This is a genomic window from Kitasatospora sp. NPDC059646 (assembly GCF_042734615.1).
Taxonomy (GTDB): Bacteria; Actinomycetota; Actinomycetes; order Streptomycetales; family Streptomycetaceae; genus Kitasatospora.
Genome location: NZ_JBHWDS010000062.1, coordinates 1 through 46,845, shown reverse-complemented (window position 1 = coordinate 46,845; position 46,845 = coordinate 1). Strand labels below are relative to the sequence as shown.

35 protein-coding genes are annotated in these 46,845 nt (G+C 73.4%); 20 read left to right on the top strand and 15 right to left on the bottom strand.

Features of this window, described 5'->3' with window-relative positions; genetic code table 11:
- Positions 1–68: 68 nt before the first annotated feature.
- Complete coding sequence (locus ACFV1L_RS31580; RefSeq protein ID WP_380372438.1) at positions 69–503, bottom strand: hypothetical protein; 435 nt, start codon at positions 501–503, stop codon at positions 69–71.
- A gap of 213 nt (positions 504–716) precedes the next feature.
- Here ACFV1L_RS31580 and ACFV1L_RS31575 point away from each other — a divergent pair, with 213 nt between their 5' ends.
- Positions 717–2,456, top strand: coding sequence for a SpoIIE family protein phosphatase (locus tag ACFV1L_RS31575; protein WP_380372435.1), 1,740 nt, complete (start codon positions 717–719; stop codon positions 2,454–2,456).
- An 11-nt stretch (positions 2,457–2,467) separates the two neighbouring features.
- Here the strand turns inward: ACFV1L_RS31575 and ACFV1L_RS31570 are convergent, their stop codons facing one another.
- Positions 2,468–3,487 (bottom strand): serine hydrolase domain-containing protein, encoded by a 1,020-nt coding sequence (locus ACFV1L_RS31570; RefSeq protein ID WP_380372433.1) that lies wholly within the window; start codon positions 3,485–3,487, stop codon positions 2,468–2,470.
- Between the two features lie 82 nt (positions 3,488–3,569).
- Complete coding sequence (locus tag ACFV1L_RS31565) at positions 3,570–3,968, bottom strand: ACT domain-containing protein (RefSeq protein WP_380372431.1); 399 nt, start codon at positions 3,966–3,968, stop codon at positions 3,570–3,572.
- A gap of 174 nt (positions 3,969–4,142) precedes the next feature.
- Here ACFV1L_RS31565 and ACFV1L_RS31560 point away from each other — a divergent pair, with 174 nt between their 5' ends.
- On the top strand, positions 4,143–4,799 hold the full coding sequence (locus tag ACFV1L_RS31560; RefSeq protein WP_380372428.1) for a PadR family transcriptional regulator: 657 nt from the start codon (positions 4,143–4,145) through the stop codon (positions 4,797–4,799).
- A 25-nt stretch (positions 4,800–4,824) separates the two neighbouring features.
- Here ACFV1L_RS31560 and ACFV1L_RS31555 read toward each other — a convergent pair whose 3' ends face one another.
- On the bottom strand, positions 4,825–5,046 hold the full coding sequence (locus ACFV1L_RS31555) for a hypothetical protein (RefSeq protein WP_380372426.1): 222 nt from the start codon (positions 5,044–5,046) through the stop codon (positions 4,825–4,827).
- A 414-nt stretch (positions 5,047–5,460) separates the two neighbouring features.
- On the opposite strand from ACFV1L_RS31555, the gene ACFV1L_RS31550 reads away from it, so the two are divergent.
- Positions 5,461–6,162 carry a bifunctional DNA primase/polymerase gene (locus tag ACFV1L_RS31550; RefSeq protein ID WP_380372423.1) on the top strand — a complete coding sequence of 234 codons (702 nt, stop codon included), beginning with the start codon at positions 5,461–5,463 and terminating at the stop codon, positions 6,160–6,162.
- Positions 6,163–6,252: 90 nt separating this feature from the next.
- On the opposite strand, the gene map is transcribed toward ACFV1L_RS31550, so the two are convergent.
- Entirely contained in the window at positions 6,253–7,098 is an 846-nt protein-coding gene (gene map / locus ACFV1L_RS31545; protein WP_380372421.1) for a type I methionyl aminopeptidase, read from the bottom strand.
- Positions 7,099–7,221: 123 nt separating this feature from the next.
- Between map and ACFV1L_RS31540 the strand changes: the two genes are divergently transcribed.
- Positions 7,222–7,452 carry a hypothetical protein gene (locus tag ACFV1L_RS31540; RefSeq protein WP_380372419.1) on the top strand — a complete coding sequence of 77 codons (231 nt, stop codon included), beginning with the start codon at positions 7,222–7,224 and terminating at the stop codon, positions 7,450–7,452.
- Positions 7,453–7,459: 7 nt separating this feature from the next.
- Here ACFV1L_RS31540 and ACFV1L_RS31535 read toward each other — a convergent pair whose 3' ends face one another.
- Together ACFV1L_RS31535 and ACFV1L_RS31530 are read right to left on the bottom strand one after the other, a co-directional pair.
- Positions 7,460–8,752, bottom strand: coding sequence for an MFS transporter (locus ACFV1L_RS31535; protein ID WP_380372416.1), 1,293 nt, complete (start codon positions 8,750–8,752; stop codon positions 7,460–7,462).
- 58 nt (positions 8,753–8,810) lie between these two features.
- The gene (locus tag ACFV1L_RS31530) at positions 8,811–9,389 is read right to left on the bottom strand and encodes a hypothetical protein (RefSeq protein ID WP_380372414.1); all 579 of its coding nucleotides are present in this window, start codon (positions 9,387–9,389) and stop codon (positions 8,811–8,813) included.
- A 47-nt stretch (positions 9,390–9,436) separates the two neighbouring features.
- Between ACFV1L_RS31530 and npdG the strand changes: the two genes are divergently transcribed.
- Both npdG and ACFV1L_RS31520 read left to right on the top strand, forming a co-directional pair.
- Positions 9,437–10,138 carry an NADPH-dependent F420 reductase gene (gene npdG, locus ACFV1L_RS31525; RefSeq protein WP_380372411.1) on the top strand — a complete coding sequence of 234 codons (702 nt, stop codon included), beginning with the start codon at positions 9,437–9,439 and terminating at the stop codon, positions 10,136–10,138.
- Between the two features lie 119 nt (positions 10,139–10,257).
- Positions 10,258–10,446, top strand: coding sequence for a hypothetical protein (locus ACFV1L_RS31520; RefSeq protein WP_380372409.1), 189 nt, complete (start codon positions 10,258–10,260; stop codon positions 10,444–10,446).
- Between the two features lie 10 nt (positions 10,447–10,456).
- On the opposite strand, the gene ACFV1L_RS31515 is transcribed toward ACFV1L_RS31520, so the two are convergent.
- Positions 10,457–11,272, bottom strand: coding sequence for a site-2 protease family protein (locus tag ACFV1L_RS31515; protein WP_380372407.1), 816 nt, complete (start codon positions 11,270–11,272; stop codon positions 10,457–10,459).
- Positions 11,273–11,431: 159 nt separating this feature from the next.
- Between ACFV1L_RS31515 and ACFV1L_RS31510 the strand changes: the two genes are divergently transcribed.
- The gene (locus ACFV1L_RS31510) at positions 11,432–14,761 is read left to right on the top strand and encodes an ATP-binding protein (RefSeq protein WP_380372404.1); all 3,330 of its coding nucleotides are present in this window, start codon (positions 11,432–11,434) and stop codon (positions 14,759–14,761) included.
- Positions 14,762–14,783: 22 nt separating this feature from the next.
- On the opposite strand, the gene ACFV1L_RS31505 is transcribed toward ACFV1L_RS31510, so the two are convergent.
- The 3 genes from ACFV1L_RS31505 to panB form a co-directional block, all read right to left on the bottom strand.
- Entirely contained in the window at positions 14,784–15,602 is an 819-nt protein-coding gene (locus ACFV1L_RS31505; protein WP_380372402.1) for an ABC transporter permease, read from the bottom strand.
- The gene (locus ACFV1L_RS31500; RefSeq protein ID WP_380372399.1) at positions 15,599–16,579 is read right to left on the bottom strand and encodes an ATP-binding cassette domain-containing protein; all 981 of its coding nucleotides are present in this window, start codon (positions 16,577–16,579) and stop codon (positions 15,599–15,601) included. Before ACFV1L_RS31500 ends, ACFV1L_RS31505 begins: the two co-directional genes overlap by 4 nt.
- Positions 16,580–16,705: 126 nt before the next feature.
- Positions 16,706–17,578 (bottom strand): 3-methyl-2-oxobutanoate hydroxymethyltransferase, encoded by an 873-nt coding sequence (panB, locus tag ACFV1L_RS31495; RefSeq protein WP_380372396.1) that lies wholly within the window; start codon positions 17,576–17,578, stop codon positions 16,706–16,708.
- 227 nt (positions 17,579–17,805) lie between these two features.
- Between panB and ACFV1L_RS31490 the strand changes: the two genes are divergently transcribed.
- From ACFV1L_RS31490 to ACFV1L_RS31480, 3 genes are all read left to right on the top strand, one after another.
- On the top strand, positions 17,806–19,410 hold the full coding sequence (locus ACFV1L_RS31490; protein ID WP_380372394.1) for an MFS transporter: 1,605 nt from the start codon (positions 17,806–17,808) through the stop codon (positions 19,408–19,410).
- 23 nt (positions 19,411–19,433) lie between these two features.
- On the top strand, positions 19,434–20,075 hold the full coding sequence (locus ACFV1L_RS31485; protein ID WP_380372392.1) for a TetR/AcrR family transcriptional regulator: 642 nt from the start codon (positions 19,434–19,436) through the stop codon (positions 20,073–20,075).
- A 134-nt stretch (positions 20,076–20,209) separates the two neighbouring features.
- On the top strand, positions 20,210–21,211 hold the full coding sequence (locus ACFV1L_RS31480; RefSeq protein ID WP_380372389.1) for an endonuclease/exonuclease/phosphatase family protein: 1,002 nt from the start codon (positions 20,210–20,212) through the stop codon (positions 21,209–21,211).
- A gap of 15 nt (positions 21,212–21,226) precedes the next feature.
- Here ACFV1L_RS31480 and ACFV1L_RS31475 read toward each other — a convergent pair whose 3' ends face one another.
- On the bottom strand, positions 21,227–22,060 hold the full coding sequence (locus ACFV1L_RS31475) for a putative protein N(5)-glutamine methyltransferase (protein WP_380372386.1): 834 nt from the start codon (positions 22,058–22,060) through the stop codon (positions 21,227–21,229).
- A gap of 151 nt (positions 22,061–22,211) precedes the next feature.
- Positions 22,212–23,957, bottom strand: a complete 1,746-nt coding sequence (locus ACFV1L_RS31470) for an NAD+ synthase (RefSeq protein WP_380372383.1) — start codon at positions 23,955–23,957, stop codon at positions 22,212–22,214.
- A gap of 205 nt (positions 23,958–24,162) precedes the next feature.
- On the opposite strand from ACFV1L_RS31470, the gene glnA reads away from it, so the two are divergent.
- Positions 24,163–25,524: a type I glutamate--ammonia ligase gene (gene glnA / locus ACFV1L_RS31465; protein ID WP_380372380.1), complete on the top strand. Its 1,362-nt coding sequence runs from the start codon at positions 24,163–24,165 to the stop codon at positions 25,522–25,524.
- Between the two features lie 99 nt (positions 25,525–25,623).
- On the opposite strand, the gene ACFV1L_RS31460 is transcribed toward glnA, so the two are convergent.
- The gene (locus ACFV1L_RS31460; protein ID WP_380372378.1) at positions 25,624–26,229 is read right to left on the bottom strand and encodes a hypothetical protein; all 606 of its coding nucleotides are present in this window, start codon (positions 26,227–26,229) and stop codon (positions 25,624–25,626) included.
- 334 nt (positions 26,230–26,563) lie between these two features.
- Between ACFV1L_RS31460 and ACFV1L_RS31455 the strand changes: the two genes are divergently transcribed.
- The 4 genes from ACFV1L_RS31455 (at position 26,564) to ACFV1L_RS31440 (ending at position 33,862) form a co-directional block, all read left to right on the top strand.
- Positions 26,564–27,382 carry a DUF4231 domain-containing protein gene (locus ACFV1L_RS31455; RefSeq protein ID WP_380372376.1) on the top strand — a complete coding sequence of 273 codons (819 nt, stop codon included), beginning with the start codon at positions 26,564–26,566 and terminating at the stop codon, positions 27,380–27,382.
- Complete coding sequence (locus tag ACFV1L_RS31450; RefSeq protein WP_380372374.1) at positions 27,379–27,609, top strand: ATP-binding protein; 231 nt, start codon at positions 27,379–27,381, stop codon at positions 27,607–27,609. Before ACFV1L_RS31455 ends, ACFV1L_RS31450 begins: the two co-directional genes overlap by 4 nt.
- An 11-nt stretch (positions 27,610–27,620) precedes the next feature.
- The gene (locus tag ACFV1L_RS31445; RefSeq protein ID WP_380372372.1) at positions 27,621–30,557 is read left to right on the top strand and encodes a tetratricopeptide repeat protein; all 2,937 of its coding nucleotides are present in this window, start codon (positions 27,621–27,623) and stop codon (positions 30,555–30,557) included.
- A 230-nt stretch (positions 30,558–30,787) separates the two neighbouring features.
- Positions 30,788–33,862 (top strand): bifunctional [glutamine synthetase] adenylyltransferase/[glutamine synthetase]-adenylyl-L-tyrosine phosphorylase, encoded by a 3,075-nt coding sequence (locus tag ACFV1L_RS31440; protein ID WP_380372441.1) that lies wholly within the window; start codon positions 30,788–30,790, stop codon positions 33,860–33,862.
- A gap of 49 nt (positions 33,863–33,911) precedes the next feature.
- Here the strand turns inward: ACFV1L_RS31440 and ACFV1L_RS31435 are convergent, their stop codons facing one another.
- The gene (locus ACFV1L_RS31435) at positions 33,912–34,862 is read right to left on the bottom strand and encodes a phosphatase PAP2 family protein (protein ID WP_380372369.1); all 951 of its coding nucleotides are present in this window, start codon (positions 34,860–34,862) and stop codon (positions 33,912–33,914) included.
- A gap of 316 nt (positions 34,863–35,178) precedes the next feature.
- On the opposite strand from ACFV1L_RS31435, the gene pulA reads away from it, so the two are divergent.
- The 5 genes from pulA to ACFV1L_RS31410 all read left to right on the top strand — a co-directional run bounded on the left by pulA (position 35,179) and on the right by ACFV1L_RS31410 (position 46,707).
- On the top strand, positions 35,179–40,710 hold the full coding sequence (gene pulA, locus ACFV1L_RS31430; protein ID WP_380372367.1) for a pullulanase-type alpha-1,6-glucosidase: 5,532 nt from the start codon (positions 35,179–35,181) through the stop codon (positions 40,708–40,710).
- Positions 40,711–41,125: 415 nt separating this feature from the next.
- Positions 41,126–43,480 carry a M4 family metallopeptidase gene (locus ACFV1L_RS31425; protein WP_380372364.1) on the top strand — a complete coding sequence of 785 codons (2,355 nt, stop codon included), beginning with the start codon at positions 41,126–41,128 and terminating at the stop codon, positions 43,478–43,480.
- Between the two features lie 153 nt (positions 43,481–43,633).
- Positions 43,634–44,965, top strand: a complete 1,332-nt coding sequence (locus ACFV1L_RS31420) for an ammonium transporter (RefSeq protein WP_380372361.1) — start codon at positions 43,634–43,636, stop codon at positions 44,963–44,965.
- Entirely contained in the window at positions 44,962–45,300 is a 339-nt protein-coding gene (locus ACFV1L_RS31415) for a P-II family nitrogen regulator (RefSeq protein WP_035861976.1), read from the top strand. The genes ACFV1L_RS31420 and ACFV1L_RS31415 overlap by 4 nt, the downstream gene beginning before the upstream one ends.
- Before the next feature lie 228 nt (positions 45,301–45,528).
- Complete coding sequence (locus ACFV1L_RS31410) at positions 45,529–46,707, top strand: macrolide family glycosyltransferase (protein ID WP_380372358.1); 1,179 nt, start codon at positions 45,529–45,531, stop codon at positions 46,705–46,707.
- Positions 46,708–46,845 lie beyond the last annotated feature (138 nt).

Below are 46,845 nucleotides of genomic sequence, written 5' to 3'. Positions count from 1 at the left end.
TTTATCCTCGCGGGGGGGGGGGCCCCCCCGGGGGGCCCCCCCCCCGGCCCCGGCCGTGCGGCGTGCGGTCAGGTCTCGCGGTAGGCGCACAGCGCCCAGATCACGAAGACGTCCAGCGCGATCAGCACCAGCGACCACAGCGGGTAGTACGGCACCGCGAGGAAGTTGTCGATCATGCTCACGGCGGCGAAGCAGACACCGAGGATCCGGGCCCACAGCATGCCCTTGATCACGAACAGACCGGTCAGCGCCAGCAGCACGCCGACCACCAGGTGGATCCAGCCCCACGAGGTCAGGTCGAACCGGAAGACGTACCGGGGCGTGGTCACGAAGACGTCGTCCTCCGCGATCGCCATGATCCCCCGGAACAGCTCCAGCAGACCGGTCACCAGCATCAACACACCGGCGAACAGCACCGTTCCGGACACCCAGGGCTTGTTCCCGGGGGCCGGTGGAACGCCCGGCCCGGTCGATGCCGGGGTCGGGCCGACGGACGCGCTCATGGGAACCTCCTGGGGCGAGACAGATCCTCCGACGACCATCGGCGGCGCCGACCCGGCGAGCACCCGGGGCGGCCCCGTTCGAGTGAAATTCCCGCCCCGCACCGGCACGCCGACCCGGGAACACCGGCCCCGTCGGCACCGGATCGCCGCCGCCCCGCGCGCTGTGTTTACTGGTCACAGTGCCCGGGCGCCCGGCGAGGAGGTGCCGCAGCCATGGCCGACACCCCCTGGAACGACCTGCCGCAGCCGCTGCGCCGCGTCCTGGACGGCACCCCCGCCGGCGTCGCCGTCCTCGACACGCGGCTGCGCTACCGCTACGTCAACCCGGCGCTGGCCGCGATGAACGGCGTCCCCGCCGAGCAGCACCTCGGCCGGACGATCGCCGAACTGCTGCCCGGCATCGACCCCCGCGAGGACGTGCTGCGCGCCGTGCTCGCCGACGGGCAGCCGCGCGAGATCACCTCCAGCGGCCGCACCCGGGCCGGCTCCCCGGAGGGCCACCGCTACTGGTACGGCGCGTACCACCGGCTGGAGACCGCCGGGCGGCCCGTCGGCCTGGTCGGCATCGTGCTGGAGGTCACCGCCGCCCACCGGCAGCAGCGCGAACTCGAACAGGCCCGGGCCCGGCTCGCCCTGCTCGACACCGCCGCCACCCGGCTCGGCACCACCCTCGACGTGGACACCACCTGCGGCGAACTCGCCGCCTTCCTGGTCGACCACCTCGCCGACGCCGCCACCGTCGAACTCCTCCCGCACCCCGACAGCCGACACGCCCGCACCCTCCCCGACGGCGGCCGCCGGCTGCTGCGCACCGCGATCGCCGCCAAGCCCGCCCTGCTGGAACAGGTCCGGCAGGTCGGCGAACGCGGCGAGCACGTCGACTACCGGCCCGACTCCGCCGTGCTGCGCTGCCTCGCCGAGGGCCGGCCGGTGATCGAGAACCTGCTGACCGAGGCCGACCTGCGCCGCAGCGCCCCCAACCCGGAGCGGATCGCCGACTACCGGGCGGTCGGCATCCACTCCGCGATGGTGGTGCCGCTCACCGCCCGCGGCCACCGGATCGGCACGGTGACGCTGCTGCGCACCGACCCGTCCCCGGGCTTCGACCAGGACGACGCGGTCGCCGCCCAGGACCTCGCCGTGCGCGCCGCCATCCACCTCGACAACGCCAGCCGGTTCAGCCGCGAACACGCCGTCGCCGTCGACCTGCAGCGCGCCATGCTCGCCGAGCCCGGCAGCCCGCACCCCGACATCACGGTCGCCTTCCGTTACCGCCCGGCCGGCACCAGCGCCCTGATCGGCGGCGACTGGTACGAGACCGTGGCGCTGCCCGACGGCCGGACCGTGCTCGCCATCGGTGACGTGATGGGCCACGGCATCGAGGCCGCCGCGCACATGAGCCACTACCAGGCGATGCTGCGCGCGATGGCCCTGCTGGAGCCGAACGCCGACCGGCTGCTGGCCCGGATGGACGGGCTGGCCGGCGACGTGCACGACTACCGCCCCTCCACCTGCCTGGCCGTGTACGCCGAGCCCGCCCGCGGGCGGTACTGCTTCGCCAGCGCCGGCCACCTGCCGCCCGCCGTGGTCCGCCCGGACGGCGATGTGGCGCTGCTGCCGGTGGAGCCCGGCCCGCCGCTCGGCACCGGGCAGAACGGCTACGCCCCGAGCATCGCGGTGCTGCCGCCCGACCACACCCTGCTGCTCTTCACCGACGGCCTGGTGGAGCGCCGCGACGAGGACATCGACCGTTCGCTGCGGCGGCTCACCGCCCGCCGCCTGCCCGCCGGGGCCGGCCCGGAGCGGCTGCTGGACGCACTGCTGGCCGGCGCGCCCGACCCGGCGGAGGACGACATCGCGCTGCTCGCCGCCGCCCCCGCCCGCCCCGGGCCGGCCCGCAACCGGGAGGTGCTGACGGTGCTGACCGGCGGCCGGTGGAAGCCGCTGGCGTGAGGCGCCCCGGCTCAGTCGGCCAGGGTGCGCAGCGCGAGGGTGCGCAGGCCGGCCAGCCGGGCGCGGTCCCAGCCGTGGTAGACGGCGTTGGTGCACAGCACCACGTAGCGGCCGGTGTGCGGGGCCAGGAACAGGCTGGTTCCGGTGAAGCCGTGGTGGTAGGCGACGGCGTCGTCGGCGGTGACCAGCCAGGCCAGGCCCCGGTGCAGGCCGGGTTCGACGGTGGCGCAGGGGCGGCGGCTCTCGGCGAACCAGTCGGTGAGCGGGCCGGGCCCGGTCAGCAGGTGTTCGGCGAAGGCGGCGAGGTCCGCGGCGCAGGAGAACGCCCCGGCGTGGCCGGCCACTCCGCCGAGCAGGGCGGCGCTCGGGTCGTGCGGGGCGCCCCAGGTGCGGGGCGCGTCGCGCAGCCGCTGCTCGGTCGGGGCGAGTTGCGGGTCGCGGGGCAGCGGCCCGTAGGCGGTGCGGGCCAGGCCGAGTCCGTGCCAGAGCTCCGCGGCGAGCTCGTGCAGCGGGCGGCCGAGCAGGGCGGGCAGCAGCAGGCCGAGCAGGATGAAGCCGCGGTCGATGTAGCGGTGCCGACTGCCGGGCGGGCTGACCAGCGGTTCGGCGCACAGGTGCTCGATCAGCGGGCGGCCGCTGTGCTCGTAGCGGGCCAGGCCGGTCTGCGGGAGCAGGCCGGAGGTGTGGGCGAGGAGCTGCCGGACGGTCAGGTCGCCGCCGGGGGAGGGCAGTTCCGGCCGGTGGGCGCGGAGCGGGGCGTCCAGGTCGAGCCGGCCGGTGCGGACGGCGGCGCCGATCAGCGGCCAGGTGGCGAGGACCTTGGTGAGCGAGGCCAGGTCGTAGCGGGTGTGCGGGCCGGGCCGGGCGTCGCCGCATTCGGGGGCGACCAGGCCGTGGGCGACGGTGGTCCGGTCGGCGCCGGCCCGGCCGGCGGTCAGTACGCCGCCGGGGAACTGTCCGCCGTCCACGGCCTCGGCGAGGCCGGCCCCGAGGACGGCGGCGGCCTCGGCGCTCCAGTCGGCGTCCTGCACGGTGTCACTCCCGTCCGTCGGCTCCCTCGTCCGGATTCTCGCCCGTGCCGGGCGGCGGAAACCCCGGGAACCCGACGGCCCGTCAGGAGGGCTGTGCGGCCAGGGCGTCGAGGGCGGCGAGGGCGCGGTCGGCGTCGGCGGCGGGGACGAACAGGTGGTCGTGGTGGAAGCCGGCCACCACGTTGCAGCTGATGCCCTGGTCGGCGAGGGCGGTGGCGACGGCGGCGGTGAGGCCGACGGCATCCAGGGCCGAGTGCACCCGCAGGGTGATCCAGGCGGCGGTGAATGTGTGCGGCAGGCCGAGCGAGTCGGCCTCCTCCTCGGAGACGACGAAGGTGACGCCCTCGGGTTCGGCCACCGTGACGACCGGCCGCAGCCCGGTCGGGACCCTGCCGGGCAGCGTGCAGTACACGTACCGGCCCGGGTTGAGGACGGGGCTCATGCCGGAGAGCAGCTGTCGAAGATCGCGTTCGCCTGCCATGGCGTCACGGTAGTGGCTGGCGGCGCGGTGCGGGAGTGCCGCGGCGGTGTGTCGGGTCGGGGCGGGCGGGCGGGTGTCGGAAAGGGCTTGTCGGTCGACACTTACCGATATATCGTCGAGTTATCGAGATGCTTCGACGATCGAGGCGTCCGACAATCATGGAGGTGTTCCGTCATGCGGTACGACAAGCGTTTCGGGGGAGAGGGCCGGCGTCGGCGGGCCGAGGGGCCCGGGCGGCCGGGGTGGGGCGGCGGGCCCGGCGAGGGGGAGGAGTTCGAGGTGCGCGCGGCGTTCGGGCCGTTCGGCGGGCCGGGGCGGCCGATGCCGCCGTTCGGGCCGCGCGGCCGGGGCTTCGGCGGCCACGGCGGGCACGGCGGCCGGCGCGGCGGGCGGGCCCGGCGCGGTGACGTGCGGGCGTCGCTGCTCGCGCTGCTGCAGGAGCGGCCGATGCACGGCTACGAGATGATCACCGAGATCGGCGAGCGCACCGGCGGCGTCTGGCGGCCCAGCCCGGGCTCGGTGTACCCGACGCTCCAGCTGCTGGAGGAGGAGGGCCTGGTCAGCGCCACCGAGCAGGCCGGCAAGAAGCTGTTCGAACTGACCGAGCAGGGCCGCGCCGAGGCCGGGCAGGGCTCCGCCTCCCCGTGGGACGAGGCGGGCCGGCGCGGGGACTGGGAGGCCGTGCAGGAGGTCGGCGCCGCGCTCGCGGCGGTGGACCACGCGGTGCGCCAGGTCATGATGACCGGCACCGAGGAGCAGCGGGCCAAGGGCCTGGCGGTGCTGGCCGAGGCGAAGAAGAAGCTGTACCTGATCCTGGCCGAGGAGGCCTGAACCCCGCCCGGCGGGTGACGGCCCGTCAGCCGCTGGCGGCGTCGTCGTACTCGTAGCGCCAGCGGAACCGGCCCTTGTCGTTGTACTCCTTGGCGCGCCGGTAGACCAGCGTGATCGCCGGGGTGTCGCCGTGCGCGGGAACGGGCACCCGGTAGACCTTGGGCGGGGTGTGCAGGGGGCTGAGCAGGATCGGCAGGACCCGGCCGTCCAGCGGGCCCCCGAGGAATGCGGTGTCGGCGCTCTTCACCGCTCCAGGGTAGGCCGCGCGGCGGGATGTCCGAATGCGGGCGGTTGTGTCCGCCGTGCAGCGGCGGTGTGGCGCGGATGTGACGGGGACGGCACCGCGGACGGTCATGGACAGGGCTCCGGGAGCCTTATCCTGCTACGTACGCCTCCCGGGGTCAGCCCCGGGTCCGCGGGCCCGTACGGCCCGGGTGGGGCGCGCCGAGGTGCGCCCGCCCGCCGAGCGAGAGTCTCGTGCTCCGTACCCGCCCCGGACGTCGGCCGTCCGGAGAACCCGGCCCCGGCCGTCGGCAGACGCCCCCGCGCGCGGTGCACCGATTCGGGAAGCAGCGAGCGGCTCCGTGCGTTGGCGTCGATTGTTGCGTCGGAGGCCGTGCCGTACCTGGCACGGCAGCTCAGCGGGTGCGGAAGGGGCCAGATGGAAGCCAGCAGCAGGTGGACGTCCTGGTGGCGGCGGGACCGGAGGCAGGACGACCCGGACGCCGGAGGGGACGCGGCTGCGAAGCTGGATCTGCTGCTGGGGGCGGTCCGGGCGGGGTTCCCGGTGGCGCCGGCGGCGCACCCGGCGGCCGGGTACCGGTGCTCGTGCGACCGGGTCGGCTGTCCGGCCCCGGCCCAGCACCCGGTGTCCTTCGCCTGGCAGTCCCAGGCCACCGTCGACGCCGAGCAGTTGGCCCGCTGGCTGACCCGCGACCCGGAGGCGAACTTCGTCACCGCGACGGGCCGCGCGCACGACGTGCTGGACGTTCCGGCCGAGGCCGGCGTGCTGGCCCTGCAGCGGCTGGACGCGCTCGGCGTGGGCGGCCCGGTGGCGGCGGTCGGCACCGACCGGTACCTGTTCTTCACCGCGACCCGCGGCACCCCGCAGGACGAGGACGAGTGGTGGACCAGCGCGCTGGACTCCACCCCCGACACGGTCTCCGAGCACCCGGGGCTGCGCTGGCACTGCCGCGGCTCGTACACCCTGGTCCCGCCGGCCGCGCTGACCGACGGCTCCCGGGTGCGCTGGCTGCGCGGCCCCGAGCAGCCGCTGCCGGACCCGCTGCGGGTGCTGGACGTGCTGACCGACGCGTGCACCGAGGTCGGCGCGGTCGCCGAGGAGCAGTGGCTGATCGGCTGAGCCGGTCCGGCCGGGCACGCAGGAACGATTGTGCAGACGGCCCGTCACCCCCGGTGGGGCGACGGGCCGTTGCGCTGTCCGGGGCCGCTGCTACGGCAGGGTGAGGATCTCCGCGCCGTCCGCGGTGACCACCAGGGTGTGCTCGAACTGGGCGGTGCGCCGGCGGTCCTTGGTGACGACCGTCCAGCCGTCCGGCCAGATCTCGTAGTCGTAGGTGCCCAGGGTGAGCATCGGCTCGATGGTGAACGTCATGCCGGGCTTGATCACCTGGGTGGCCCGCTCGCTGTCGTAGTGCGGGACGATCAGGCCGGAGTGGAACGAGGTGTTGATGCCGTGGCCGGTGAAGTCGCGGACCACCCCGTAGCCGAACCGCTTGGCGTAGGACTCGATGACCCGCCCGATCACGTTGATCTGCCGGCCGGGCTTGACCGCCCTGATCGCCCGGTCGAGGGACTCCCGGGTGCGCTCCACCAGCAGCCGGGACTCCTCGTCCACGTCGCCGCACAGGTAGGTGGCGTTCAGGTCGCCGTGCACCCCGTGGATGTACGCGGTGGCGTCGATGTTGACGATGTCGCCGTCCTGGAGCACGGTCGAGTCCGGGATGCCGTGGCAGATCACCTCGTTGATCGAGGTGCAGATCGACTTCGGGAAGCCCCGGTAGCCGAGGTCGGACGGGTAGGCGCCGTGGTCGCACATGTACTCGTGGGCGACGGCGTCGAGCGCGTCGGTGGTGACGCCGGGGGCGATCAGCTTCGCGGCCTCCGCCATCGCCTGCGCCGCGATCCGCCCCGCGATCCGCATCTTCTCGACGGTCTCCGCCGTCTGCACCTCCGGGCCGGTGTACGGCGTCGGCGCGGGCTTGCCGACGTACTCCGGACGCGCGATGTGCGCGGGGACCTTGCGGGTGGGGGACTGCGTGCCGGGTACCAGAGCCATGACCGCGAGTGTATCGGCCGCCATCCGCCCCACCCGGGCCGTGTGCGCGGCCGGGGCGGCGGGAATGATCACTGCTGACCGCCGCGGCCGCCGCCGCGGGGCGCCGGGACGGGAGACGAGACGATGGTGTTCGGCCGCAGCAAGCCCACCGGGAAGCCGGGGGAGTGGTTCTACTGCATCAAGCACGGCAAGGTCGAGGAGGGCCCGGAGTGCCCGGCCAAGGACCGGCTCGGCCCGTACGCCACCCCCGAGGAGGCCGGGCGGGCCCTGGAGACCGCCGCCGAGCGCAACCAGGAGTGGCGCGAGGACCCGCGCTGGAACGACGACGACAACCCGCCGGAGGGCGCCGGCTGACGGCCCGTCACACGCCGGCGGCCTGCCGCTCGTGCTCGGCCCGCACCGCCAGCGCGTGCGGGTCGGTGCGCGAGTCCCACGCCAGCAGCTTCGGGATGGACGCCGTCAGGGCGAGGACGCCCAGCACGCACATCACGCCGCCGGTCCAGATCGAGGCCCGCACCCCGACCAGCGCGGCCGTCCCGCCGGCCCGGACCTGTCCCAGCTGCGGGCCGACCGAGTACGACAGCAGCTCCACCCCGGCGAGCCGGCCGCGCAGCTCGTCGGGGATGGACTGGTTCCAGATCGTCGACCGGGCCACCCCGCTGATCTGGTCGGCCGCACCCGCCGCCGCCAGGCACAGCAGCACCAGCCAGACGTTCCCGACCAGCCCGGCCAGCGCCATCGCGGCGCCCCACCCGAGCGCCGCGACCAGCAGCATCCGGCCGTGCCGGTGGATCCGCGCCAGCCAGCCGCCGGTCGCCGAGACCGCCAGCGCGCCCACCGCCGTCGCCGAGTACAGCAGGCCCAGCGCCCACTCGGCGTGCAGCGCGGACGCCAGGAACGGGAACACCGCGACCGGGAAGGCGAACAGCATCGCCACCGTGTCGATCGCGTACGTGCCCAGCAGGTCCTTGCGGCTCCAGGCGTAGCGCAGGCCCTGGCCGAGGCTGCGCAGGGACGGCCGCTCGGCGCTCTCCGCGGGCGGCACGGGGCTCAGCCGGGCGATCAGCGCCAGCGAGACCAGGAAGGTCAGCACGTCCAGGGCGTAGGCGCTGCGCGGCCCGGCCACGGCGACGACCACGCCCGCCAGCGCCGGGCCGGCCACCGAAGCGGCGTTGCGGTACAGCGAGAGGAGGGTGAACGCGGCGGGCAGCTGGTCGTGCGCCACCACCCGGGGGATCATCGAGTCCAGCGCCGGGCGCTGCACGCCGTCCAGCGCGGCGGTCAGCGCCCCCACCAGGTAGATCGGCCACAGCAGCGGGTGCGGGAGCAGGGCGTTGGTCAGCAGCAGCGCGGCCATCAGCGCCAGCCCCGCCTCGCTGAGCAGCACCAGCCGGCGGCGGTCCAGGGCGTCCGCCAGGGCCCCGCCCCACAGGCCGAACACCACCAGCGGCACCAGCTCGAACGCGCCGGCCAGGCCGACGGCGACCGGCGAGTCGGTCAGCTGCTTGATCTGGATCGGCACCGCGATGTAGGTGAGCAGGCTGCCGAAGGCCGTGACGCAGCCCGACGTCCAGAGCAGGCGGAAGTCCCGGGAGGAGCGCCACGGCGTCAGATCCGGGACGAGCTTGCGGAGGAAGCGGGCAGCAGCTGTCACGTGGTCAGATGCTGCGGGACCGGGACGGACCGGGGCAACCGAATATTCCGGCCGGCCGTCACCAGCGCAGCACCGGCGAGGCGGTCAGCCGCTCCGCCAGCCGGGCCAGCCGGGAGCGCGGCGGCACCGTCGAGGTGGCCGAGCTGACCAGGTGCTGGACCAGCTCGAACGGCTCCGGCCCGGCCTCCGGGACGGTCAGCCGCTCGTGCGCCAGCGCGGACAGCTCGGGGTCGCCGTCGTCCACGGCGAGCAGCACCGCACCGGCCCGCCGGGCGCCGTCCAGCCGCTCCAGCAGCGGCCCGTCGGCGGGCCCGGGGGCGACCAGCAGCACCGTCGCGCCGGTGCGCGCCTCCTCCAGCCGGGGCAGCCCGCAGGCCAGGTGCCCCGGCGCGCCCGCCGGGACGGTGTGCCGCAGCAGGGTCGGGACGAGTTCCGGCACCCCGCTGTACGCGGCCTCGTCGCTCAGGTGCGCGGCCAGGTGCCACGGCTCGTAGCGGGGCGTGCCGACCAGCAGCAGGCCGGTGGCGCTGCGCCGGGTCACCGAGCCGCGCAGCGCGGCGGCGAAGTCGCCCGCGCGCTCGGGCCAGCCGGTGCCGGCCAGCGACTGCCGGAGTGCGGAAACTCTCACCGCGTCCATGCGCGACAGCATGCTCGGCGGGCACCGCGTTTGGCAGGATCTTCGGCATGACGCAACCCGATTCAGTGAACCCGACGGCCGGACCGGGCCGAGAGCTGCCCGACGTCTCCGACCTCGTCGTGGGAGTCCTCGGCGGCACCGGCGACCAGGGCCGCGGCCTGGCGTACCGGCTGGCCAAGGCCGGCCAGCAGGTGGTGATCGGCTCCCGCAGCGCCGAGCGCGCCGAGGACTGCGCGACCGAGATCGGCCTGGGTGTCCGCGGCGCCGACAACGCGCGGTGCGCCCGGGAGAGCGACGTGGTGATCGTCGCGGTGCCGTGGGACGGCCACGCCGAGACGCTGACCTCGCTGCGCGCCGAACTCGCCGGCAAGATCGTGGTCGACTGCGTCAACCCGCTGGGCTTCGACAAGCAGGGCGCCTACGCGCTGCAGGTCCCGGAGGGCTCGGCCGCCCAGCAGGCCGCCGCGCTGCTGCCGGACTCCACCGTCACCGCCGCCTTCCACCACCTGTCGGCGGTGCTGCTGCAGGACGAGTCGGTCGAGAGCATCGACACCGACGTGATGGTGCTCGGCGACCAGCGAGCCGCCACCGACACCGTGCAGGCGCTGGCCGGCCGGATCCCCGGCATGCGCGGCGTCTTCGCCGGGCGGCTGCGCAACGCCCACCAGGTGGAGGCGCTGGTGGCCAACCTGATCTCGGTCAACCGCCGCTACAAGGCGCACGCCGGCCTGCGGATCACCGACGTCTGAGCGTCGGACGGCGCCGCGGCGCGGTCCGCGCCGCCGCGCCCCGGCCACCCCCGGCCGGGGCGCGGTGTTCGGTCGGCGAGAATGGCAGCGCACACCGCGCCCGCCCGAGGAGTCCCGCCATGCCCCGCAACGCCCTGTACGCCACGATCGTCCTGGTCCTCGCCGTGGCCGCCGCCGTGGTCTCGTTCGTCGAGGGCAACTGGCTCGGCGTGGTGTGGGTGCTGATGGCCGGCGTCGCCAGCAACATCGCCTGGTACTACCTGCGCAGGGACCGCGCCGCCCGGGCCGGCCGGCCGCAGGCGCGCTAGCCGGCCGGGCTCAGTAGGTCTTCCAGAAGCTGAACAGCATCCGGCCGACCTCCGAGAACCGGATGTCCGCGCCGAACAGGTCGAAGATCCGCACCGTCAGCTCGAACAGCCACTGGCCGACCTGGCTCTGCCACACCAGCGCGAACAGCAGCAGCATGCCGTACGGCGCGAACGGCTCGATCGCCCGGCGGGCCTTGTACGACAGCCAGGGCTCGATGATGCCGTAGCCGTCCAGGCCGGGCACCGGCAGCAGGTTCAGGATCGCCGCGGTCACCTGGAGGTAGCCGAGGAAGGCCAGCGCCAGCGGCAGCGGCGAGACCGGCAGCTCGACGTCCTGGAAGACCGTGGGGACGCCAGGGTCGTCGAACCAGTTCTGGCTGACCGCCACCAGCAGCAGCACGCCGAACAGCGCGTTCACCAGCGGGCCCGCCGCCGAGATCAGGCTGTGCTTGAGCCGGCCGGAGATCCGGCCCCGCTCGATGTACACCGCGCCGCCCGGCAGGCCGATGCCGCCCATGATCATGAACACCACGGGCAGCACGAAGCTCAGCAGCACGTGCCCGTACTTCAGCGGGTTCAGCGTCAGGTAGCCCTTGGCGCCGACCGTGATGTCGCCGCCCGCCAGCGCGGTGCGCGCGTGCGCGAACTCGTGCAGGCAGAGCGACACCATCCAGCCCGACACCACGAACAGGAACACGCCGAGCCGGGTGTTGCCCCAGCCGGTGGCCAGCGCGAGGCCCGCGGCGAGGAAGGTGCCGGCCAGCGCCAGGAAGATCGGGCTGACCCGGCTCTCCGCGCTGCGCTGGCCGGTGCTGGCGTAGGTCATGGCGAGAGTGCTCCGGAACTGGGTGGGTGGGACAGGCGTCCGATCATGCCCGCCGCCGGGCGCACCGGACAAGCGGCGCCCCGTGAACGAACGGTGCCGGACCGACGTTCCGCACGGGTGTGCGCCCCGGCGGGCCGGCGCGTCCACCAGAATGGGTGAGTGCACTACGGCATCCTCGGCACCACCACCGCCCACCACGACGACGGCACCCCGGTCGCGCTCGGGGGCGCCCGGCTGCGCGCCCTGCTGGCCGCGCTCGCCCTCCGCCAGGGCCGGCCCGTCCCCGCCGAGCTGCTGGTCGACGAGGTGTGGGCGGACGAGCCGCCGCAGGACGCCGCCGCCGCCCTGCAGACCCTGGTCGGACGGCTGCGCCGCACCGTCGGCCGCGCCGAGATCGGCTCCGGACCGGCCGGCTACTGGCTGACCGGCGCCCGCACCGACGTCGCCGAGTTCCAGCGGCTCGCCGCCGACGGCGCCCGCGCCCTCACCGACGGCGACCCGGCCGCCGCCGCCGACCGGCTCACCGCCGCCCTCGCCCTGTGGCGCGGCCCCGCGCTCGCCGACCTGCCCGACCGCACCGCCCCCGCCGCCCGCCTGGAGACCCAGCGCGAGGAGGCCCGCCGGCACCGGCTGACCGCCGCACTCGCCCTCGGCCGGGCCGCCGAGGTCACCGCCGAACTCGCCGAACTCTGCCGCGACCACCCCCTCGACGAGCAGCTCCAGGCGCTCCGGCTGCGCGCCCTGCGGGCCGCCGGCCGCACCGCCGAGGCGCTCGCCCGCTACGAGGAGGTCCGCCGCACCCTGGCCGACCGGCTCGGCGCCGACCCCGGCCCCGAGCTGCGCGCCCTGCACCGCGAACTGCTCACCGCCGCCCCCGAACCCGCCCCGGCCGCCGTCCCGCCGCCGGCCGCCCCGGCGGCCGGCAACCTGCGCCCCGGCCGCACCAGCTTCGTCGGCCGCGAGCACGAACTGTCCACCGTCGCCGACGCCCTGACGGCCGGTCGGCTGACCACCCTGACCGGCCCCGGCGGCTCCGGCAAGACCCGGCTGTCCGTCGAGGCCGGCCGCCTCGAACAGGACGCCGCCCGCTGGCCCGGCGGCGTCTGGCAGATCGAACTCGCCCCGCTGGACGACCCGGCCGCCGTGCCCGACGCCGTCGCCTCCGCGCTCGGCCTGCGGGAGACCGTGCTGCACACCGGCAGCGCCGTCGCCGAGGTGATCGAGGGCGGCCGCAAGGATCCGGCCCGCCGGGTGGTCGACCACCTCGGCCGCCGCCGCGTCCTGCTGCTGCTCGACAACTGCGAGCACGTCATCCAGGCCGCCGCCGACCTCGCCGACCGGCTGCTCGCCGAATGCCCCGGCGTCACCGTGCTCGCCACCAGCCGCGAACCGCTCGGCGTCCCCGGGGAGACCGTGCTGCCGGTCGAACCGCTGCCCGACCCGTCCGCGCTGCGGCTGCTGGCCGAACGCGGCGCCGCGGCCCGCCCCGGCTTCCGCACCGACGAGGACCCGGCGGCCTGCGCCGAACTCTGCCGCCGACTGGACGGCCTGCCGCTGGCCATCGAACTGGCCGCCGCCCGGCTGCGCGGACTGACGCCCCGCCAGCTGGCCGACCGGCTCGACTCCCGGTTCGCGCTGCTCACCGCCGGCTCCCGCACCCTGCTGCCCCGCCAGCAGACGCTGCGCGCCGTCGTCGACTGGTCCTGGGACCTGCTCGGCGACCGCGAGCGCGCCGTGCTGCGCCGGCTGTCGGTGTTCGCCGGCGGCTGCACCCTGGAGTCCGCCGAGGCCGTGGTGGCGGACGCCGAGGTGCCCCGGGCGGAGGTCGCGGACCTGCTGCTGTCGCTGGTCGACAAGTCGCTGCTGGTGGCCGGGCTCGGCGACCAGCCCCGGTACTGGATGCTGGAGACCATCCACGAGTACGCGGCCGAGCGCCTGGCCGAGGCCGCCGAGACCGCCGTCGCCGACCGGCACACCCGGCACTACCGCGAACTCGGCAGGGCCGCCCGGGCCCGGCTGCGCGGGCCCGAGCAGCTCGACGAACTCGCCCGGCTGGACAGCGAGCAGGAGAACATCCGGGCCGCGCTGCGCCGCGCCGTCGACGCCGGCCAGGAGCAGGACGCCCTGGTGCTGGCCCTGTCGATGGCCGGCTACTGGATGCTGCGCGACTACCGCGCCGAGTCCCGCACCTGGTTCGAGGCGGTCGCCGCGCTCGGCCCCGACCCGTTCGCCGACGGCGCGCCGCCGCCCGTCCCGCTCGACGTCGGCCCGCTGGACGTGCCGCTGCCGATGCCGCCCGAGCAGGTCGCCGAGGCCCGCCGCCACCTCGGGCTGCACCGGCTGCTCAGCATGTTCTCCGGGGACATGAGCATGCTCGACGACCCGGTGGCGCTGCGCACCGCCCGCCGGATCCTGGAGACCTACACCCCCGACCTCCCGCAGTCCTACCGGAACCCGGTGCTCAGCCGGGTCTTCACGGTCTTCCTCACCGGAGAGATGGAGCGCACCCGCGAGGTGATGGACGACGCGGTGGCCGGCGCCCGGAAGCACGGCGGCCCCGGCGACCTGGCGTACGCCCTGCAACTGCGCGCCCGGCTGCTGAACGACCTGGCCGGCGGCCTCGAACAGGCGATAGCCGACAGCGAGGAGGCGCACGCCCTCTACACCGCGATGGGCGACCGCTGGGGCCTGGCCGACGCCCTGTCCGCGAAGGCCGAGAACGCCACCAAGTCCGGGGACGCCGAGCAGGCCGAGCTGGCCTTCCGGCAGGCCATCGAGCTCAGCACCCAGCTCGGGGCGCACCAGGAGGTGCCGATGCTGCGGGCCCGGCTCGGCGAGGTGCTGGCCGAACGCGACCCGGAGGCCGGCGAGCGGATGGTCCTGGACGCGATCGCCGAGTCCGCCGCCGGGTCCGCCGACGCCGAGGGCGCCCGGGTCTACGGCCGCCTGGTGATGTGCAACCTGCACGTCCGGCGCGGCGAGTACGCCGAGGCGCTCGCGACGCTCGACCGGCTGCCCGTCGACCCGGCCGTGCGCGGACCGCTGCCCTCGGTGTTCGGCGGCATCGTCACCTGCATCCGCGGCTGGGTGGTGGCGCGCTCCGGCGACCCGCGCACCGGGCTGGACCTGATGCGGGACGGCCGCCGCGCGATGACCGAGCTCGAAGGCGGCGCCACCGTCTTCGTCGAGCACATGGCGATGATGCTGATGACCCCGATGGCCGGCGCCCTGGTCGAGTACGCCCGGAAGTACGGCGAGCCGGCCGCCGCCCGCCGCGCCGCCGAACTGCTCGGCGCCCACGACGGCCTCAGCGGCACCCCCGGCTCCTTCATGGAACGCGCCGAGCACACCCGCAGCGCGCAGGCGCTGCGCGAACTGCTCGGCCCGGACGCCTACGAGGCGGCGTACGCGCAGGGCGGCCGCCTCACCCTGGGGGAGGCGGCCGCCCTGATGAACGACCCCGGCACGTTCGACCCGTCCGGCGGCTGACGCACCGTCGGCTGCCGCGCCGTCAGGTGCGCTTGCGGAACCGGGCCACCGCCAGCGGCGCGGTCACCGCGGTGATGCCCGCCGCCCAGATCAGCACCGTCGCCGCCGAGCTGCCGACCGGCGTGCCGTTGATCAGTGCGCGGCAGGCGTCGGCCAGCGCCGACAGCGGGTTGTGCTCGGTGAACGCCCGCAGCCAGCCCGGCATGGTGCTGGGATTGGCGAAGATCGAGCTGCCGAACTGCAGCGGCATCATCACCAGCATCGACATGCCCTGCACCGCCTGGGCGCTGCGCAGCGACATGCCCAGCAGCATCGACACCCACATCAGCGAGGCGCCGAACACCAGCGACAGGCCGACCGCGGCCAGCAGGTTCAGCGGGCCGCCCTTGATGTCCATCCCGAGGATCATCGCGAAGCCGATCAGCACGACGAAGGCGACGACCGCCCGCAGCGTCTCCGCGATCATCTTCGACAGCAGCACCGTGGAGCGGCCGATCGGCAGGGTGCGGAAACGGTCCATCACACCGGTCTGGAAGTCGGTGTTCAGGCCGGTGCCCAGCGCCATCGCCAGGTTCAGGCCGGTGGTGCCGAGCAGGCCGGGCACCATGTACTGCATGTACTCGTGCTGGTTGGCGGCCATCGCGCCGCCGAACACGTAGACGAACAGCACGATCATGATGACCGGCACCAGCAGGGCGTCCAGCATGGACTCCGGGTCGGCCTTGATCCGCATCAGGTTGCGGCGGGTCAGCGCGCCCAGGTGGCGCAGGTTCGCGCGCAGGCCGATCCGGGTGTCGTCGGCGGGCAGTGCGGCGGCGGCGGTCACGGTGGCGGTGCTCATGCGACGGACTCCTTCTCACGGGACGGGGCGGGGACGGACGACTTGCCGGTGATCGTCAGGAACACCTCGTCCAGGCTGGGCAGCTTGGTGTCGATGCCGGCGATGCCGAACCCGCGGGTGCCCAACGCGCCGATCACCGTGGTCAGTTGACCCTCGTCGGTGAGGTGCACGGAGAGCAGCCCCGACTCCTCGGAGAACGTCGCCGCGATGCCCGCCCCCTGCAGGCAGCGGGCCATCTCCGGCAGCTCCTCCGGGCGCAGCGGGCGCACCTGCAGGCTCTGCCCGCCGACCTGCGTCTTCAGCTCCTGGATCCCGCCGTTGGCGATCACCCGGCCCTTGTCGATGACGGTCAGCTCGTCGGCGAGCTGCTCCGCCTCCTCCATGTACTGGGTGGTCAGCAGCACCGTCGAGCCCTCGCCGACCATCCGCTGCACCTCGTCCCAGACCTCGTTGCGGGTCCGCGGGTCCAGGCCGGTGGTCGGCTCGTCCAGGTACAGCACCTTCGGCCGGCCGATCATCGACGCCGCGAGGTCCAGGCGGCGCCGCATGCCGCCCGAGTAGCCCTTGGCCGGGCGCTTGGCCGCCTCCGTCAGCGAGAACCGCTCCAGCAGCTCCGCGGCGCGGGCCTTGGCGTCCCTGGACGAGAGGTCCAGCAGACGCCCGATCAGGTAGAGGTTCTCGTAGCCGGACAGCAGCTCGTCCACGGACGCGTACTGCCCGGTCAGGCCGATCGTGCGGCGCAGCTGCTTCGGCTGGCGCAGCACGTCGTACCCGCCGACGAACGCCGTGCCCGCGTCCGGCTTGATCAGCGTCGACAGCACCCGCACCAGGGTGGTCTTCCCGGCCCCGTTCGGCCCGAGCAGCCCCAGCACCGTCCCCTCGCGCACCGTCAGATCGACCCCGTCGAGGGCCTTCGTCTCCCCGTAGTGCTTCACGATGCCGTGGACCTCCACGGCGTTCCGCAAGATTTCCGTCATGGGAACACCGTGCCGGGCCCGGCTGTCACGCCGCTGTCAGCGCGCTGTCAGAGGTGGTGACAGTGACCTGAAGGGCGCGGGAACCGTGCCTGCGGTTCCCGCGCCCCTGGTGGTGCTGCCTTTCGGTTACTGGAAGCTGTGCTCCGGGCCCGGGAAGGCGCCTTCGCGGACGTCCGAGGCGAATTCGCTCGCGGCCTGCGCCAGCGTCCGGCGGAGGTCGGCGTACTGCTTGACGAACTTGGGGACGCGGCCGGCCGTCATACCGGCGAAGTCGGTCCAGACCAGGACCTGCGCGTCGGTGCCGGGGCCGCCGCCGATGCCGACGGTGGGGATCGCGGAGTGGGCGGTGACCTCGGCGGCGAGTTCGGCGGGGACGGCCTCCAGGACGACGGAGAACGCGCCGGCCTGCTGGACGGCCTTCGCGTCGCGCAGCAGCTGGTGGGCGGCTTCGTCGCCGCGGCCCTGGACGGGGTAGCCGCCGTAGGCGTGGACGGACTGCGGGGTGAGGCCGATGTGGGCCATCACCGGGATGCCGGCCTCGACGAGGAGTTCGATGGTGCGGGCGCTGCGCTCGCCGCCTTCGAGCTTGACGGCGTGGACGCCGGCCTCCTTCATCAGGCGGGCGGCGTTGTGCATGGCCTGGGCGGGGGACTCCTGGTAGGAGCCGAACGGCAGGTCGGCGACGATCAGGGCGCGCTGGGTGCCTCGGACGACGGCGGCGGACATCATCACCATCTGGTCCATGGTCACCGGCACGGTGGTCTCGTAGCCGAGGTGGCAGTTGCCGGCGGAGTCGCCGACCAGCAGCACGGGGATGCCGGCCTCGTCGAACACGCCGGCGGTGAGGGCGTCGTAGGCGGTGAGCATCGCCCAGCGTTCGCCGTTGCGCTTGGCCTTGGCGAGGTCCCGGACGGTCACGCGGCGGTTGGTGACCCCGCCGTAGAGGGTGTTGGCGGGCGCGTCCTGCGTCTGGGCAGGCTGAAGCGGAGAGGCGTTCATCGAACAGACTCCTGGTGTGTGTCGTCTCGTGGCGCCGTACGGCGTCCCCGGATCTGGCTCCATGCTTGCACGCCACGGCCCGTCAGCAAAGAGGCGGGAGTCCTGCGGTCGGCGGCGGCGGGATCCGGCCACCCGGGAGGGTTTCTTGGGGAGGGCTTTGCCGATCGTTGTCCTTACCGTTACGATACGAGACCGTCTCGTATTGAAAACACGGCTAGTCTGTTCGCATGACCTCGCCGACCGCGCCGTTCCCGGCCCCTCGGATACCGGAAGCCGTACACCGCCGACGCTGGTGGATCCTGGGCACCCTGGTGCTCGCCCTGCTCGTCGTCGTCCTCGACAACTCGATCCTCAACGTGGCGATGAAGACCATCGCCACCCCCGCCCCGGTGGGCCTCGGCGCGAGCCAGAGCGACCTGGAATGGGCGATCAACTCCTACACCCTGGTCTTCGCCGGCCTGCTGTTCACCGCCGGCCTGCTCGGCGACCGGTTCGGCCGCAAGTGGACGCTGCTGTCCGGCATGCTCGTCTTCGGCCTCGGCTCGCTGCTGTCCGCGCTGGCCGCCACCCCCGGCGAACTCATCGGCTACCGCGCCGTGATGGGCCTCGGCGGCGCGTTCGTGATGCCGGCCACGCTGGCGATCATCATGAACGTCTTCGAACGGCACGAGCAGCCCAAGGCGATCGGCATCTGGGCCGGCGCGGTCGGCCTGGCGATCGCCATCGGCCCGATCACCGGCGGCCTGCTGATCGAGCACTTCTGGTGGGGCTCGGTGTTCCTGGTGAACGTCCCCATCGTGGTGGTCGCGCTCGGCCTGATGGCCTGGCTGGTCCCGGACTCCAAGGACCCCGACCCCGGCAAGCTCGACCCGGTCGGCGTGCTGCTGTCCGTCGTCGGCCTGGTGGCGCTGATCTACGGCATCATCAAGGGCGGCGAACTCGCCGACTTCACCGCCGCCGAGGCGTGGGTGCCGACCCTGGTCGGCCTGCTCGCCCTGGCCGGATTCGTGCTGTTCGAGAAGCACACCAGCCACCCCGCGCTGGACGTCACCTGGTTCCGCAACAAGGTGTTCTCCGCGTCGATCGGCGTGGTCGGCATCGTCTTCTTCGCGCTGATGGGCGTGTCCTTCTTCGGCGTCTTCTACATCCAGAGCGTGCGCGGCTACAGCGCCCTGCAGGCCGGCGAGCTGATGCTGCCGCTGGCCGTCGCCCAGCTGGTCTTCGCCCCGCGGGCCCGGCTGGTGGTCGACCGGATCGGCGTCCGGCTGACCTGCGCCGGCGGCATGCTGCTGGTCACCGTCGGCTTCCTCGGCTACGTCTTCCTCACCGCGACCAGCCCGATCTGGCTGCTGGTCGTGCTCGGCTTCGTGATGGGCACCGGCATGGCGCACGTGATGCCGCCGGTGACGGTCGCGATCATGGGCGCGCTGCCGCGCGAGAAGGCCGGCGCGGGCTCCGCGCTGAACAACACCTTCCGCCAGGTCGGCGGCTCGCTGGGCATCGCGGTGCTGGGCGCGCTGCTGTCCACCGTGTACCGCAACGGCATGGAGGACCACCTCGGCTCCGTGCCGGAGCAGGTCCGCGGGCGGGCCGGCGAGTCGATCGAGTCCACCCTCGGCGTGGCCGAGAAGCTGCACCTGTCGGCCCTGGTCGACCCGGCCAAGGACTCCTTCATCCACGCCATGCACGTGGTCTCCGCGGTCTCCGCCGGCGTGACCGTGGTCGGCGCGGTGCTCGCCCTGGTGCTGCTGCCCGGCAAGGTCGCCGCCCCCGGCGCCCCGGCGGGCGCGCCGCAGCGGACCGACGCCGAGGCGAATCCCGCCAAGGTCTGACCCCGAGGGTGGAGAATAAGGCCATGACAAGCGCCGACACTCCGCTCAAGCCGTGCCACGGCCCCGCCGCGGAGCAGGACGCTCCGCGGCGGGGCCGTCCGCGCAGCGAGGCCGCCGAACAGGCGATCTTCGGCGCGGTCGAGAAGCTGATGGAGAGCGGCGTCGGCCTGGCCGAGCTGTCCATCGAGCGGATCGCCGCCGAGGCGGGCGTCGGCAAGGCCACCATCTACCGGCGCTGGCCCAACAAGGAGGCCCTGCTGGTGGACGTGGTGGCCCGGCTGGAGTCGCCGATGCCGCCGCTGTCCGGCCCCACCTACCGGGACGACCTGATCGGCGCCGTCGACTACATGCGCCGGCGCGGCCTGGCCAAGCGCTCCCGATGGATCGTCAGGTCCGCGCTCGGGCAGATGAACAGCTGGCCCGAGCTCAAGCAGACGTACCACGAACGGGTGGTCAATCCGCGCCGCGAGCTGATCCGGCAGATCGTCCGGCGCGGCGTCGAGGCCGGCGAGTTCCGCTCCGACCTGGACACCGAGCTGCTCTGCGAACTGCTGATCGGACCGATCCTGCTGCGCACCGTCCTCTGGGACGACGCGCCGCTGGAGGACCCCGACCTGCCCCGCCAGATGATCGACGCCGCGCTGGAGGGCCTCGCCGCCCGGTGATCCCACCCGGCCCGGCGGTGGAACTTTTCGCACACTTTGCCGCGTCCCTCCCGGCATAGGCTGAGCCGAGAATCGGATCTGGGCAGGTCGGAGAGGTCGGCAGCAGCCGACAGGCACGGCGGCGAGGAGCGGGCATGGTGCGGGCGGACGGCCCGGCGGCAGTGGCGGACCACGAGCGGGCCCGGACGTGGCGCGACCGGCTGCGCCAGTGGTTCGACTGGCGACGCGGCCGGCCGCTCACCCTGGCCGGCCTGCTGGTCACGGTGCTGCTGGTCGCGCACGCCCGGGTGCCGAACGCGGTCGGCAACCTCGGCAGCCTGCTGGAGACCTTCCTGCCCTGGCTCGGCGTGACCGTGCCGGTGCTGCTGGCGCCGGCGCTCTGGCGGCGGTCCGGGTACGCGGTGGTGGCCGCGCTGCTGCCCGCCGCGGTCTGGCTGAACCTGTTCGGCGCGCTGCTGGTCGACAAGAGCAGCGGCCCCGGCGACTTCACCGTGCTCACCCACAACGTGGCCGCCGCCAACGACGACCCGCAGGGCACCATCCGGATGCTCACCGGCTCCGGCGCGCAGATCGTCGCCCTGGAGGAGCTGTCCGCCGCGGCGGCCCCGGTGTACTCCGACGGACTGGCGCAGAAGTTCCCCTACCACGCGGTCGAGGGCACCGTCGGCCTGTGGTCCACCTACCCGATCGACGGCGTCACCGTGGTCGACATCAAGATGGGCTGGACCCGGGCCTTCCGGGCCGAGGTCACCACCCCCAAGGGCCCGCTCGCCGTGTACGTCGCCCACCTGCCGTCGGTGCGGGTCAAGTTCGACAGCGGCTTCACCGCCGGCCGCCGGGACGTCAGCGCGCAGGCCCTCGGCGACGCCATCGAGCACGAGCCGCTGCGCAAGGTCCTGCTGCTCGGCGACCTCAACGGCACCATGAACGACCGCAGCCTGGCCCCGATCACCTCGCAGATGCGCTCCGCGCAGGGCGCGGCCGGCGACGGTTTCGGCTTCTCCTGGCCGGCCTCGTTCCCGATGGCCCGGATCGACCAGATCCTCAGCAAGGGCGGCCTGCTCCCCACCGACTCCCGCACCCTGCCGGCCGACGCCAGCGACCACCTCGCGGTGGCCGCCACCTACCGCTACTGACCCGCGGGCCGGGCGTCAGCCCCGTCGGGTGCCGACCACCACGGTGGCGTCCCGCTCCTCGTCCTGCTCGACGCGGACGGCGAGGCCCCGGGCGGTCATCAGCGCGGCGGTCGCCGGGGCCTGCCGCTCGCTGGTCTCGATCAGCAGGCGGCCGCCGGGCGCCAGCCAGCGCGGTGCGGCGTCCGCCACCCGGCGCTGCACCGCGAGGCCGTCGGCGCCGCCGTCCAGGGCCACCGGCGGCTCGTGGTCGCGGGCCTCCGGCGGCAGCAGCGGAATGTCCCCGGTCGGCACGTACGGGGCGTTGGCGACCAGCAGCCCGACCCGGCCGCGCAGGTCGCCGGGCAGGGGCGCGTCCAGGTCGCCCAGGTGCACGGCGCCGCCGTACGGGGCCAGGTTGCGGCGGGCGCACGCGACGGCGGCCGGGTCGACGTCGGCCGCGTGCAGTTCGACGCCGCCGAGCCGGGCGGCCAGCGCGGCGCCGATCGCGCCGGAGCCGCAGCACAGGTCCAGCACCACCGTGCCGGGGGCGCCCAGGGCGGCGGCGCACTCGACCAGGAACTCGCTGCGCCGGCGCGGCACGAACACCCCGGGGGCGAGTGCGATGCGCAGGCCGGCGAACTCGGCGAAGCCCACCACCTGCTCCAACGGATGTCCGGCGCACCGCAGTTCGAGCATCTCGGCGAGCCGGGCGGGATGGTCGGCGGCAGACCTCAGCAGCCGGGCCTCGTCCTCGGCGAAGACGCAGCCGGCGGCCCGCAGCCGGTCGACCAGGCCGGCTTCGGCCAGGTCGGTCGCGGTCGGGCGGGCAGGGGGAAGGGGAAGTGACACGGAGACCTCTCGACGAGCCATGCGGGCTCCCCGTCCGGTCAGACCGCGGCCCGACGGCGGGGGAGCACCTCGAATACCTGCACGGTGATCTCTCCCACCTCCTTCGGCCGGTGCGCCGTCCATGATCGGGCGCGTGTCGCGGCGCTCACCCTAGCCCCTGCCGCCTTCCGTGTCAGCCCTGCCGCCACCGGTTGGTGATCGGCAGCCGGCGGTCGCGGCCGAAGTTCTTCGGCGAGACCTTCGGGCCCGGCGGGTACTGCCGGCGCTTGTACTCGGCGGTGTCGACCAGCCGCACCACCCGGTCCACCACGTCGGCCGGGTAGCCCTCGGCGACGATCGCGTCCCGGCCCTGGTCGCCCTCGACGTACCGGTCCAGGACGGCGTCCAGCAGGTCGTAGTCCGGCAGCGAGTCGGTGTCCACCTGGTCGGGCCGCAGCTCGGCGGACGGCGGCTTGCTGATGGTGTTCTCCGGGATCGGCGGCACCTCGCCGCGCGCCTCGGCCTGCGCGTTGCGCCAGCGGGCCAGCCGGAAGATCAGCGTCTTGTAGACGTCCTTGATCGGGCCGTACGCGCCGACCGAGTCGCCGTACAGCGTCGAGTAGCCGACCGCGAGCTCGCTCTTGTTGCCGGGGGCGAGGACGATCTGCCCCTCCTGGTTGGAGATGGCCATCAGCAGGGTGCCGCGCAGCCGGGACTGCAGGTTCTCCTCCGCCAGGCCGGTCAGTTCGGTGGCACCCAGGTAGGCGTCGAACATCGGGGCGATCGGCACGGTGCGGAAGTGCAGGCCGGTGCGGCGGGCCAGCTCGGCGGCGTCGTCGCGGGAGTGCTGCGAGGAGTAGCGCGAGGGCATCGAGACGCCGTACACGTTCTCCGCGCCGATCGCGTCCACCGCGATCGCGGCGACCAGCGCCGAGTCGATGCCGCCGGACAGGCCGATCAGCACCGAGCGCATGCCGTTCTTGCGGACGTACGCCCGGGTGCCCTCGACCAGCGCGGCGTACACCTCGGCCTCGTCGTCCAGGCGCTCGCCGATCCGCGGCGGCAGCGGCTCGGCCGGGGCGGGCTTCGGCTCGCCGCCGAGGTCGACCCGGGTGAGGCGCAGGCCGTCGGCGAGGACGGTGCCGTCCGGCAGGCCCGACTCGGGGGCGGCCGGCAGGTCGAGGTCCATGACCAGCAGGGCCTCCTCGAACTGCGGTCCGCGGGCGAGCAGTTCGCCGTCCGCGGCGACCACCAGGGTGTCGCCGTCGAAGACCAGCTCGTCCTGCGCGCCGACCATGTTCAGGTACACCAGCGGGCAGCCGGCCTCGGCGGCGCGGCGCCGGACCAGCTCCAGCCGGACGTCGTCCTTGTCCCGCTCGTACGGGGAGCCGTTGATCGACAGCAGCACCCCGGCGCCGGCCTGGCCGGTGGCGGCGACCCGGCCGCCCTCCTGCCAGATGTCCTCGCAGATCGCCAGCGCGACGTCCACGCCGTGCAGCCGAAGGACCGTCAACTGGTCGCCCGGCACGAAGTAGCGGTACTCGTCGAAGACGCCGTAGTTCGGCAGGAAGTGCTTGGCGAACCGGGTGACCACCTCGCCGCCGCGCAGCACCGCCGCGCAGTTCTGCGGCTTCCCCGCGTACTTGGTGCCCGGCTCGGCCCGGCCCAGGTAGCCGACCACCACGGGGACGTCGCCCAGGCCCTCGGCGGCCAGCTTCGCCGCCAGCTCGACCAGGGCGGCGCGGGAGCCCTCCACGAAGGAGCCGCGGAACGCCAGGTCCTCCACCGGGTAGCCGGTGAGCACCATCTCCGGGAACGCGATCAGGTCGGCGCCGGACTCGGCGGCCCGCTTCGACCAGCGCAGCACCTCCTCGCTGTTGCGGGCGAGGTCACCGACCCAGGGGTCGATCTGGCACAGGGCGAGACGCAGATTCGGCATGACCCCGAGTGTAATCGTCTAACTGACGTTATGTCGCGGGGGCCCTGGTGACGGGCGGTCGCCGCGGGTCGGCAAGCGGGCGGGGATCCGCCATGATGGGTGACGACGTGTCCGGAGCGGCACGCGAGGCGGGACCGGCGCAGGCCGGGGCGTACGGACGCCAAGGCGTAACACGGGCGTAAAGAGCAGAGGTGAGACTGTCCCCATGGGCAAGCAGCAGGAGTTCGTGCTTCGCACGCTCGAAGAGCGTGACATCCGGTTCGTCCGGCTGTGGTTCACCGACGTGCTCGGGTTCCTCAAGTCGGTGGCCGTCGCGCCGGCGGAACTGGAGCAGGCCTTCGACGAGGGCATCGGCTTCGACGGCTCCGCGATCGAGGGCTTCGCCCGGGTGTACGAGTCCGACATGATCGCCAAGCCGGACCCGACCACGTTCCAGATACTGCCGTGGCGCTCCGAGAACCCCGGCACCGCCCGGATGTTCTGCGACATCCTGATGCCCGACGGCTCGCCGTCCTACGCCGACCCGCGCTACGTCCTCAAGCGCACCCTGGAGAAGGCCTCCAACCAGGGGTTCACCTTCTACACCCACCCCGAGATCGAGTTCTTCCTGCTCAAGGACCTCCCCGGCGACGGCACCCCGCCCACCCCCGCCGACCAGTCCGGCTACTTCGACCACACGCCGCGCGGCGTCGGCCACGACTTCCGCCGCCAGGCCATCACCATGCTCGAATCCATGGGCATCTCGGTCGAGTTCAGCCACCACGAGGGCGCCCCCGGCCAGCAGGAGATCGACCTCCGGTACGCCGACGCGCTCTCCACCGCGGACAACATCATGACCTTCCGCCTGGTCATGAAGGAGGTCGCCCTCGAACAGGGCGTCCACGCCAGCTTCATGCCCAAGCCCTTCTCCGACTTCCCCGGCTCCGGCATGCACACCCACGTCTCCCTCTTCGAGGGCGACCGCAACGCGTTCCACGAGTCCGGCGCCGAGTACCAGCTCTCCAAGGTCGGCCGGTCCTTCATCGCCGGCCTGCTCAAGTACGCCGCCGAGACCGCCGCCGTCACCAACCAGTGGGTCAACTCCTACAAGCGCATCTGGGGCGGATCCCAGCGCACCGCGGGCGCCGGCGGCGAAGCCCCCTCCTACATCTGCTGGGGGCACAACAACCGCTCCGCGCTGATCCGCGTCCCCATGTACAAGCCCGGCAAGCAGGGCTCCACCCGCATCGAGGTCCGCTCCCTCGACACCGGCTGCAACCCCTACCTCGCCTACGCCGTCACCCTCGCCGCCGGCCTCAAGGGCATCGAGGACAACCTCGAACTCCCGCCCGGCGCCGACGACGACGTCTGGGCCCTCACCGACGCCGAACGCCGCGCCCTCGGCATCCAGCCCATGCCGCAGAACCTCGGCGAGGCCATCGACCTCATGCAGCGCAGCGAACTCGTCGCCGAGACCCTGGGCGAGCACGTCTTCGACTTCTTCCTCCGCAACAAGCGCCAGGAGTGGGAGGAGTACCGCTCCGAGGTCACCCCGTTCGAGCTGAAGAAGATCCTCCAGGTGCTGTGACCCCGCCCGGCCGACGAGGCCCCGGACCGGCAGCGCGCTCGCTGCTCGGCTCGGGGCCTTGTGTATTTCCGGCTTGGAACGACTGGAGTCGATGGGCCCTCAGGGGCCGTCGCGGACATCGTCGGTGTCTCGCGAAGCCGCCGAGCGATCGGCGAGCAATCGGGCAAGTCGCCACAGCCCGTAGAGAGCGGTGCCCGAGAAGACAAGAAACGTGAGGGCCGACCCGATGCGGTTGGCCCATGTGTACGTTGAATCGAGCAGGATTCTGGGTGCCACGCCGCTTACAATGAAGATCACAAGATAGAAGGCGAGTCGCGTCAGTGACGCTTTCCACGACCGCAATGGGATGAGAAGGGTGGCCGTCCGAATACGCGACCAGAGACCCACCCGAGTGGTCCTGGGCCGGGGTTCCGACAGCGCGGACTGCAATGTGCGGAATGCGTCATCCAAGTACTCGATGGCCCGGCGGCGCGGATCATTGGTCTGTGCATCTGGATGGACTTCTCGATATGTCGAAAACCAGTCGCGGACAAAGGTGACGCGGGCCTGAGCGTCATCGAGTGCGCGACGTCGACGGAAGTCGTCCTGCCGTCGCCGACGCCAGTCCTGGTAGGTTGCCCAGAAAGCCCCGACCAACGCAGTGACGGCCGCGGTCAACAGCGGGACGGTGATGTTGCCGAGAAACCCTCCTGCATCTTGCGCCATCTGCGGCACCTCCACTGCCCTGCCGGGGCGATCTGTGCAATCCGACCGCCACCGTCGCAGGGTTCCGTTCTGTCTGCGCGCCGTGATCCCCCGTTGGTGCGAGCTGCCACTGCTCGGTGCGGGATTTCATGGAAACAGGAGCGCCTCGAAACGGCAGGGTGCTGCGCCGAGGACGTTCTCCAGTTGTCCGAGAGCACTCGGAAGGCGGGCCCGCGCCGGACGCCTTCTGACGAGGTGTGAGGCCCCGGACCGGAGTGACGCCGGTGCGGGGCCTCCGCCGTTCCCGGGCAGCCGTGGGGCCCGGCTTGCTAGGCTTTCGCGGTTGGGGGTGATCATGGCCGGGGTTCGGGACCTGCTGGTTGTGGAGCACGAGGTGATCGACGCCGAGGCGGAGATCGACCGGCTGATGTTCCGGAAGCGGCTGACGCTGCTGTGGGGGTTCGCCGGGGTTCCGCTGCTGGTGCTGGGCGTGGTGGCGATCAATGTCTTCGTCGACTACTCGCGGCCGGGGCAGGGGCGGATCGGGCTGAACCTGCTGCTCGGGCTTCCGCTGGCCGCGTCGGTGATCGGGGCGCCCGTGACCTGGTTCGACCGGCGGGGGGACCTGCTCTCGGCGCGGACCCGGCTGAAGAAGCTGGAGGCCGAGCGCAGGTCGATCCTGGCGCGGCAGAACCGGGCCGTCGCCAGCTCGTTCCACGAGTACCGCGACTCGGTGGTCGAGATCAGGGACAGCTACCGGCGCGGGGCCGGGAAGTACCGCAACCGGCACAACTTCTTCCAGGTGTCGGTGCTGGTGGGGTCGATCCTGACGTCCGTCTCCACCACGGCCTCCGCCGAGGAGGGCGGCTGGCGCTGGTTCGCGGTGGCGCTGAGCGCGTCGGTGAGCATCTCGGCGGGCGTCATCTCGTACTTCAAGTTCCGCGAGCGGAGCATGAACCTCCAGCAGACCGCCGACGCGCTGGACATGGAGATCCAGTCGCTGAGCCTCGGGATCCGCCGGTACAAGCGGCTGCCCCCGGAGGAGGCGGCCGCCTGCTTCGCCGAGGAGGTGGAGCGGCTGAAGGAGGAGCAGCGGAAGAAGGAACTGCAGCTCGAACAGCCGCCGGAGGTCCAGCAGCGGGACGCCGTGCCGACCCTCGGGCCGGCGCAGTGAGCGGTGGGCGGGGGCCGACCCGGCAGGAGCTGATCAGGCGTCGGCGGCGCACCGGCTTCGTCGGGCGGCGCGGTGAACTGGCGTCGTTCAGCGAGGTGTTGGCGCAGGCGCCGGAGGACGCGGGGCAGTTCCTGTTCCACGTGCACGGGCCGGGCGGGGTGGGGAAGTCCACGCTGGTGCGGCAGTTGGAGGCGGCGGCGCGGGAGGTGCAGGCCGTCACCGGGTAGTGGACGAGTCGGTGACCGATCCGGTGGAGGCGATGAGGGCGCTCGCCGGGCAGTTCGGGCAGCAGGGCGCCCCGATGAAGGCGCTGGAGCGGCTGCTGACCACGTATCAGCAGCGGCGGCACGAGGCGAACGCCGGCGTCGTGGTGGCGGGGGAGGGGGCGTCGTCGCCCTCGCCCGGGAGCGTGATCGCGTCCCGGGTCGGCCTGGTCGGACTGGGGATGATCCCCGGGGTGGGGGCGTTCACCGGAGCCCTGGACGCCACGCAGGTCGCGGCCGGCGCGGAGCAGTTGAAGGGCGTGCTGAGCGCCAGGTTCCGCAGCCACGAGGACGTGCAGCTGGTGCTGTCGCCCGTCCAGGCGCTGACGCCGGTGTTCCTGCAGGAGCTGGCGGAGATCGCGCAGCGCCGCAGCTGGGTGGTGCTGTTCTTCGACACGTACGAGCGCACCGGCCCGGCGCTGGACACCTGGCTGCGCGACCTGCTGGTCAGCGACAGGTACGGCGAACTGCCCGCGAACGTCCTGGTGGTGCTCGCCGGGCAGGGCCGGCTGGACGCGCAGTGCTGGGGCGACTGGCTGGACCTGGTCACCGACCTGCCGCTGGACGTGTTCACCGAGACCGAGGCCCGGCAGCTGCTGGCGGCGAAGGGCGTCACCGACGAGCACGTCATCGAGGTGGTGCTGCGGCTCTCCGGGCGGCTGCCGCTGCTGGTGTCCACCCTCGCCGAGTCGCAGCCCGCCGGCGCGGCCGAGGTCGGCGACCCCAGCGGCACCGCCGTCGAACGGTTCCTCAAGTGGGAGACCAGCCCGGCCCGGCGGGCGGCCGCGCTGGCCTGCGCGCTCCCGCAGGAACTCGACGAGGACGTGTACCGGGCCGCCGTCGACGACTCGGAGGCCCGGGAACTGTTCGGCTGGCTGCGGTCGATGCCGTTCGTGACCGACCGGGCCGGACGCTGCCACTACCACGAGGTGGTGCGCACGGCCATGCTGCGCCTGCAGCGCCAGCAGTCGCCGGCCCGCTGGCACCAGCAGCACACCCGGCTGGCCGACACCTTCGCCGAGTGGCGCCGCCGACTCGCCTGCGACGGCGGCGACCGGGCCGCCCGGTGGCGGGACGAACGCTGGCGCGGACACCGCTTCCAGGAGACCTACCACCGGCTGTGCGCCGACCCCGACCGGGCGCTGGCCCCCGCACTGCGGGAACTGCTCGACGCCTGGAGCCACGGCACCGCGACGACCCGGCGCTGGGCGCAGATGCTCGTCCGGGCCGGGCAGGACGCGGACGCCCGGGAGGTCCGGGAGTGGGGCGAGCGGGTGGTCGCCGCGATGGGGGAGCCGCAGCCCGCGGTCGCCGTGATGACGCTGCTGCTGGCGGGTACCGTCCTCGACCGGCCCGGACGGGCCCGGGCGCACCGCCACCGGGGCATCGGTCACCACGCGGCCGGCCGGCACGACCTGGCGCAGGCGGAGTTCGACCGCTCCGTCGAGCTCGACCCGGACCAGCCGCGGGCCCTGCACAGCCGGGCCCGCGCCCTGGTCGTCGGGCAGCGGTTCGAGGAGGCCCTCGCCGACCTCGACCGGACCCTCGAACTGGACCCGGACTTCGCCGCGGCCCACGCCACCCGCGGCGAGACCCGCCGGCTGATGGGGCGTCACCAGGAGGCGCTCGCCGACTTCGACCGGGCCGTCGAGCTCGACCCCGCCCACAGCTGGGCCGTCGGCCACCGCGGCGAGACCCTGCGGGAGCTGGGACGGCACGAGGAAGCGCTCGCCGACTTCGACCGCGCCGTCGCACTCGACCCCGACTACGTGTGGGCGCACACCGCCCGCGGCCTGCTCCACCGGGAGGCCGGACGGTACGAGGAGGCGCTCGCCGCGTACGGCCGGGCCCTGGAACTCGACCCGGACTACCACTGGGCGGCCGCCATGCGCGCCCAGGTCCACCGGCTGACGGGCCGTCACCGGGAAGCCCTCGCCGACCTCGACCGGGTGATCGAGCTCGCCCCCGACCACGCCTGGGCCCACGCCGCCCGCGGCGACGTCCACCGGCTGGCGGGCCGTCACCAGGAGGCCGTCGCCGACTTCGACCGGGCGCTCGCCCTCGAACCCGGCACCCCCGGAGTCCTCGCCCTCCGCGGCCACGTGCACCTGGCGGCCGGACGGCACCCCGAGGCGCTGGCCGACTTCGACCGGGTCGTCGAACTCGACCCGGGCAGCGACTGGGCCGTCGCCCAACGCGGCGAGGCCCACCGGGTGACGGGCCGCTACCCGGAGGCCCTGGCGGACTTCGACCGGGTGGTCGGCCTGGACTCCGGCCGCGCCTGGATCGCCGACTCCCGGGGCCGGACGCAGCAGGCCCTCGGGCAGTACCGGGAGGCGCTGTCCGACTACGACCGCGCGGTACGGCTCGACCCCGGGGCCCCGCTCCACGCGGCCCACCGCGGCGACGCGCACCGGCTGCTCGGCGAGTACGAGGCCGCTCTCGCCGACTACGGCCGCGCCCTCGAACTCGACCCGCACGGCCACCCGTGGATCCTCGCCGCCCGCGGTCTGACGCACCGTCTGCTCGACCGCTACGCCGAAGCCCTGGCCGATCTCGACCGGGCAATCGCCGCAGCCCCCGCCAACGGCTGGTACCACTACGAGAAGGCCGTGGTCCTGCACGCCCTCGGCCGCCGCCCCGAAGGCGACACCCTCCTCACCCGCGCCGTCGCCCTCCTCCACCCCGGCCGCGCCGTCGCCGACCTCGGCAACCTGGTCCTCGCCCGCGCCGCGCTCGCCGACCCGCCCGGAGCCGTCCGCGCCCTGGAGTCCTTCCTGTGCCTCACCCCGCCCCCCGGCCGCATCGCCGAGCTGCGCATCGCCCTCGGCACCCTGGCCCGGACCGTCCCGCCCGCCGCCGACCACGCGGCGGCCCTGCAACACCGGCTCCCGCCCACCCCGGACCGATGACCCGTCACCGCCGCAGCGCCCCGCGGAGCCGCTGAGCACCCGTACGGCCGTCGTCAGGGCGCCCCGCGCGCGCCGGACGGCCACCGGCCGCGGGCGGGGAGAGGCGTCCAGGATCCGGGCGGATGCCGCCCCACGGGCCGATGAGCGGACGGAGGGTGCGTCACGGGCCGGGTCCGGACCCGGTGGGAACGTACGCTTCGGGGAGGGACGGCACGGGAGGCGGGTCAGTGGTGGAGGAACGGGCCGGGAGCCGGGTCAGCCGGTTGGAGACCCGACTGGTGCGGCGCGGGTTCTCCGATCCGGACCAGGCGGTGCGGCTGCTCGACGAACCGGCGCTGCAGGGGCTCGCCGGCGATCCGGTGCTGCTGGACGCGCTCGGGGCGGCGGCGGATCCGGACCAGGCGCTGTTCGGGCTGGCCCGGCTGCTGGAGGCGCTCGATCCGCACGAGCGGCACACGCTGCGGGACACCCTCACCACGTCCAAGCCGCTGCGGGACCGGCTGCTCGGCGTGCTCGGGGCGTCCGCCGCGCTCGGCGACCACCTGGCCCGGCACCCCCGGGACTGGCACGCCCTGGTCACCTTCGAGCTGCGCGACATCCACCCCGGCCGCGGCGACTTCCTCGGCGAACTCGCCCGCCGCGTCCGCCCCGCGACGGAGGACGGCGGAGCCGGCGGGAACGGCAACGGCGAGGCCGACGCGCTGCGGGCCGCCTACCGGCGCTGCCTGCTGGCGATCGCCGCCCGCGACCTGTCCGGCACCGTCGACCTCCCGCAGACCGCCGCCGAACTCGCCGACCTCGCGGGCGCCACCCTGCAGACCGCCCTCGACCTCGCCGCCGCCCACGACCCGGAGGCGGCCGCCGCCTGCCGGCTGGCGGTGATCGGCATGGGCAAGTGCGGCGGCCGGGAGCTCAACTACGTCTCCGACGTGGACGTGATCTTCGTCGCCGAGCCGCGCGACGGAGTCGACGAGCAGCGGGCCATGCGGTCCGCGACCCGGCTGGCCGCGCACCTGATGCGGCTCTGCTCGGACACCACCGGCGAGGGCGCGATCTGGCCGGTGGACGCCAACCTCCGCCCCGAGGGCCGCAACGGGCCGCTGGTGCGCACCCTCGCCAGCCACCTCGCCTACTACGGCCGGTGGGCCAAGACCTGGGAGTTCCAGGCCCTGCTGAAGGCCCGCCCGGTCGCCGGGGACGCCGAACTCGGCCGGGCCTACTGCGAGGCGGTCGCCCCGCTGGTCTGGCAGGCCGCCGCCCGCGAGCACTTCGTCACCGACGTCCAGCAGATGCGCCGCCGGGTGGTCGACGCGATCCCGGCCGGCGAGCTCGACCGGCAGCTCAAACTCGGCCCGGGCGGCCTGCGCGACGTCGAGTTCGCCGTGCAGCTGCTGCAACTCGTGCACGGCCGCACCGACGAGACGCTGCGCTCCGGCAACACCCTGGAAGCGCTCTCCGCGCTCTCCGCCGGCGGCTACATCGGCCGCGCCGACGCCGCCTCGCTGGACGCCGCCTACCGCTTCCTGCGCACCCTCGAACACCGCATCCAACTGCACCGGCTGCGCCGCACCCACCTGATGCCCACCGACCCCGCCGACCTGCGCCGGCTGGCCCGCAGCACGGCCCCGCTGACCGGCGACGGCGGCGCGGGCCGGCTCGACCCCGTCGCCGCGCTGGAACGCGAGTGGAAGCGCCACGCCGTCGAGGTGCGGCGGCTGCACGAGCGGCTGTTCTACCGCCCGCTGCTGGACGCCGTCGCCGAACTGCCGGTCGCCGAACTGCGGGTCACCCGCTCCGGCGCCGCCGGGCTCACCGCCGAGGCCGCCAAGCAGCGCCTCGCCGCGCTCGGCTACGCCGACCCGGCCGCCGCGCTCCGGCACATCTCCGCGCTCGCCTCCGGCGTCAGCCGCAAGGCCGCCATCCAGCGCACCCTGCTGCCGGTGCTGCTCGGCTGGTTCGCCGACTCCGCCGACCCCGACGCGGGCCTGCTCAACTTCCGCCAGGTCTCCGACGCGCTCGGCGGCACCCCCTGGTACCTGCGGCTGCTGCGCGACGAGGGCGCCGCCGCGGAACAGCTGGCCCGGGTGCTGTCCGCCGGGCGCTTCGCCCCCGATCTGCTGCTGCGCGCCCCCGAGGCGGTCGCCATACTGGGCGACCCGAACGGGCTGAACCCGCGCGGCCGGGCCGCCCTGGAGGCGGAGGTCCTCGCCGCGGTCGGCCGCGCCCCCGACCCGGCGGCCGGCGTCGCCGCCGCCCGCGCCGTCCGGCGCCGCGAGCTGTTCCGCACCGCCGCCGCCGACCTGCTCGGACGGCTCGACGACGACCCCGCCGCCGCGCTGGACGCCGCCGGCGAGGCCCTCACCTCGATCACCGCCGCCACCCTGCAGGGCGCGCTGCGCGCGGCCGTCGACGGCTGGGAGGCCCGCAACGGCGAACTCCCCACCCGGATCGCGGTCATCGGCATGGGCCGGTTCGGCGGCCACGAACTCGGCTACGGCTCGGACGCGGACGTGCTGTTCGTCCACGAGCCGCGACTCGGCGTCCTCGACGAGGACGCGGCGGCCGCCGCCAGGGCCGTCATCGGCGAACTGCGCACCCTGCTCGCCGCGCCGTCCGTCGAACCGCCGCTGGAGGTCGACGCCGACCTGCGCCCCGAGGGCCGCAACGGCCCGCTGGTCCGCACCCTCGCCTCGTACGCCGGGTACTACGCGCGCTGGTCGCACGCCTGGGAGAGCCAGGCGCTGCTGCGGGCCGAGCCGATGGCCGGCGATCCCGAGCTCGGCGCGAGGTTCCGGGAGCTGATCGACCCGCTGCGGTTCCCCGGGAAGGGCGTCCCCGAACGCGACCTGACGGAGATCCGCCGGATCAAGGCCCGCATCGAGACCGAGCGCCTGCCGCGCGGCGCCGATCCCACCACCCACACCAAGATCGGCCGCGGCGGGCTTGCGGACGTCGAGTGGACGGTGCAGCTCCTCCAGCTGCGCCACGGCCACGCCGTGCCGGGGCTGCGCACCACCCGCACCAGGGCGGCGCTGGCCGCGGCGGCGGCCGCGGGGCTGGTGGAACGGGAGGACGCGGAGGTGCTCGACGCGGCCTGGGTGCTGGCCTCCCGGGTCCGCGCCGCCGTGATGCTGGTCCGCGGGCGGGCCGGCGACAGCTTCCCCGGCGACGCGCGGGAACTGGCCGGCGTGGCCCGGTACCTGGGCTACGGCGTCGGGCACTCCGGGGAGCTGCTGGACGACTACCGCCGCACCACGCGGCGGGCGCGGCACGCGGTGGAGCGGCTGTTCTACGGGACGGAGTGAGCGGGCACGACCCTGTTCGCCTGCTCCGCCTGCACGGGCGCCGCCTGCGCTACGCCGAGACCTTGGCGTCCCAGGCGACCGGGACCGTCAGGGCCTGCTCGGCGGGGTCGTCCGGGTGCCGGGGGAGGCGGTAGACCCAGTTGTGGTAGATCACGCGGGCGGCGAGGAAGCCGACCAGGAGGCAGATCTCGCCGCCGACGGCGTCCAGCCAGAAGTGGTTGGCGGTGGAGACGATCACGCTGAGGGTGACCAGCGGGTAGGCGAGGCCGAGGACGCGGACCCAGGTGCGGCGGGCCAGGAAGAAGATGGTCAGGCCGCACCACATGGACCAGCCGATGTGCATGGAGGGCATCGCGGCGAACTGGTTGGAGACGTGCGCGCCGGCGCCGGAGGCCATCGAGCCCCAGGTGTCGTGGACCTTGACGGTGTCGATGAAACCGCCGTCGGTCATCAGCCGGGGCGGGGCGAGCGGGAAGAAGTAGAAGCCGACGAGCGCGATGCCGGTGGTGATGAACAGCACGGTGCGGGTGGCGGCGTAGCGGCCGGGGTGGGAGCGGTAGAGCCAGACCAGGACGCCGATGGTGACGATGAAGTGCAGCGTGGCGTAGTAGTAGTTCATCCCGACGATCAGCCAGGTCACCGAGTTCACGCCGTGGTTGATCGAGCGCTCGACGGCGATGCCGAGGGTGTGCTCGAAGTCCCAGACCCAGCTGGAGTGCTTCTGCGCTGTCGCGGCCTGCTCGGGAACGGCGTTGCGGACCAGCGAGTACAGCCAGTAGCTGATGCCGATCAGGGCGAGTTCGAAGAGCAGGCGCGGGCGGCGCGGGGTGCGGCGCTGTTCGCGGAGGCGGCCGCGGAGTGCGGCGGTGGGCGTCCGGGCGACGCGGGTGGCTCCGCCGGGCGTGCGGGCGGTGTGGTCCGTGCCCGGGTCGGAACCGTCGCGCGCGCCCCGCTCGGCGCGTTCGGCGTCGGCTGCGTGGATCTCGGTCGGTTCCCCCATGGACGAGAAGTCTGCCAGACGAGGTGTGGTCGCTTGCTCATCCTCTGGTCGGGGATTCTTCACCGACTGTCCCCCTACGGGGGTAGGGGTCGGTCGGTTTTCGAGGCGCATGCGGTCCATTGTGGCGCGCGGGTTACCGGGGGTCGAACCGGGGTGCGGTTCGTGCCCGGAGCCCCGGGGGAGGCGGGGCGGGCTCAGGTCACGACTCGGTATGACTCACGCCCGTCACGCCTTTCGCATCTTGCTGAAACATCTTGCAGAGCGCTAGGTTCCACGCCACCCACCCTGCCCGAGCGCCCCTAGGGAGAGCCCTGCCGTGGCCGATGCCCAGTCCCGTTCCCCGCGCCGCACGACCCCCTACCGCCGCCCCGGACGGGCTTCCGTCCTGGTGGCGGCCTCGCTGATCGCCGCCACCCTGGGGGCCGTGCCGCTCGCGTCGGCCGCGCCGCCCGCGCCGCCGGCCCCGCCGTCGGACGCGGCGCTGGCGGCGACCGCGGCCCGGCACGACCTGACCCGGGAGCAGTTCTACTTCGTGCTGCCGGACCGGTTCGCCAACGGCAGCACCGGCAACGACACCGGCGGCATCACCGGCGGCCGGCTGGACAACGGCTTCGACCCGGCCGACAAGGGCTTCTACCACGGTGGCGACCTGAAGGGCCTGATCGACCGGCTCGACTACATCCAGGACCTCGGCACCACCGCGATCTGGATGGCGCCGATCTTCAAGAACAAGCCGGTGCAGGGCGCGGGCGCGGACGCTTCGGCCGGCTACCACGGCTACTGGATCACCGACTTCACCCAGGTCGACCCGCACTTCGGCACCAACGAGCAGCTCAAGGAGCTGATCGACAAGGCGCACAAGCGGGGCATCAAGGTCTTCTTCGACGTCATCACCAACCACACCGCGGACGTCATCGACTACGCGGAGGGCTCCTACGACTACCGTTCGGCGGGCGCGTACCCGACGCTCGACGCGGACGGGAACCCGGTGGACGAGACGGCGGTCGCCGACGCGCGGGCGCAGTGGCCGAGCACCTCGAAGGACTCCTTCCCCTACACCCCGGTGCTGCGCACCCCGGCGGACGCGAACGCGAAGACCCCGTCCTGGCTGAACGACCCGTCGCTGTACCACAACCGGGGCAACTCGACGTTCGTCGGCGAGTCCGCGACCGAGGGCGACTTCTCCGGGCTGGACGACCTGGACACCCAGAACCCGCGGGTCGTCGCGGGGATGGAGAAGATCTACCAGCAGTGGGTGGCCGAGACCGGGGTGGACGGCTTCCGGATCGACACCGTCAAGCACGTGAACCTGGCGTTCTGGGAGCAGTGGGCGCCGGCGTTGAAGCAGTTCGCGGCGCAGCGGGGCAACCGGAAGTTCTTCATGTTCGGCGAGGTGTACTCGGGCGACCCTGCGGTGACCTCCCCGTACGTCACCAAGGGCAAGCTGCAGGCGACGCTGGACTTCGCGTTCCAGGAGGCGGCCCGGAAGTACGTGTCGCAGAACGGTTCCGCGAAGGCGCTGAGCGAGCTGTACGCGCAGGACTACCGGTACACGACGGCGGACACCGACGCGTACGAGCTGCCGACGTTCCTCGGCAACCACGACATGGGCCGGTTCGGGTCGTTCCTGCTGAGCGACAACCCGGGGGCGTCGGACGACCTGCTGCTGCGCAAGGACCGGCTGGCCGACGAGCTGCAGTTCCTGACGCGCGGTCAGCCGGTGGTCTACTACGGCGACGAGCAGGGCTTCACGGGCGCGGGCGGCGACAAGGACGCCCGGCAGGACATGTTCGCCTCGAAGACCCCGTCGTACAACAGCGACGCGGTGATCGGCGGCACGTCCGGCCCGCAGGACCGGTACGGCACGGACGGGGCGCTGTACCGGGGCATCGCGGCGCTGGCGAAGCTGCGCAAGGACAACCCGGCGCTGGCGGACGGCGCGCAGGTGGAGCGGTACGCCGCGGACGGGCCGGGCGTGTACGCGTTCTCCCGGATCGACGCCAAGGACCAGGTCGAGTACCTGGTGGCGGTGAACAACGCGGCCGAGGCGAAGACCGTCACGCTGGACACCTTCTCGGCGGGCATGGACTTCGACGGCCTGTACGGCTTCCAGGGCCGGGCGAGCAGCGGCGCGGACGGCAGGGTGACGGTCACCGTCCCGGCGATGTCCTCGCTGGTGCTGAAGGCGAAGCACAAGCTGGCCAAGCCCGCTGACGGCCCGTCGATCACGGTGACCGCCCCGGCCGACGGCTCGTACGGCACGGTGGCGCTCGGCGCGACCGTGCCCGGCGGCGGCTTCGACCGGGTCACCTTCGCCGCGCAGGTCGGCAACGGGCCGTGGCAGACCCTCGGCACCGCCGACAACGGGGTGTACCGGGTCACCCAGGACCTGGACGGCGTCGCGCCCGGCACGGTGGTGCGGTTCAAGGCCGTGGTGCAGGACTCGGCCGGCCGGCTCGCCTCCGCCAGTGGGCAGTTCACGACCGGTCAGCAGCCGCCGGCCCCCGCGCCGAGCGCCGTGGCCCGGCCGTACGCGGTGGTGCACTACCAGCGGCAGGACGGGAACTACGACGGCTGGAACCTGTACACCTGGGGCGACATCGCCGACGGCGAGGGCACCACCTGGCCGGACGGGCACGGCTTCGTCGGGCGGGACGCGTACGGCGCGTTCGCCTACGTGAAGCTGAAGAGCGGAGCGTCCGACGTCGGGTTCGTGGTGGAGAAGAACGGCGCGAAGGACGTCGAGCAGGACCGGCACATCGACGTCTCGGCCACCGGCGAGGTGTGGATCAAGGAGGGCGACCCGGCCGTCCGCACGGCGAACCCGGACGGGGCGCAGCCGGTGCCGGAGGGCAGGGCGATCATCCACTACCGGCGGGCCGACGGCGCCTACGACGGCTGGGGCCTGCACGACTGGACCGGCGCGGCCACCCCGACCGACTGGGGCAACCCGCTGATGCCGGCCCGCCGGGACGCGTTCGGCGCCGTCTTCGAGGTGCCGCTGGCGGCGGGCGCGACCAGCCTCAGCTACATCATCCACAACGGCAACGACAAGGACCTGCCGCAGGACCAGTCGCTGGACTTCGCCGCCTCCGGCCGCGAGGTGTGGATCATCGGCGGCCAGGAGGGCTACCTGCTGCCGCAGACCGCCGGCGCCTCCTCGCAGCTCGACCCGGCCTCCGCGAAGGCCCAGTGGATCGACGCGAGGACCGTCGTGGTGCCCGCCGGCTACGGGGCGGCGGACGCCCAGTTGAAGGGCGGCACCAGCGCCCAGCTGATCTACGACCCGCAGGGCGGCATCACCGTCGAGAAGGGCGTGCTGTCCAAGCCCGGCCACTGGATCCGGCTCACCCCGGCCGCCGGGCTGACGGACGCCCAGAAGGCGAAGTTCCCGCACCTGGCCGGCTACCGGGCCTTCACCGTCGACCCGCGCGACGCCGGCCGGATCACCGACGCGCTGCGCAGCCAGCTGCTCTTCACCGAGCACCTGCCGAACGGCGCGGCGCTCGCCGCCACCGGCGTGCAGCTCCCCGGCGTGCTGGACGACCTGTACGCGGGCCGGGCCGCCAAGGCCCAGCTCGGCCCGGTGTACACCGGCCCGGGCCGGGGCAACGGCCGCAACCGCAAGGTGACGCTGTCGCTGTGGGCGCCGACCGCGACCGGGGTCGCCGTCCAGCTGTTCGACAGGGCGGCCGGCGGCAGCCCGAAGACCGTGCCGATGAAGCGCGACGAGGCGTCGGGCGTGTGGTCGCTGACCGGGGACGCCAAGGACCTGGACGGCAAGTACTACCTGTACCAGGTCGAGGTGTGGGCGCCGAGCGTCCAGCGGAAGGTGGTCAACACCGTCACGGACCCGTACTCGACGGCGCTGGCCGCCGACTCGAAGCGCAGCCTGGTCGCCGACCTGTCGGCCCCGTCCACCAAGCCCGAGGGCTGGGACCAGCACCGCAGTCCGGCGGCGATCCCGGCCGTGCAGCAGCAGATCCAGGAGCTGCACGTGCGGGACTTCTCGGCCGCCGACGGCACCGTGCCGGCCGACGAGCGCGGCACCTACCTGGCGTTCACCCGGTCGAAGTCCGCGGGCATGCAGCACCTGAAGGAGCTCGCCGCGGCCGGGGTGACGACCGTTCACCTGCTGCCGACCTTCGACATCGCCACCATCCGGGAGAACCGGGCCGACCAGAAGCTGCCGGCCTGCGACCTGGCCGCGCTGCCCGCGGCGTCGGAGAAGCAGCAGGAGTGCGTGGCGGCCGTGCAGGCCGACGACGCCTACAACTGGGGCTACGACCCGCTGCACTACACCGTCCCCGAGGGCTCGTACGCCACGGACCCGAACGGGACCGCACGGACCGTGCAGTTCCGCGAGATGGTGCAGGCGATGCACGACGCGGGCCTGCGGGTGGTGCTCGACGTGGTCTACAACCACACCGCGGCGGCCGGGCAGGACGAGCACTCGGTGCTGGACAAGGTCGTCCCCGGCTACTACCAGCGCCTGAGCGACAGCGGCAAGGTCACCACCGACTCCTGCTGCGCCGACACCGCGCCCGAACACGCCATGATGAACAAGCTGGTGGTCGACTCGGTGGTCACCTGGGCCCGGCAGTACCGGGTGGACGGCTTCCGGTTCGACCTGATGGGGCTGGACCCGAAGTCCACCATGCTGGACGTGCAGTCCGCGCTCGCCGGGCTCACCCCGCAGAAGGACGGCGTCGACGGGAAGAACGTCTTCCTGTACGGCGAGGGCTGGAACTTCGGCACCGTCGCCAACGACTCCCGGTTCGTCCAGGCCACCCAGGTCAACATGGCCGGGACCGGCATCGCCACCTTCAACGACCGGATCCGGGACGCCGGCCGCGGCGGCAACTTCATGCTGTCCTCGGCCCCGCAGCAGGGCTTCGCGTCCGGCCTGTACACCGACCCGAACGGCTCGCCGGACAACGGCACCCCGGAGGAGCAGAAGGCCCGGCTGCTGCACCAGATGGACCAGATCAAGGTCGGCCTGACCGGCAACCTGGCCGGCTACGCCTTCACCGACTCCGGCGGAAAGCCCGTCACCGGCAAGGGAGTCGACTACAACGGCGCCCCGACCGGCTACGCGGCGAACCCCGGCGAGGCGGTGGAGTACCTGGACGCGCACGACAACGCCGACCTGTACGACGCGCTGGCGTTCAAGCTGCCGCAGGGCACCTCGCCCGCCGACCGGGCCCGGATGCAGGCGCTCGGCCTGTCGCTGACCGCGCTCTCCCAGGGCCCGGGCTTCGCACAGGCCGGCAGCGACCTGCTGCGCTCGAAGTCGCTGGACGCCAACTCGTTCGACTCCGGCGACTGGTTCAACGCGATCTCCTGGAACTGCGAGCTGGGCAACGGCTGGGGCCGCGGCCTGCCGATGGCGGCCGACAACCGGTCGATGTGGGACCGCGACAAGCAGCTGCTGGCCGACCCGGAGCTGCGGATGGGCTGCAACGAGACGGGCGCCTCCACCACTCTCTACCAGCAGTTCCTGAGGATCCGTCAGTCCTCGCCGCTGTTCTCGCTGCCGAGCGCGGCGGAGGTGCAGCGCCGGCTGTCGTTCCCGCTGTCCGGCACCGCGGGGGAGAACCCGGGCGTGATCACCATGCACCTGGACGGCACCGGCCTGAAGGGCGCGGAGAAGGGCCTCACGGTGGTGTTCAACGCCACTCCGACCGCGCAGACCCAGACCGTGGTCGGCCTGCGCGGCACCGCGCAGGCGCTGCACCGGGTGCAGGCCGCGGGCGCCGACCCGGTGGTCCGGAAGGCAGCCTTCGACCCGGCCTCGGGGACCTTCACGGTGCCGGGCCGGACGGTCGCGGTGTTCGTCCAGAAGTAATGGTTCCCCGCCGGTAACAGGGGTCTCACCTCCGGGTGGGGCCCCTTGCGGGATGGCCGAAAAGCATCGGTCGGGTCCGGCCGCCCGCCGGGCCGTTCCTGACGCCGTCCCAAATGCCGGACCATGGGCGGCCCTTGACGGTCTTGTAGGGCGGTCATAAATGAGTCAATCCGTGGCATGCATCTGTCATTCACGGGGTGTTTGCTGCCACGATTCCCCTCGCTGCGAAGACAGGTAGCCCCACTCACAGCCGGTGGAGCCCTCCCCAGGCCACCGGCACCCCGCAGCCCTGTACCGCGCCAATGCACCGCACCCCGCGCCGCGACCGGCGGCTGGGGCCCCCGCTGCGCCGCAACCGCGGCCAGATTCTCTCCACCGCTCGTGACCCCGCGACGGTCGGTAAAGGAGTCTCTGTATGTCTCGCTACACGCATGCCCGCGTGAGCATGGCCGCGCTCGCGGCCACCACCGCCATGCTGGTGACCGCGATCCCGGTTGCGGTGGCCCAGGCCGCCCCCGCCGGCCCGTCCGCGACGGCGCAGGTCGCCGACCAGCAGGCCGCCGCCGGGCGCGCCCAGCTGATCTCGGAGGCGGGCAACCGCTCCGCCCAGGTCGCCCAGAACCTGGGCCTGGGCTCCGCCGAGAAGCTGGTGGTGAAGGACGCGTCCAAGGACGCCGACGGCACCCAGCACTTCCGCTACGAGCGCACCTACAACGGACTCCCCGTCCTCGGTGGCGACATGGTCGTCCACCAGGCCGCCAACGGCACCACCAAGGGCGTCGACCGGGCCTCCACCGCGTCGCTGAACGGCCTCTCCACCACCCCGAAGCTGGCCGCCGCCAAGGGCCAGGCCACCGCGCTGGCCGCCGAGGCCAACTCCTCGGTCGAGACCGCGCCCCGCCTGGTCGTCTGGGCCGCCGACAACAACCCGCGCCTGGCGTGGGAGACCGTCGTCGCCGGCGTCCAGAAGGACGGCACCCCGAGCAAGCTGCACGTGCTCACCGACGCCACCACCGGCGACGTCATCCAGAAGTGGGAAGGCATCGAGACCGGCACCGGCACCGGCGTCTTCGTCGGCAACGTCACCATCGGCACCACGCTGTCCGGTTCGACGTACCAGCTGAAGGACGCGACCCGCGGTGGGATGTACACCACCAACATGAACAACGGGACCAGCGGCAACGGCACCCTGTTCACCAAGTCCACCGACACCTGGGGCGACGGCACCGCTGCCAACAAGGAGTCCGCCGCCGTCGACGCCCACTACGGCGTGTCGATGACCTGGGACTACTACAAGAACACCTTCGGCCGCAACGGCATCCGCAACGACGGTGTCGGCGCCTACAGCCGGGTCCACTACAGCAGCAACTACGTCAACGCGTTCTGGGACGACAGCTGCTTCTGCATGACCTACGGCGACGGCTCGGGCAACACCCACCCGCTGACCGAACTCGACGTCGCGGGCCACGAGATGACGCACGGCGTCACCTCCAACACGGCCGGCCTGAACTACTCGGGCGAGTCCGGCGGCCTGAACGAGTCCACCTCGGACGTGTTCGGCAACATGGTCGAGTGGTACGCCAACATCGCCAAGGACAGCCCCGACTACCTGGTCGGCGAGCTGATCGACATCAACGGCAACGGCACGCCGCTGCGCTACATGGACCAGCCCTCCAAGGACGGCTCCTCGGCCGACTACTGGTCCTCCACCGTCGGCAACAAGGACGTCCACTACTCGTCCGGCGTCGGCAACCACGCCTTCTACCTGCTGTCCGAGGGCAGCGGCGCCAAGGTGATCAACGGCGTCAGCTACAACTCGCCGACCTACAACAACATCGCGGTCACCGGCATCGGCCACGACAAGGCCGCCGCCATCTGGTACCGGGCGCTGACCACCTACTGGACCTCCACCACCAACTACGCGAACGCCCGGGCCGGCATGCTGTCCGCCGCGACCGACCTGTACGGCGCCAACTCGGCCGAGTACAACGCCACCGCGACCGCCTGGGCGGCCGTCAACGTCGGCTCGGTGCCCAGCACCGGCGGCCCGACCGTGACCAGCCCCGGCAACCAGTCGACCGCGCTGAACGCCTCGGTCAACCTGGCGATCAAGGCCACCGGCGGCACCGCGCCGCTGACCTACTCGGCCACCGGCCTGCCGACCGGCCTGAGCATCAACTCCTCGACCGGCGTGATCACCGGCACCGCCACCGCGGCCGGCACCTACAACGTCACGGTCACCGCGAAGGACTCCGCCGCCAAGACCGGCACCGCGTCCTTCACCTGGACCGTCACCTCGGGCGGCGGCGGCAGCTGCACCCCGGCTCAGCTGCTCGGCAACCCCGGCTTCGAGACCGGCACCGCCGCCCCGTGGACCACCACCTCCGGCGTGGTCGACAACTCCACCTCGCAGGCCGCGCACTCCGGTTCGTGGAAGGCGTGGATGGACGGCTACGGCTCCGCGCACACCGACAGCATCTCGCAGACCGTCACCGTCCCGGCCGGCTGCAAGGCGTCGCTGAGCTTCTGGCTGCACATCGACACCGCCGAGACCACCACGTCGACCGCGTACGACAAGCTGACCGTGACCGTCAACGGCACCTCGGTCGCCACGTACTCGAACCTCGACAAGAACACCGGCTACGTCCAGAAGACCATCGACCTGTCGGCCTACGCCGGCCAGTCGGTGACGGTGAAGTTCAACGCCGTCGAGGACGCCTCGCTCCAGACGTCCTTCGTGGTCGACGACACCGCCGTCCAGACCAGCTGACCCACCCTCGGTGACCGGTGCCCGGCAGCCGCTTCGGCTGCCGGGCACCGGCGCGCCCCGGGGTGTGAGGGGACGGAAACCTCCGGTTCATCCGAAACACCCCGGAAACACCGGTGACGACGGCGCGAAACCCCGCCCCGCGACACTCCCGCCATGCCCCTCGCTGACTCCCCGCCCACCCTGGACAGCGGCGACACCGCCTGGCTGCTGGCCTGCACCGCGCTCGTCCTGCTGATGACGCCCGGCCTCGCGCTGTTCTACGGCGGCATGGTGCGCACCAAGAGCGTGCTCAACATGATCATGATGAGCTTCGTGTCCATCGCCGTGGTCACCGTGGTCTGGCTGCTGGCCGGCTACACCCTCGCCTTCGGCCCCGACGCCGGCTGGGGGCTGATCGGCTCGCTCGACCACCTCGGCATGGCCGGCCTCACCCCGCACAGCGTCACCGGACACGTCCCCACCCTGCTGTTCGCGACCTTCCAGCTCACCTTCGCGATCATCACCGCCGCGCTGATCTCCGGCGCCATTGCGGACCGCGCCAAGTTCGGCTCCTGGGTGGCCTTCACCGCGGCCTGGACGCTGCTGGTCTACGTGCCCGTCGCGCACTGGGTGTTCGCCCCCGACGGCTGGATCCTGAAGAACCTCGGCGCGCTCGACTTCGCCGGCGGCACCGTCGTCGAGGTCAACTGCGGCGCCAGCGGCCTCGCCCTGGCCCTGCTGCTCGGACCCCGGCTGGGCTTCCGCAAGGAGGCGATGCGCCCGCACAGCCTGCCGCTGGTGCTGCTCGGCGCCGGACTGCTCTGGTTCGGCTGGTTCGGCTTCAACGGCGGCTCCGCGCTGGGCGCCAACGGCCTGGCGGCCGCCGCGGTCCTCAACACCCAGGCAGCCGGCTGCGCCGGACTGCTCGGCTGGCTGGTGGTCGAGAAGCGCCGCGACGGCCACGCCACCACCCTCGGCGCGGCCTCCGGCGCGGTCGCCGGACTGGTCGCCGTCACCCCGTCCTGCGGCAGCGTCGACCTGCTGGGCGCGCTGGTGATCGGCCTGGCCGCCGGCGTGGTGTGCTGCTACGCCGTCGGGTGGAAGTTCCGGTTCGGCTACGACGACTCGCTGGACGTGGTCGGCGTGCACTTCGTGGCCGGCGTCCTCGGCACCGTGCTGATCGGCGTGTTCGCCACCGCCGTGATGACCGGCGGCCCCGCCGGACTGCTGCACGGCGGCGGATTCGGCCAACTCGCCCGGCAGGCGACGGCCGTGCTGGTGGTCGCCGGGTACGCCTTCGGCGCGACCTACGGCATCGGCCGGGCGATCGACCGGGTGATGGGGTTCCGCGCCGCGCCCGAGCACGAACGCACCGGTCTGGACCTCGCCGTGCACGCGGAGACCGCGTACGATCACGGCGTCCTGAGCCACGGCTCCGCCCCCGTCCACCCGTACGGGACGGCCGCCTCACCCGCCCCAGCACCCGACAGGACCCGCCCGGTATGAAGCTGATCACCGCCGTCGTCAAGCCGTTCAAGCTGGACGAGGTCAAGACCGCGCTGCAGGAGATCGGCGTGCACGGACTGACCGTCACCGAGGCCAGCGGGTACGGGCGGCAGCACGGCCACACCGAGGTGTACCGGGGCGCGGAGTACCGGATCGACCTGGTGCCGAAGGTCCGGATCGAGGTGGTGGTGGAGGACGAGGACGCCGAGCGGGTCTGCGAGGCGGTGGTGGCCGCCGCCCGGACCGGGAAGATCGGCGACGGCAAGGTGTGGACGGTGCCGGTGGAGGACATCGTCCGGGTCCGCACCGGCGAGCGCGGGCCGTCGGCGATCTGACGGACGGTCAAGTGCGGGCAAAGTGACGGTCATCAATTCGGATGCGCCGGCCCGGCCGCCGGGCTAGGGTCCTTGCCATGTCCTTCTTCCACCAGATCTACGGCTGACGCGGCCGGGGCAGTGCCCCGAGCCTCGCGTCCCCCCGCCCCGGCGCCCTCCTGAGGGTGGTGCGCCGGCGGTGCGGTGTTCCCTTCCCGCCCCCGTAGACCGGAAGCAGGTGCTTCTTCCATGACCCGACGCGCCCATATCGCCATGATCGGCATCCCGGCGGTCAGCCACGTCCGCCCGAGCCTCGAAGTGATCCGCGAACTCGTCGCCCGCGGCCACCGCGTGACGTACTTCAACGACCCGGCGGCGGCCGAACTGATCGCCCCCACCGGGGCCGAACTCGTCCCGTACCCGTCCACCCTGCCGGTCGCCGACCACGACTGGCCGGAGGACCCGATCGGTGCCATGCGGGTCTTCCTGGAGGACGCGATCGCGATGCTGCCCCGGCTGCACGCGCACTACGACGCCGACCCGGCCGACCTCTACCTGTACGACATCGGCGCGTACGCCGCCCGGGCCCTCGCCGAGGCGCAGGGGCGGCCGATCGTGCAGCTCTCGCCCACCCTGGTCGGGTGGGACGGCTACCAGGAGGAGATCGGCGGCCAGCTCCGGCAACTCCCCGGCGCCGACGCCTACTTCGGCCGCTTCGCCGAGTGGCTGGCCGGGAGCGGCGCCACCACGGTGGACGTGGACGCGTTCTCCGGCAAGCCGGCGCGCGCCGTCGCGATGATCACCGAGGCGATGCAGCCGCACGCCGACCGGGTGGACCGCAAGGCCGTCGACTTCGTCGGCCCGTGCTTCGACCTGCGGGCGGAGCAGGGCAGTTGGCAGCGCCCGGCCGGCGCCGACAAGGTGCTGCTGGTGTCGCTCGGCTCGGCGTTCACCCGGCAGCCCGCGTTCTACCGCAACTGCCTGGCGGCCTTCGGCGGCCGCCCCGGCTGGCACGTGGTGCTGCAGATCGGCAAGCACACCGACCCGGCGGAGCTCGGAGAGATCCCGGCCAACGTCGAGGTGCACCCCTGGGTGCCGCAGCGGGCGATCCTGGAGCAGGCCGACGCCTTCGTCACCCACGCGGGGATGGGCGGCTGCGGCGAAGGGCTGCTGGCCGGCGTGCCGATGATCGCGGTGCCGCAGGCCGCCGAGCAGTTCATGAACGCCGACCGCCTGGTCGAACTCGGCGTCGCCCGCCGGCTGGACACCGAGGACGCGACGCCCGAGGCGCTCCGGTCGGCGCTCACCGACCTGCTGGAGGACGCCCAGGTGGCCGCCCGCTCGCGGGAGTTGAGCGCCCGCGCCGCCTCCGAGGGCGGCACCGCCCGGGCCTGCGACCTGATCGAGCAGGAGCTGGGTCGGGGCTGACGCACTCCCCTCCGGCCGCGGGGCGGGCCGCCCGCACGGCCGCGTACGCGGGGGGGGGGGGCGCGGGGGGGGGGGGGCGCGGGGCGCCCCCGCGCGCGGGCGAGTATATGCGGGGCCGGCGGGCGCGGGAGAGTTAGG

Coding starts and splice junctions, on each gene's coding strand:
- ACFV1L_RS31580 (WP_380372438.1), bottom strand. CDS start 503: ATGAGCGCGTCCGTCGGCCCGACCCCGGCATCGACCGGGCCGGGCGTT.
- ACFV1L_RS31575 (WP_380372435.1), top strand. CDS start 717: ATGGCCGACACCCCCTGGAACGACCTGCCGCAGCCGCTGCGCCGCGTC.
- ACFV1L_RS31565 (WP_380372431.1), bottom strand. CDS start 3,968: ATGGCAGGCGAACGCGATCTTCGACAGCTGCTCTCCGGCATGAGCCCC.
- ACFV1L_RS31560 (WP_380372428.1), top strand. CDS start 4,143: ATGCGGTACGACAAGCGTTTCGGGGGAGAGGGCCGGCGTCGGCGGGCC.
- ACFV1L_RS31550 (WP_380372423.1), top strand. CDS start 5,461: ATGGAAGCCAGCAGCAGGTGGACGTCCTGGTGGCGGCGGGACCGGAGG.
- map (WP_380372421.1), bottom strand. CDS start 7,098: ATGGCTCTGGTACCCGGCACGCAGTCCCCCACCCGCAAGGTCCCCGCG.
- ACFV1L_RS31540 (WP_380372419.1), top strand. CDS start 7,222: ATGGTGTTCGGCCGCAGCAAGCCCACCGGGAAGCCGGGGGAGTGGTTC.
- ACFV1L_RS31530 (WP_380372414.1), bottom strand. CDS start 9,389: ATGGACGCGGTGAGAGTTTCCGCACTCCGGCAGTCGCTGGCCGGCACC.
- npdG (WP_380372411.1), top strand. CDS start 9,437: ATGACGCAACCCGATTCAGTGAACCCGACGGCCGGACCGGGCCGAGAG.
- ACFV1L_RS31520 (WP_380372409.1), top strand. CDS start 10,258: ATGCCCCGCAACGCCCTGTACGCCACGATCGTCCTGGTCCTCGCCGTG.
- ACFV1L_RS31515 (WP_380372407.1), bottom strand. CDS start 11,272: ATGACCTACGCCAGCACCGGCCAGCGCAGCGCGGAGAGCCGGGTCAGC.
- ACFV1L_RS31505 (WP_380372402.1), bottom strand. CDS start 15,602: ATGAGCACCGCCACCGTGACCGCCGCCGCCGCACTGCCCGCCGACGAC.
- ACFV1L_RS31500 (WP_380372399.1), bottom strand. CDS start 16,579: ATGACGGAAATCTTGCGGAACGCCGTGGAGGTCCACGGCATCGTGAAG.
- panB (WP_380372396.1), bottom strand. CDS start 17,578: ATGAACGCCTCTCCGCTTCAGCCTGCCCAGACGCAGGACGCGCCCGCC.
- ACFV1L_RS31490 (WP_380372394.1), top strand. CDS start 17,806: ATGACCTCGCCGACCGCGCCGTTCCCGGCCCCTCGGATACCGGAAGCC.
- ACFV1L_RS31485 (WP_380372392.1), top strand. CDS start 19,434: ATGACAAGCGCCGACACTCCGCTCAAGCCGTGCCACGGCCCCGCCGCG.
- ACFV1L_RS31480 (WP_380372389.1), top strand. CDS start 20,210: ATGGTGCGGGCGGACGGCCCGGCGGCAGTGGCGGACCACGAGCGGGCC.
- ACFV1L_RS31475 (WP_380372386.1), bottom strand. CDS start 22,060: ATGGCTCGTCGAGAGGTCTCCGTGTCACTTCCCCTTCCCCCTGCCCGC.
- ACFV1L_RS31470 (WP_380372383.1), bottom strand. CDS start 23,957: ATGCCGAATCTGCGTCTCGCCCTGTGCCAGATCGACCCCTGGGTCGGT.
- glnA (WP_380372380.1), top strand. CDS start 24,163: ATGGGCAAGCAGCAGGAGTTCGTGCTTCGCACGCTCGAAGAGCGTGAC.
- ACFV1L_RS31460 (WP_380372378.1), bottom strand. CDS start 26,229: ATGGCGCAAGATGCAGGAGGGTTTCTCGGCAACATCACCGTCCCGCTG.
- ACFV1L_RS31455 (WP_380372376.1), top strand. CDS start 26,564: ATGGCCGGGGTTCGGGACCTGCTGGTTGTGGAGCACGAGGTGATCGAC.
- ACFV1L_RS31435 (WP_380372369.1), bottom strand. CDS start 34,862: ATGGGGGAACCGACCGAGATCCACGCAGCCGACGCCGAACGCGCCGAG.
- ACFV1L_RS31425 (WP_380372364.1), top strand. CDS start 41,126: ATGTCTCGCTACACGCATGCCCGCGTGAGCATGGCCGCGCTCGCGGCC.
- ACFV1L_RS31420 (WP_380372361.1), top strand. CDS start 43,634: ATGCCCCTCGCTGACTCCCCGCCCACCCTGGACAGCGGCGACACCGCC.
- ACFV1L_RS31415 (WP_035861976.1), top strand. CDS start 44,962: ATGAAGCTGATCACCGCCGTCGTCAAGCCGTTCAAGCTGGACGAGGTC.
- ACFV1L_RS31410 (WP_380372358.1), top strand. CDS start 45,529: ATGACCCGACGCGCCCATATCGCCATGATCGGCATCCCGGCGGTCAGC.